Annotated in this window: 50 protein-coding genes (1 of these 50 running past the window's edge); 24 read left to right on the top strand and 26 right to left on the bottom strand. The window is 70.9% G+C overall.

The genetic code is table 11. The features are described 5' to 3' along the window. Nucleotides 1-229: 229 nt before the first annotated feature. Nucleotides 230-2,359, top strand: a complete 2,130-nt coding sequence (locus Cus16_RS09160; protein WP_069712363.1) for a fructose-specific PTS transporter subunit EIIC — start codon at nt 230-232, stop codon at nt 2,357-2,359. A gap of 245 nt (nt 2,360-2,604) precedes the next feature. Then, nucleotides 2,605-3,366 (top strand): DedA family protein, encoded by a 762-nt coding sequence (locus Cus16_RS09170; protein WP_069712365.1) that lies wholly within the window; start codon nt 2,605-2,607, stop codon nt 3,364-3,366. Nucleotides 3,367-3,369: 3 nt separating this feature from the next. Here Cus16_RS09170 and Cus16_RS09175 read toward each other — a convergent pair whose 3' ends face one another. After that, nucleotides 3,370-3,573: a DUF2945 domain-containing protein gene (locus Cus16_RS09175; protein ID WP_069712366.1), complete on the bottom strand. Its 204-nt coding sequence runs from the start codon at nt 3,571-3,573 to the stop codon at nt 3,370-3,372. Nucleotides 3,574-3,772: 199 nt separating this feature from the next. Here Cus16_RS09175 and Cus16_RS09180 point away from each other — a divergent pair, with 199 nt between their 5' ends. Then, nucleotides 3,773-4,825 (top strand): serine/threonine-protein kinase, encoded by a 1,053-nt coding sequence (locus Cus16_RS09180; protein ID WP_069712367.1) that lies wholly within the window; start codon nt 3,773-3,775, stop codon nt 4,823-4,825. 61 nt (nt 4,826-4,886) lie between these two features. Continuing rightward, a complete protein-coding gene (locus Cus16_RS09185; RefSeq protein WP_069712368.1) occupies nt 4,887-5,510 on the top strand; it encodes a phosphoribosylanthranilate isomerase in 624 nt (207 codons plus the stop codon). Between the two features lie 67 nt (nt 5,511-5,577). Here the strand turns inward: Cus16_RS09185 and Cus16_RS09190 are convergent, their stop codons facing one another. Both Cus16_RS09190 and Cus16_RS09195 read right to left on the bottom strand, forming a co-directional pair. Further along, nucleotides 5,578-6,336, bottom strand: coding sequence for an HAD-IIB family hydrolase (locus Cus16_RS09190; protein WP_069712369.1), 759 nt, complete (start codon nt 6,334-6,336; stop codon nt 5,578-5,580). A 93-nt stretch (nt 6,337-6,429) separates the two neighbouring features. Beyond that, nucleotides 6,430-7,023 carry a nitroreductase family protein gene (locus Cus16_RS09195; protein WP_069712370.1) on the bottom strand — a complete coding sequence of 198 codons (594 nt, stop codon included), beginning with the start codon at nt 7,021-7,023 and terminating at the stop codon, nt 6,430-6,432. 98 nt (nt 7,024-7,121) lie between these two features. Between Cus16_RS09195 and Cus16_RS09200 the strand changes: the two genes are divergently transcribed. After that, nucleotides 7,122-8,045, top strand: a complete 924-nt coding sequence (locus Cus16_RS09200) for an AEC family transporter (RefSeq protein WP_069712371.1) — start codon at nt 7,122-7,124, stop codon at nt 8,043-8,045. A 170-nt stretch (nt 8,046-8,215) separates the two neighbouring features. On the opposite strand, the gene Cus16_RS09205 is transcribed toward Cus16_RS09200, so the two are convergent. The 3 genes from Cus16_RS09205 to Cus16_RS09215 form a co-directional block, all read right to left on the bottom strand. Beyond that, nucleotides 8,216-9,052, bottom strand: a complete 837-nt coding sequence (locus Cus16_RS09205; RefSeq protein WP_069712372.1) for an exodeoxyribonuclease III — start codon at nt 9,050-9,052, stop codon at nt 8,216-8,218. Nucleotides 9,053-9,225: 173 nt separating this feature from the next. Further along, nucleotides 9,226-10,578, bottom strand: a complete 1,353-nt coding sequence (locus Cus16_RS09210; RefSeq protein WP_141718898.1) for a peptidoglycan DD-metalloendopeptidase family protein — start codon at nt 10,576-10,578, stop codon at nt 9,226-9,228. A 73-nt stretch (nt 10,579-10,651) separates the two neighbouring features. After that, on the bottom strand, nt 10,652-12,328 hold the full coding sequence (locus Cus16_RS09215) for a hypothetical protein (RefSeq protein ID WP_141718899.1): 1,677 nt from the start codon (nt 12,326-12,328) through the stop codon (nt 10,652-10,654). A gap of 99 nt (nt 12,329-12,427) precedes the next feature. Here Cus16_RS09215 and pyrE point away from each other — a divergent pair, with 99 nt between their 5' ends. Together pyrE and Cus16_RS09225 are read left to right on the top strand one after the other, a co-directional pair. Then, nucleotides 12,428-12,979, top strand: coding sequence for an orotate phosphoribosyltransferase (pyrE, locus tag Cus16_RS09220; RefSeq protein ID WP_069712374.1), 552 nt, complete (start codon nt 12,428-12,430; stop codon nt 12,977-12,979). Beyond that, complete coding sequence (locus Cus16_RS09225; RefSeq protein WP_069712375.1) at nt 12,976-15,141, top strand: septum formation family protein; 2,166 nt, start codon at nt 12,976-12,978, stop codon at nt 15,139-15,141. Before pyrE ends, Cus16_RS09225 begins: the two co-directional genes overlap by 4 nt. Nucleotides 15,142-15,267: 126 nt before the next feature. On the opposite strand, the gene Cus16_RS09230 is transcribed toward Cus16_RS09225, so the two are convergent. Beyond that, complete coding sequence (locus Cus16_RS09230) at nt 15,268-16,221, bottom strand: aldo/keto reductase (RefSeq protein WP_069712376.1); 954 nt, start codon at nt 16,219-16,221, stop codon at nt 15,268-15,270. Between the two features lie 82 nt (nt 16,222-16,303). Between Cus16_RS09230 and Cus16_RS09235 the strand changes: the two genes are divergently transcribed. Beyond that, nucleotides 16,304-16,948 carry a HEAT repeat domain-containing protein gene (locus Cus16_RS09235; protein ID WP_069712377.1) on the top strand — a complete coding sequence of 215 codons (645 nt, stop codon included), beginning with the start codon at nt 16,304-16,306 and terminating at the stop codon, nt 16,946-16,948. A 349-nt stretch (nt 16,949-17,297) separates the two neighbouring features. After that, nucleotides 17,298-18,593, top strand: a complete 1,296-nt coding sequence (locus Cus16_RS09240) for a sodium:proton exchanger (protein WP_223246571.1) — start codon at nt 17,298-17,300, stop codon at nt 18,591-18,593. A 148-nt stretch (nt 18,594-18,741) separates the two neighbouring features. Here the strand turns inward: Cus16_RS09240 and Cus16_RS09245 are convergent, their stop codons facing one another. Continuing rightward, on the bottom strand, nt 18,742-19,431 hold the full coding sequence (locus tag Cus16_RS09245; protein WP_069712378.1) for a metal-dependent transcriptional regulator: 690 nt from the start codon (nt 19,429-19,431) through the stop codon (nt 18,742-18,744). Between the two features lie 146 nt (nt 19,432-19,577). Here Cus16_RS09245 and Cus16_RS09250 point away from each other — a divergent pair, with 146 nt between their 5' ends. Then, the gene (locus Cus16_RS09250; RefSeq protein ID WP_189319563.1) at nt 19,578-20,459 is read left to right on the top strand and encodes a CPBP family intramembrane glutamic endopeptidase; all 882 of its coding nucleotides are present in this window, start codon (nt 19,578-19,580) and stop codon (nt 20,457-20,459) included. 162 nt (nt 20,460-20,621) lie between these two features. After that, entirely contained in the window at nt 20,622-22,445 is a 1,824-nt protein-coding gene (locus tag Cus16_RS09255) for a phosphatase PAP2 family protein (RefSeq protein ID WP_189319564.1), read from the top strand. A gap of 194 nt (nt 22,446-22,639) precedes the next feature. Here Cus16_RS09255 and Cus16_RS09260 read toward each other — a convergent pair whose 3' ends face one another. After that, a complete protein-coding gene (locus Cus16_RS09260; protein ID WP_069712381.1) occupies nt 22,640-23,437 on the bottom strand; it encodes an HAD-IIA family hydrolase in 798 nt (265 codons plus the stop codon). A 134-nt stretch (nt 23,438-23,571) separates the two neighbouring features. On the opposite strand from Cus16_RS09260, the gene Cus16_RS09265 reads away from it, so the two are divergent. Then, nucleotides 23,572-24,228 carry a TetR/AcrR family transcriptional regulator gene (locus Cus16_RS09265; protein ID WP_069712382.1) on the top strand — a complete coding sequence of 219 codons (657 nt, stop codon included), beginning with the start codon at nt 23,572-23,574 and terminating at the stop codon, nt 24,226-24,228. A 116-nt stretch (nt 24,229-24,344) separates the two neighbouring features. Beyond that, on the top strand, nt 24,345-25,025 hold the full coding sequence (locus Cus16_RS09270) for a TrmH family RNA methyltransferase (protein ID WP_411266608.1): 681 nt from the start codon (nt 24,345-24,347) through the stop codon (nt 25,023-25,025). A gap of 113 nt (nt 25,026-25,138) precedes the next feature. Here Cus16_RS09270 and Cus16_RS09275 read toward each other — a convergent pair whose 3' ends face one another. From Cus16_RS09275 to Cus16_RS09290, 4 genes are all read right to left on the bottom strand, one after another. Further along, nucleotides 25,139-26,158, bottom strand: coding sequence for a LacI family DNA-binding transcriptional regulator (locus Cus16_RS09275; protein WP_069712383.1), 1,020 nt, complete (start codon nt 26,156-26,158; stop codon nt 25,139-25,141). A gap of 261 nt (nt 26,159-26,419) precedes the next feature. Beyond that, nucleotides 26,420-28,489, bottom strand: a complete 2,070-nt coding sequence (locus Cus16_RS09280; protein WP_069712384.1) for a YhgE/Pip domain-containing protein — start codon at nt 28,487-28,489, stop codon at nt 26,420-26,422. Further along, complete coding sequence (locus Cus16_RS09285; RefSeq protein ID WP_069712385.1) at nt 28,486-29,193, bottom strand: hypothetical protein; 708 nt, start codon at nt 29,191-29,193, stop codon at nt 28,486-28,488. Before Cus16_RS09285 ends, Cus16_RS09280 begins: the two co-directional genes overlap by 4 nt. Next, complete coding sequence (locus tag Cus16_RS09290) at nt 29,190-29,867, bottom strand: TetR/AcrR family transcriptional regulator (RefSeq protein ID WP_069712386.1); 678 nt, start codon at nt 29,865-29,867, stop codon at nt 29,190-29,192. The genes Cus16_RS09285 and Cus16_RS09290 overlap by 4 nt, the downstream gene beginning before the upstream one ends. 148 nt (nt 29,868-30,015) lie before the next feature. Between Cus16_RS09290 and Cus16_RS09295 the strand changes: the two genes are divergently transcribed. Together Cus16_RS09295 and Cus16_RS16655 are read left to right on the top strand one after the other, a co-directional pair. After that, nucleotides 30,016-33,699, top strand: coding sequence for a S8 family serine peptidase (locus tag Cus16_RS09295; RefSeq protein WP_141718901.1), 3,684 nt, complete (start codon nt 30,016-30,018; stop codon nt 33,697-33,699). A gap of 132 nt (nt 33,700-33,831) precedes the next feature. Beyond that, nucleotides 33,832-34,002: a hypothetical protein gene (locus tag Cus16_RS16655; protein ID WP_189319565.1), complete on the top strand. Its 171-nt coding sequence runs from the start codon at nt 33,832-33,834 to the stop codon at nt 34,000-34,002. A 79-nt stretch (nt 34,003-34,081) separates the two neighbouring features. Here the strand turns inward: Cus16_RS16655 and Cus16_RS09300 are convergent, their stop codons facing one another. The 3 genes from Cus16_RS09300 to Cus16_RS09310 all read right to left on the bottom strand — a co-directional run bounded on the left by Cus16_RS09300 (nt 34,082) and on the right by Cus16_RS09310 (nt 36,675). After that, nucleotides 34,082-34,255, bottom strand: coding sequence for an Rv0909 family putative TA system antitoxin (locus Cus16_RS09300; RefSeq protein WP_069712388.1), 174 nt, complete (start codon nt 34,253-34,255; stop codon nt 34,082-34,084). A gap of 117 nt (nt 34,256-34,372) precedes the next feature. Further along, on the bottom strand, nt 34,373-35,251 hold the full coding sequence (locus Cus16_RS09305; protein ID WP_069712389.1) for a L,D-transpeptidase: 879 nt from the start codon (nt 35,249-35,251) through the stop codon (nt 34,373-34,375). A 77-nt stretch (nt 35,252-35,328) separates the two neighbouring features. Beyond that, nucleotides 35,329-36,675, bottom strand: coding sequence for a hypothetical protein (locus tag Cus16_RS09310; RefSeq protein ID WP_069712390.1), 1,347 nt, complete (start codon nt 36,673-36,675; stop codon nt 35,329-35,331). Between the two features lie 319 nt (nt 36,676-36,994). Here Cus16_RS09310 and Cus16_RS09315 point away from each other — a divergent pair, with 319 nt between their 5' ends. Both Cus16_RS09315 and Cus16_RS09320 read left to right on the top strand, forming a co-directional pair. Continuing rightward, nucleotides 36,995-38,299: an adenylosuccinate synthase gene (locus Cus16_RS09315; protein WP_069712391.1), complete on the top strand. Its 1,305-nt coding sequence runs from the start codon at nt 36,995-36,997 to the stop codon at nt 38,297-38,299. A gap of 2 nt (nt 38,300-38,301) precedes the next feature. Beyond that, entirely contained in the window at nt 38,302-38,859 is a 558-nt protein-coding gene (locus Cus16_RS09320; RefSeq protein WP_069712392.1) for a hypothetical protein, read from the top strand. Nucleotides 38,860-38,894: 35 nt separating this feature from the next. On the opposite strand, the gene Cus16_RS09325 is transcribed toward Cus16_RS09320, so the two are convergent. Next, nucleotides 38,895-39,893 (bottom strand): nuclease-related domain-containing protein, encoded by a 999-nt coding sequence (locus Cus16_RS09325; protein ID WP_083263853.1) that lies wholly within the window; start codon nt 39,891-39,893, stop codon nt 38,895-38,897. 138 nt (nt 39,894-40,031) lie between these two features. On the opposite strand from Cus16_RS09325, the gene Cus16_RS09330 reads away from it, so the two are divergent. Then, entirely contained in the window at nt 40,032-40,982 is a 951-nt protein-coding gene (locus Cus16_RS09330; RefSeq protein WP_069712394.1) for a hypothetical protein, read from the top strand. A gap of 27 nt (nt 40,983-41,009) precedes the next feature. Here Cus16_RS09330 and Cus16_RS09335 read toward each other — a convergent pair whose 3' ends face one another. After that, entirely contained in the window at nt 41,010-41,729 is a 720-nt protein-coding gene (locus tag Cus16_RS09335; protein WP_141718903.1) for a CPBP family intramembrane glutamic endopeptidase, read from the bottom strand. A gap of 153 nt (nt 41,730-41,882) precedes the next feature. On the opposite strand from Cus16_RS09335, the gene Cus16_RS09340 reads away from it, so the two are divergent. From Cus16_RS09340 to Cus16_RS09350, 3 genes are all read left to right on the top strand, one after another. Next, nucleotides 41,883-43,328 carry a polysaccharide biosynthesis tyrosine autokinase gene (locus Cus16_RS09340; protein ID WP_069712396.1) on the top strand — a complete coding sequence of 482 codons (1,446 nt, stop codon included), beginning with the start codon at nt 41,883-41,885 and terminating at the stop codon, nt 43,326-43,328. A 70-nt stretch (nt 43,329-43,398) separates the two neighbouring features. Continuing rightward, nucleotides 43,399-44,289: a hypothetical protein gene (locus tag Cus16_RS09345; protein ID WP_069712397.1), complete on the top strand. Its 891-nt coding sequence runs from the start codon at nt 43,399-43,401 to the stop codon at nt 44,287-44,289. Continuing rightward, nucleotides 44,268-45,752, top strand: a complete 1,485-nt coding sequence (locus tag Cus16_RS09350; RefSeq protein WP_223246572.1) for a sugar transferase — start codon at nt 44,268-44,270, stop codon at nt 45,750-45,752. The genes Cus16_RS09345 and Cus16_RS09350 overlap by 22 nt, the downstream gene beginning before the upstream one ends. Nucleotides 45,753-45,807: 55 nt before the next feature. Here Cus16_RS09350 and Cus16_RS16000 read toward each other — a convergent pair whose 3' ends face one another. The 7 genes from Cus16_RS16000 to Cus16_RS09380 all read right to left on the bottom strand — a co-directional run bounded on the left by Cus16_RS16000 (nt 45,808) and on the right by Cus16_RS09380 (nt 53,011). After that, the gene (locus Cus16_RS16000; RefSeq protein ID WP_189319566.1) at nt 45,808-46,995 is read right to left on the bottom strand and encodes a glycosyltransferase; all 1,188 of its coding nucleotides are present in this window, start codon (nt 46,993-46,995) and stop codon (nt 45,808-45,810) included. Beyond that, nucleotides 46,992-48,242, bottom strand: a complete 1,251-nt coding sequence (locus tag Cus16_RS16305) for an oligosaccharide flippase family protein (RefSeq protein ID WP_189319567.1) — start codon at nt 48,240-48,242, stop codon at nt 46,992-46,994. Before Cus16_RS16305 ends, Cus16_RS16000 begins: the two co-directional genes overlap by 4 nt. Nucleotides 48,243-48,253: 11 nt before the next feature. Further along, complete coding sequence (locus Cus16_RS09360) at nt 48,254-49,513, bottom strand: hypothetical protein (protein WP_189319568.1); 1,260 nt, start codon at nt 49,511-49,513, stop codon at nt 48,254-48,256. A gap of 71 nt (nt 49,514-49,584) precedes the next feature. Next, entirely contained in the window at nt 49,585-50,283 is a 699-nt protein-coding gene (locus tag Cus16_RS09365; RefSeq protein ID WP_069712400.1) for an SGNH/GDSL hydrolase family protein, read from the bottom strand. After that, complete coding sequence (locus Cus16_RS16005; RefSeq protein ID WP_083263855.1) at nt 50,280-51,446, bottom strand: glycosyltransferase family 4 protein; 1,167 nt, start codon at nt 51,444-51,446, stop codon at nt 50,280-50,282. The genes Cus16_RS09365 and Cus16_RS16005 overlap by 4 nt, the downstream gene beginning before the upstream one ends. 59 nt (nt 51,447-51,505) lie before the next feature. After that, nucleotides 51,506-52,366 (bottom strand): glycosyltransferase family 2 protein, encoded by an 861-nt coding sequence (locus Cus16_RS09375; protein WP_069712402.1) that lies wholly within the window; start codon nt 52,364-52,366, stop codon nt 51,506-51,508. A gap of 150 nt (nt 52,367-52,516) precedes the next feature. Continuing rightward, the gene (locus Cus16_RS09380) at nt 52,517-53,011 is read right to left on the bottom strand and encodes an acetyltransferase (protein WP_223246573.1); all 495 of its coding nucleotides are present in this window, start codon (nt 53,009-53,011) and stop codon (nt 52,517-52,519) included. 461 nt (nt 53,012-53,472) lie between these two features. On the opposite strand from Cus16_RS09380, the gene Cus16_RS09385 reads away from it, so the two are divergent. From Cus16_RS09385 to Cus16_RS09395, 3 genes are read left to right on the top strand one after another with little or no spacing between them, the layout of a single operon-like run. After that, complete coding sequence (locus tag Cus16_RS09385) at nt 53,473-54,720, top strand: glycosyltransferase family 4 protein (protein WP_223246574.1); 1,248 nt, start codon at nt 53,473-53,475, stop codon at nt 54,718-54,720. Then, the gene (gene gmd, locus Cus16_RS09390) at nt 54,721-55,749 is read left to right on the top strand and encodes a GDP-mannose 4,6-dehydratase (RefSeq protein ID WP_069712405.1); all 1,029 of its coding nucleotides are present in this window, start codon (nt 54,721-54,723) and stop codon (nt 55,747-55,749) included. Beyond that, on the top strand, nt 55,749-56,717 hold the full coding sequence (locus Cus16_RS09395) for a GDP-L-fucose synthase family protein (protein WP_069712406.1): 969 nt from the start codon (nt 55,749-55,751) through the stop codon (nt 56,715-56,717). Before gmd ends, Cus16_RS09395 begins: the two co-directional genes overlap by 1 nt. A gap of 19 nt (nt 56,718-56,736) precedes the next feature. On the opposite strand, the gene Cus16_RS09400 is transcribed toward Cus16_RS09395, so the two are convergent. Then, nucleotides 56,737-57,671, bottom strand: the 3' portion of a protein-coding gene (locus Cus16_RS09400) for a polysaccharide transporter (RefSeq protein ID WP_141718906.1). 259 nt of this gene lie beyond the right edge of the window; only the last 935 of its 1,194 coding nucleotides appear in the window; the start codon falls outside the window, past its right edge — the gene reads right to left on this strand; it ends in the stop codon at nt 56,737-56,739.

Here is a 57,671-nt window from a genome sequence, read left to right on the forward strand (position 1 = left end):
CCCCCCCCGCCGAGCGGCTCGCCCAGGCCGTCGCCACCGGAGCGGCCGCGGCGGCCCTGCCCGGCAGCGACGTCCCGGCCCTCGACCACACCGACCCCGGCGGCGTGACCGTCCGGACCCTGCACACGACGCAGGTCCCGGCACCGATCGCCTGACCGGCCACCCACCCCTGCGCCACCCCACCACCCGTACTGCCCGCGCCACGGCGCCCTTGCAAAGGAGCAACCCCATGTCCGCAGACACGACGCAGCGCCTCATCAGCGCCGAGCTCGTCGGCCTCGACGAGGACCTCGGCGGGACGTCGTCCGACGTCATCCGCGTGCTCGCCGACCGCGTCGCCGCGACCGGCCGCGCAGCCGACGGCGCCACCCTGGCCGAGGACGCCATCAAGCGCGAGGCGAGCGTGGGCACCGGCGTGCCCGGCGGCATCGCGATCCCGCACGCCCGGTCGGCCTCGGTGTCGAGCCCGACGCTGGCGTTCTCGCGCCTCGCCCGGAAGGTGCCGTTCGGCGCCCCGGACGGCGACGCCGACGTCGTCTTCATGATCGCCGTGCCCGAGGGGGCCGACAAGGACCACCTCACGGTCCTGTCGACGCTCGCCCGGGCGCTCATCCGCGACGACTTCACCGCCGCGCTCCGTGCCGCGTCCACCCCGCAGGAGGTCGTCGACCTCGTCCAGCGCGAGGTGGGTGGCGAGGTCGCCGCAGCCGGCGTCGGGAACGCGAGCAGCGCCTCCCGTCCGACCACGACGCAGCCCGCGCAGGCAGCCGCGGCCGGCGGCGCGACCAGCGGCGCCACCGGCGCGCGCAAGGTCATCGTCGGCGTCACCGCGTGCCCGACCGGCATCGCCCACACCTACATGGCCGCCGACGCCCTCGTCGCCGCGGCCGAGCGCGCCGGTGCCGAGATGCACGTCGAGACGCAGGGCTCCTCGCAGGTCGAGCCCCTCGACCCGGCGATCATCGCCCGTGCCGACGCCGTCGTCTTCGCGGTCGACGTGGACGTCCGCGACCGCGGGCGCTTCGCCGGCAAGCCGCTCGTCTCCGGACCGGTCAAGCGCGGCGTCGACGAGCCCGACGCGATGATCGCCGAGGCGATCCGCGCGGCCGACGACCCGAACGCCGCACGCGTGCAGGGCGGTGCCGCGACGGCTTCCGAGTCGAACAAGGCCGACGAGCACTTCGGCCAGGCGCTCAAGCGCTGGCTCCTCACCGGCGTGAGCTACATGATCCCGTTCGTCGCGGGCGGCGGGCTGCTCATCGCGCTCGGCTTCCTGCTCTCCGGCTACGCGATCGCGCTGCCGCACGGCGACTCCGGGCAGAACAACGCCGTCTACACGCTGACGAACTACACGTTGCTCAACCTGCCGCCGGAGGGCCTCGGCTACTACCTCGGCGCAGCAGCATTCCAGATCGGCGGGGTGTCCCTCGGGTTCCTCGTCGCCGCCCTCGCCGGGTACATCGCCTACGCGATCGCCGACCGACCGGGCATCGCGCCGGGCTTCGTCGCCGGATCGATCGCCGTCTTCATGAACGCCGGCTTCCTCGGCGGGCTCGTCGGCGGTCTCATCGCCGGTGCCGCCGCCTACTGGATCGGCCGCATCCCCACCTGGCGCTGGCTCCGTGGCCTCATGCCGGTCGTGATCATCCCGCTGTTCGCGTCGATCATCGCCTCGGGCCTCATGCTCCTCGTGCTCGGCGGCCCGATCGCCTGGCTGATGACCCAGCTGACCGGGTTCCTCAACTCGCTCTCCGGTGCCTCGGCGATCCTGCTCGGCATCATCCTCGGCCTGATGATGGCGTTCGACCTCGGCGGCCCGGTCAACAAGGTCGCCTACGCGTTCGCCGTCGCCGGCCTCGGTGCGGGCACCGCCACGAACGTGGTGCCGTTCGAGATCATGGCGGCCGTGATGGCCGCGGGCATGGTCCCGCCGCTGGCCCTGGCGCTCGCCTCGACCGTGCTGTACCGCAACGGCTTCACGAAGCCGGAGCGCGAGAACGGCAAGGCCGCCTGGCTGCTCGGCGCGTCCTTCATCTCCGAGGGGGCGATCCCGTTCGCGGCGGCCGACCCGCTGCGCGTCATCCCCGCCTCGATGATCGGTGCCGCGGTCACGGGTGCGATCTCGATGGGTGCCGGCGTCACGTCGCGCGCTCCGCACGGTGGCATCTTCGTGTTCTTCGCGATCGGGGACATCGCGATGTTCATCGTCGCGATCCTGGCCGGCACGGTCGTCTCCGCGCTCGTCCTGGTCGGGCTGAAGAAGTGGGTGCGTCGGACGCCCGCCGCCGAGGCGGCGTCGGCCGAGCAGGCCGCCGTGGCCGGCGAGACGGTCGGTCAGCGCGCGCCGGCCGCCGTGTAGCGGTCGTCACCACCTGACGGACGGGAGGCCCGTGGCGGATCCGCCACGGGCCTCCCGTCCGTCGTGTGCGCGCGCAGCGCCCGTGCCTGGTCGTCGAGGGTGCAGGACACGCCGCGTGCGCGACGTCGAGCGTGCGGGTTCCGTCGCTCGGGAGCGCCGACGGTGACGGAACGTGCACGCTCGCGGTCGGGCACGCTCGAGCGCACGCACCGCGGTCTGTCAGGACACTCAGGGACACTGGCGGCATGACGACCGCCCTGACGCTGCCGCCGACCCTGCCCGCCACGATCACGGCGGCGGGGTCCCGGACGGAGGGGACGGAGGACCTCGGCGGCCTGTCCGGCCTCGTGCTCCAGCTCATCGACGCCCTGGGGGAGTGGGGCGTCGCGCTCATGCTCTTCGTCGAGACCGTGTTCCCGCCGATCCCGTCCGAGGTGATCCTGCCGCTCGCGGGCTTCCTCGCCGGTGCCGGGCGGATGAACCTCGTGCTCGTGCTGCTGCTCGCCACGCTCGGGTCGTACCTCGGGGCGCTCGTGCTCTACTGGCTCGGGGCGGCGATCGGCTTCGAGCGGACCGTACGGTGGCTCGGCCGGCTGCCGCTCGTCGACGAGGACGACTTCCGGAAGGCCGCGGACTGGTTCCACCGGCACGGGAAGAGCGCGGTGTTCTTCGGCCGGTTCGTGCCGATCGTCCGGAGCCTCATCTCGCTGCCGGCTGGCGCGGACCGGATGCACCTGGCGACGTTCTCGCTCTTCACGATCATCGCGAGCGGCATCTGGAACAGCGCGCTCATCCTGCTGGGAGCGGCGTTCGGCACGCAGTACGACAAGGTCGAGCAGTACACGGAGTGGATCGACCGGGTGCTCTACGTCGCGATCGCCGTGGTCGTCGTGACGTTCGTCGTCCGCCGGGTCCGCCGCGCACGAGCCGACCGAGCGCAGCGGCAGAGCGAGGCACCGGCCGAGGCCGCTCGCGGGCGCCGACGTGCGACACCCGCGAACGACTGACGGTCACTTCTTCGTGAGGGCCGACTCCTTGTGGGCGGCCTTGTTGCCGGACTTCTCCGACTCGACGATCCAGTACGGGTCGTCGTCGGTGGGCTTGAAGTGCTGCCCGTCGAACGTGAAGTCCTTCGTCTTCTTCTCGACGACGGTCCCGGTCGTCTTGCCCTGCGAGGTGTTCCAGTGCACCTCGTCGCCCTTCGACAGCGCCATGATGTCCTCCTTGCGTAGTCCTCGAGATCGCGGAGTCCGGACGCTACCCGCACGCATCCGCGGATCCACGGCGATCTGTCCCCCATCACGATGTCGTAACGCCCCTGCGGGATCGAGGTGGGACGCGTACCGTTGCCCGTGAGTCACCACGCAGGCGCCTGCCGCGGTCCCGATGGCTCCGGACGGAACGATGTACCCCATGACCCTGGTCGACGGCGCACGAGCGGACACGGTCCTCGCGGCCCGGTACCGCCTCGTCAAGCTCATCGGAACCGGTGGGATGGGGTCCGTGTACGAGGCCCGGGACGAACACACCTACCGCGCCGTCGCCGTGAAGCTCTTCGCGACGCCGGACTCGATGACGACGGCCGACCGCGTCCGCCAGGAGCGCGAGATCCGGCTGCTGAGCATGCTCTCGCACCCCGGCCTGGTGCCGCTCTACGACGCGGGCACCCACGAGTTCGAGGACGGCCCGCACCGCTTCATCGTGATGGAGCTCATCGCCGACACCACGCTGCTGCGTCGTCTCGCCGGCGGGGCCCTGCACAACTACGAGGTGGCCGACCTCGGCGCCCAGCTGGCCGACGCCCTGGCCTACGTGCACTCCCGCGGCATCGTGCACCGGGACGTCAAGCCGGCGAACATCCTCATCAACGACGAGGGTGCCTCCGGGTTCGCCCGGTCGGTCAAGCTGACGGACTTCGGCGTCGCCCACTTCGTCGACGGCTCGCGCCTGACCAACGACGGCACGATCATCGGCACCGCCGCCTACCTGAGCCCCGAGCAGGTCGCCGGCGAACCGATCGGCTTCGCCACCGACGTGTACTCGCTCGGCCTCGTGCTGCTCGAGTCGCTGACCGGCAAGCAGGAGTACTCCGGCACCCTGATCGAGGCGGCGCTCGCGCGGCTCCGCAACGACCCGCGCGTCCCCGAGGAGGTCGGTCCGGACTGGAAGGACCTGCTCGCCAAGATGACGCACCGCGACCCGGCCAAGCGGCCGACGGCGGTGGCGGTCGCGAGCGCGCTCCGCGGCGGGTCGACGCAGGTCACCGGTCCGGTGCCGCTCGGTCCCGAGCGCATCAAGCACAAGCGGGACACGAAGATGCACCGCGCCGCGCACCGGCACGCCAAGCGCGGCACGTTCAGCGCGGTCCGCCGCTGGCGTCGCCGGAACGTCCTGGTGGGGTCCTTCGCGACCTTCGGCGTGCTCGCCGCCTGCGCCGCCGCGTACGTCGCGGGCACCCTGCACTGACGTCGGTCCCGCCGTGCGCGGACCGGGTCCGAGCGGCCGCCGGTCCTGGCAGGATGGACGCATGAGCGATCAGCGCTGGATCAAGATCTGCGGCCTGTCGACGCCCGAGACCGTGGACGCCGCCGTGGACGCCGGCGCGGACGCGGTCGGCTTCGTCTTCGCCGCCGGCAGCCCCCGCACCGTGACCGCGGACCTCGCGAAGGAGCTCGTCGAGCGCATCCCCGAGGGGATCGACGCCGTCGGGGTGTTCCGGGACCAGCCGATCGACGAGGTGGTCGGCATCGCGTCCGAGGTCGGGCTCACCACGCTCCAGCTGCACGGCCGAGAGTCCGCGAGCGACTTCGCCCGCGCGCGGGACGCCGGGTTCTTCACCATCCGTGCCGTCTCGACCGACGACTACCTCCGCGAGACCCCGGAGCAGCGGGCGACCTTCGACCACGACCTGCTCCTGCTCGACGCCGCCGTGCCGGGGAGCGGACAGCTCGTCGACCCGGCGACGATCGCGGGCAGGATCGACGAGGCCTGGATCCTCGCGGGCGGGCTGACGCCCGCCAACGTCGTCGCCGCGGTGCAGGCGCTCGACCCCGACGGGGTCGACGTGTCGAGCGGGGTGGAGTCCGAGCGCGGGGTCAAGGACGTCGCACGCATCCGGTCGTTCGTCGAGGCGGTCCGCAGCATCCCCTGACGCACCACACGACGGACGGGAGGCGCGTGGCGAGCCCGCCACGCGCCTCCCGTCCGTCAGGTGCGCGTCAGCGCAGGGTGGGGATGAGCTCCGTCAGGAACGCGTCGGTGTCCTCCCAGCCCTCCACCGCGTGGCAGGGCACGCCGAGGGCCTTCACCGGGTAGTCGTTGCCCTCGGGGTCGAGGCGGTCGCCGACGAAGAGCATGTCGTCGAGGTCGATGCCCGTGAGCTCGGCGAGGCGGCGCATGCCGTACGCCTTGTCGATGCCCTTGCGGGTGATGTCGACGCTGGTCGAGCCGCCCGAGCGCACCTCGAGGTCGGGGAGCTCGGCCTGCACGAGCCGGCGGAGGTGGTCCTTCTTGTCGCCGGTCGGGTCCCAGCGCTTCTTGACGTCGACGGGGGCGGACTGCCCGAGCGCGGAGAAGGTCACCTGCGAGCCGCGGTCCTCGAGGATCGGGCCCCAGGTCTCGGACTCCCAGTAGCCGGCGGCCTTCGCCTGCGTCTCGACAGCGGCGAGCGCGCGGGACTTCTCGTCGTCGGTGAGGTCCTCGGCGTACTGCAGCGCCCAGTCCGACCCGGACCAGCGGTAGTACGCGGTACCGCAGGTCGGCAGCAGGTGCAGGTCGTCGAGGGGGAGTCCGTCGCGGTCGCGCAGCGGGTGGACGAGCTGCTGCTCGAACTGCTGGAAGTTGCCGCCCGAGATCACCGCGACCGGCACGGTGGCGAGCAGGGCGGCGAAGGTCTCGAGCATGCGCGGGTCGAGCGGGGACTTCGACGGCGCGAGCGTGTCGTCGAGGTCGAAGGCGACGAGGCGGGGCGTGGTCATGGGTCGATCCTGCCAGACGCCCGTGCAGAGGCGGCCGGGCCCCGTCGGGACCCGGCCGTCGTGCTGCTGCGGGAGACTCCTCGCTGCGGGGGACTACTCCTTGACGAGCACGACCTCGTCGAGGGGGAGGCGGGTGCGCGGGGCGACCTCGCGCTCGGCGGCCTTCTCGTCGAGCTGCGACGGGTCCGCCACGGTGCCGATCGCGGTCACGGTGTAGGGCACGAACCGCTCGGGCAGGCCGAACGCGGCGCGGAGGCCCTGGGCGTCGATGCCGGCCATCTGGTGCACGTGGAGGCCCTCGGCGTGCGCCTGCACGGTGAGCGCCGTCAGTGACTGACCGAGGTCGTACTGCGCGAAGGGGCGCTCGTCGCCGTCCTCGGTCGCGGTCTCGAGGATCCCGACGACCAGCGCGCTGGCGCGGAAGGCCCACGCGGCGTTGAAGCCGAGCAGGTGTTCGTTGATCTTGGCGAAGGTCTCGGTGCCACGGCGGCCGGCGATGAATCGGCGCGGCTGGTGGTTCATGGCGGACGCGGCCCAGCGTGCGGCCTCGAGGACGGCGTCGAACTGCGTGTCCGAGATCGTCGCGGACTCGTCGTAGGAACGCGGGCTCCAGCGCTCCTCGAGCAGCGGCACGAGCGGCTGGCTGGAATCGGTCGAACGGCTGAGCGTGGCAGGCATCGAGGTCATGGTGCGTGCAACGGTATTCGATGCGAACGCATTTCGGGGCTGAGTGCGTTCACATGGAACGGCCTCGGGTCCGCGGTCGGGGTGCGAGGATGGACCCGATGGGTGGCGTGTTGACCGGGTTCGCGATCATCGGCGCGATCATCGCCGCCGGGTACGTCGTCGGGCGCACCGGCCTGCTCGGCCCGCACGCGCAGTTCGTGATGAGCCGCCTGGCGTTCTTCGTCCTCATGCCGTGCCTGCTGTTCCACACCATCGCGACGGCGCACATCGAGACGCTGCTGTCACCGATGCTCTGGGTCTCGCTCGTCAGCGCCGTGACCGTGGCGGTCGTCGCGGTGCTGGTCTTCCGCCTGGTGCTGCGCCGGTCCCTGGCCACGACGACGGTCGGCGCCCTGGCGTCCGGCTACGTGAACGCGAACAACATCGGTCTGCCGGTCGCCGTCTACGTGCTCGGCCAGGCGACGGCCGTCGTGCCGGTGATCCTGCTGCAGCTCGTCGTGCTGGCACCGCTCGCGCTCACCGTGCTCGATGCGGCGACGGCGAACGGTGGTGGGTGGCGGGCGCGTGTGGTCGGACCGTTCCGCAACCCGATCATCATCGCCTCACTCGTGGGGCTCGTCTGCTCGGCGCTCCGCCTCGAGATCCCGACCCCGGTGCTCGAGCCGTTCGCGCTCGTCGGCGCAGCGGCGGTGCCCCTCGTGCTGCTGTCCTTCGGCATGAGCCTGCACGGCGCCGCACCGCTGCGGGACCGTTCGACCCGGCCGGACGTGCTCGTCGCCTCGGGGCTCAAGCTGATCCTGATGCCCGCGGTGGCGTACGTGTTCGCCCGGTTCGTCTTCGGGCTCGACGACGAGGACGTCCTCGTGCTCACGACGCTCGGGGCGCTGCCGGCGGCGCAGAACGTCTTCAACTACGCGCAGCGGTACCGGGCGGCGGTGCCGGTGGCGCGGGACGTGGTCCTGATCACGACCGTGGGGTCGGTGCCCGTGCTGGTGCTCGTCGCGGCGCTGTTGCACCCGTAGCGGCGCGTGGCCCAGGGTCTGGCGGGCGGGCGGGGCTCCGCGAGCGGGCCAGATCTGCGACGCTCGGCACCCCCACGCGACGGATCGAGCCCGCTCGGCGATCGACGCACGGCATGTCGTGCCCGCTCGTGGCGGCCGGGCGATCGGCGGCCGTGTGACGGGCCGCCGGGTCAGAAGATCATCGGGCGGTCGTCGTCGAGCGAGGTCTCGAGGTCGAGGTCGACCGACACCGGCACGTGGTCGCTCGGCGCGTCGCCCTTCCGCTCGTCGCGGTGGATCGTCGCCGCCACGGTGACGTCGGCGAAGGCCTGGGACCCGAGGACGAAGTCGATCCGCATGCCCTCGTTGCGGGGGAAGCGGAGCTGCTTGTAGTCCCAGTACGTGTAGCCCTCGGGGACGATCGGACGGACCACGTCCTGCAACCCGCGGGCCTCGAACTCGCGGAAGGCCGCACGCTCCGGCTCGCTGACGTGCGTCGAGCCCTCGAACGCCCGGACGTCCCACACGTCGCGGTCGAGGGGCGCCACGTTCCAGTCGCCCATGAGTGCGAGCGGCGTCTCCGGCTCCGCGTCGAGCCACTCCGTCGTGCGGTCGGCCAGCTCGGCCAGCCAGTCGAGCTTGTACGTGTAGTGCGGGTCACCGAGCTCGCGGCCGTTCGGCACGTAGAGGCTCCACAGCCGGACGCCGTCGACGGTGACGCCCATCGCGCGGGCCTCGACCGGCAGGTCCGGGCCCTCGTGGCCCTTGAGGAAGCCCGGCTGGCCGGGGAAGTCGCGGGTGACGTCCTCCATCGGCAGCCGGCTGGCGAACGCGACGCCGTTCCACTGGTTCAGCCCGTGGGCCTCGACCTGGTACCCGGCGGCCTCGAAGGCGTCGACCGGGAACTGCTCCGGCTTGCACTTGATCTCCTGCATGCCGAGGACGTCGACGTCCTCGCGCACCAGCCAGTCGACGATCCGGCCCACTCGGGTGCGGACGGAGTTCACGTTCCAGGTCGCCACGCGCATGGGATCGAACCTACCGGTGGCGGCTGGCACGGGGGTCGGCGCGGCGGCCCGTGGCGTCGTGCGACACCGCACGTGTCGATCGACGCGCGGGATGTCGCGATCGCGGAGCGACCCCGAGCCGCCGCCGCCCCGCCCGGACCGCGCGGACCGTGCGGACCGTGCGGACCGTCGGGCTAGAAGCGGACGCCGCGCGCCGCCATGAACGGCGCCGGGTCGGTGGTCGCACCGTTGATGTGCACCTCGTAGTGCAGGTGGCAGCCGGTCGAGTTGCCGGTCGAGCCGACCAGCGCGATCAGCTGCCCCGCCGACACGCGCTGCCCGGGCGTCACGCGGAAGCCGCCGCTGACGATGTGCCCGTACGCCGTCGCGACACCGCCGCCGTGGTTGATCCGCACGTAGTTGCCGTAGCCGCCGTACCAGCCCGCGTACTCGACCGTGCCGGCCGACGCGGCGACGATCGCGGTGGAGCAGCCGCTGGTGAGGTCGAGGCCGTCGTGCATGGTCCCGACGCCGGTGATGGGGTGGATACGGTAGCCGTACGGGCTGATGACGTAGCCGCCGCCGGGACGGACCCAGCCGGTGCCCGAACCGGACCCGACGCCGCCGCCGCCGCCCGTGCCACCGACCGGGGCGCTCGTGCCGCCGCCACCGCCACCGCCGGAGTTGGCCGCGGCCGCCACCTGGCGCTGCCGCTCGAGCTCACGCTGGCGGGCCGCCTCGGCCTCGCGCCGCTGCTTCTCCTCCGCCGCCTTGCGCTCGGCCTCGCCCTTGGCGAACTCGGCCTCGGTCCGGACCCGACCCGAGGTCAGCGTCGCGAGCTGGGCGTCGAGCCGCGCCTTGTTGGCCTGCTGCTCGGCGTAGGCGTCCTGCGCCTGGTCGGCAGCGGCCTGGGATGCCTGCATCTTCTCCTCGGCCTCGGCGGCGAGCTCCTTGAGCGCCTCGCTCGCCCGGTCCGCCTGTGCCGTCAGGGAGCGGGCCACCGCCGCGTCGGCCGTCGCCGCCGTCTCCACGCGCTCGGCCTGCTCGGAGAGCTTGCTGAGGGCGCCGAGGTCGTACAGCAGGTCACGGGCGTCCTCGCCCTCGGCCAGCACGGACGCGGTGACGTCCGCGCCGCCGTGCCGTGCCATCTGCGCGGCGAACTGCCCCGCCTGGGCGGCACTGCGCTCGGCGACCTCGGCGTGCTCGTCGGCGTCGGAGCGGAGGCGCTGCTCCTTCGCGGCGGCGTCCTGTGCCTCGCTCTGGGCGGCGAAGAACTCGTCGCCGAGGCGCTTCGCCTCGGCCTCGGCCGCTGCGACCTCGTCCTCGAGCCCGGAGATGATGCCCCGGATCTCGGTGATCTGCTCCTGCTTCGCCGACTCCTGACCGCGAGCGGCCATGACGTCGTCCCACGAGGGGTACTTCGCGGCGCTCGCGCTCGGAGCGTCGACGAGCACCGTCGCGAGCAGACCGGTCAGGGCGAGCCCGGTGGCGAGCAGACGGAGACGGACGATCGGACGCGGGGCGCTGTGGCTTGTGGGACGAGTCACGGGCACGAGCCTATACATCCGTACAGGCGATCCGACACGCCGCCGCGCCGACTGTGGAGAACTCCCGTCCCACTCAGAAGCCGCGCTCGCGCCGGATCCGGTCGGCGCTGCCCACCACGTCGCGCTGCAGGACGGCGGCGCCTGCGGTCCCGGCGTAGTCGTAGACATCGAAGCCCGTGCAGTGGGTGATCGACGCGGGGGCACCGAGCGAGTCCTCCACCGCGGTGGTCCAGAGGTCGTTCGCGCCGATCACGACGAAGGTCGGCGTCGCGTCCCGGTAGGCACCGAGGTCGACGAGCCACGGGTACGTCTCGAAGGTGTCCCGCACCTGCAGCAGGTCGACGTCGCTCTCGGCGTAGGCCGCCAGGGGGCGGACGGTCCAGAACTGCCCGACCCCGGTGACGTGCCGTCCGTCGGCCCAGCGGTCCAGGCACGCGGCGGGCGCGTACCGGGCGTTCGCGACGGCCGCGACGGTGCCCGGGGCGACCGCGACCCCGGCGACCAGGACGACGGCCGCCGCGACGGCAACGACGAGCCGCACGCCCCGTCGGGGTCGGTGCACCCGGGTCCGGCGCACGGCCGAGCGGACGAGCTCGGCGACCGCGACGAGCGCGAGCAGCGGCGCGGTCACGATCGGCTCGAGGTAGCGCGGCGTCTGCGACCCGGCGACGACCACGCCGACCGACACCGCCACGATCGTCACGAGCGGCAGCAGGGTCGCCACGAGGACCGTCCGCGCGGTCCGGACCCGCCAGGCCCAGACCGTCCCGCCGACCGCGAGCACCAGGCCCGCGAAGAGCAGCAGCAGTTCGGCGTCGCCCCGGGCCGACCCCGCCCGGTCGTCGGTGAGCGCCGCGAAGAACGCCAGCGTCCGTCCCGCCTGGTCCGGGTGCACGTACGTCGACGGGTCCAGCGAGACGAACGGGGCGAGCGGGATCCGGAGCAGGTAGCCGACGACGGCGCCGGCGACGAGCACGCCGGAGGTCCACGCCGCCGGCCGCCACGGCACCCGACCGGCGAGGGAGAGCAGCGCGAGGGTCACGACGACCGGGGCCGCCGACCACGGGACGTACAGCGGGTTCGACGCCGTCGTGCAGGCCGCGACGAGTCCGAGGACGACGAGGACGGTCACCGTCGCGCGACCGGTCCGCACCGTGCGGAGCACGAGCACGGCCGTGCCGAGCATCGCGAGCAGGGCACCGTAGTAGTAGGTCGTGGTGAGCAGCAGCGACCCGAGCTCGAGCGAGGTCGCGGTCGCGGTGTACTCGGTGAGCACCAGCGCCGTCACGAACCCGAGCGCGAGCGCGGACACCGCGATCCGGGCGGACCGACGGGCGGCCGGCATGAGCTCGTTCGCGGCGGCGCGGACCAGGGCGTAGACGGCGAGCAGCACGAGGACGCCGTTGAGCGCCAGGGCCTGCTGGGGCGTCCCCGTCACCAGGGAGCAGAGCAGGTAGACCGGCAGTTCCGGGAAGAAGAACAGTGCCGGGGACATCGCCCACTCGAACGGCTGCCCGAGCCGGATCGAGCGTTCGACGAGCGGCAGCAGGACCGAGTCGCCGTCGTACCAGAGCAGGGCGACCCGGTCGGTGGCCATGACGTGTCCGAGGGCGATGACGGACAGGGCCAGCGCGACGGCGGCGCCCAGTGCCTCCCGTCCGACCGCGGGCCACGCACGGTGCGCGGGCCGGCCGTCGGACGGGACCACGGCGGTGTCGCGGCCGGTCGGTCCGGGCACGACTGGTGGCATGCCCGGAGCGTACCGAGCGTGCCGGAGCGCCGCCTGCGGGTGGGGTTGCGGCGCCCTCCTCGGGTGCGATCCGAGGCCGACCGACTACCCTTGTGCGCTGTGACCGACACGCGCGACCAGCTGATCCAGCACATCTCCGACGATGCGGTGTTCCACGGCGACTTCACGCTGACCAGTGGCAAGCAGGCGTCGTACTACATCGACCTCCGCAAGGTGAGCCTCGACCACCGCGTCGCACCGCTCATCGGCCAGGTCATGACGGACCTGCTCCAGCAGGTCCCCGACGTCGACGCCGTCGGCGGGCTGACCATGGGCGCGGACCCGATCGCGAGCGCCGTGCTGCACCAGGCCGCCGCGCGGGGGCTGTCCTACGACGCCTTCGTCGTGCGCAAGGAGCCGAAGGACCACGGTCGCGGTCGGCAGGTCGAGGGCCCCGACGTCCGCGGCAAGCGCGTCGTCGTGCTCGAGGACACCTCCACCACCGGCGGCTCGCCGCTCAAGGCCGCCGAGGCGCTCGAGCGCGAGGGTGCGGTCATCGCGGCCGTCGCCGTCGTCGTGGACCGCGACACGGGCGCGAAGGAGCGCATCGAGGCGGCCGGCTACCCCTACTTCGCAGCGATCGGACTGGCCGACCTGGGGCTGAGCGCGTGACCGGGGAGCGTCCGGAGGACGCGCGCGGGCCCGAGGACGGCGCCGGACCGGCAGACGGGTCCGACGACGGCCGGGAGGCTCGTGGCACGTCCGCCCCGGACGCTCCGTTCCGCGGACTGCGCAGCGCAGCCGACATCTTCGGTGCGCCGCGCGGTGCCGACGAGTGGCCCTCGCGCCGCGAGCGGCGCGAGGCCGAGCGGGCCGCCCGCGAGACGGGCGCACCGCTGCCGGAGCCGTTCGAGCCGGTGACCGACGAGGCGTCCGCTGCTCCTGCCGATGGGGACGGCACCGGGGCTGGGGCTGGGGCTGCGCCTGCCGCCCCGCGTGCGTCCGACCCCGAGGACGCCGGTGCCACCCAGGCGATCCCGATGGGCGACGAGCTCCGCGAGGCCTCGCTCAACCCGCAGGCCGCGGCCGAGCACGAGCGCGAGACCCTCGGCGAGCGCATCCCGCCCGCCGCCCCCGTGCCGCCGTCGACCACGGCGTCGCACCCGTCGTCGATCTCCCTGCCGACCGCGATGCACAGCCGCGACCAGCGCGCCGCGGAGAACCGCGCGGTCGACGAGGAACGCCGCCGCCTCGACCCGTTCGGGCAGGGACGTACGGACGTCGACTGGCTCGGCCGGGCGACCGGGCCGGGGCCGGCGGCGCCGACCCCCACCCCGACCGGACCGGTGGCGCAGCCGATCGGTGTCGGGAGCGTGCTGCCGACGGCGCCCGTCGCGCCGACGAACGAGCCGCCGAGCTTCACCGAGCTGCTGCGGCTGCAGGGCGAGGACGACCCCGCCGCGACGGGCGGGACGGATCGGCCGTTCGACTGGGCGGTCCGGGACGACGAGGCCGGCGAGGTCCCCACGGCGCTCACCACCGATCGCTTCGACACGACGGCCCTCGGGGCTGCGGCCGGCGGGGCTGCGGCCGCCGGGGTCGGGTCGTGGTCGCTGTCCGCGGAGGCGGATCCGGAGGACGACGTCGTTCCCGGGGAGACCGCCGACGCTGCTGACACTGCTGTCGCTGCGGCCCGGTCGCCCGAGTCCCCGTCGCCCGCGGAGTCCGACCCGGTGACCCCCGCGCCGGTTGCGGCAGCGGCGACCCCGTGGTGGGCCGAGCCCGCCACGGCCGCCGTGCCGCCGACCGCCGCACAGCCCTCCGTCGAGCCCACCGCCGCTGCCACCGCCGCCGCGGACACCGCTGCCGCGGGCGCCACCGCCGAGGGACCGGCCGCCGGGCGACCGGCTGCCGATCGACTGCCGGCCGCGGCGCCGGAGGACCTCGACCAGTCCGAGTGGGACGGGCGCGAGACGAGCGACACGAGCGCGATCAAGGACCTGTTCGGCACCGAGGCCGTCGGGCAGCTCGGCGAGACCGGCTACGACCCGCACGACTCCGGGACGCGCATGATGCCCGCCGTCGGTGCCGACCAGCACCGTGACCCGGCCGTCGCCCGCGCGGCGGGCCCGGGCGGCGCGTCCACCGGCTCGACCCCCGGCCCGGACCGCGACAACTTCATCAACGAGGGCTTCGGCCGTCTGCGGAACGAGGGCAGGCGCGGCAAGCAGCTGCTCGTCGTCGCGGCGGTCGTGCTCATCGTCGTCCTGCTCGTCGCCGTCTTCGGCCTGACGAAGTGGATCCTCGGCAGCTCGATCAGCGAGGAGCGCGCTGCCGCACCCACCGCGACCGCGACCTCGGCCGCGTCCGCCCCCGCCGAGTCGACGACCCCGTCACCGACGCAGGAGGCCGCGGCCCCGTCGGCGCCGCCGCAGACGCTGCAGTTCGCGACGACCCCGGCGACGCCCGGCGAGCACGCGTGGACCGAGCTGGCCGGCGGGGAGTGCCTGTCGCCCTTCACGGACGCCTGGGCGCAGACCTTCACGGTCGTCGACTGCTCGGCCGCGCACGCCGCGCAGCTGACGGCCCGGGTGCAGCTGGAGGCGGGGCAGTGGCCCGGCCAGGAGGCGCTCGCCGCCCAGGCCTCCCAGCTGTGCCAGAGCTCGCAGGCGATCGACACCGCCGCCGCTGCCGGGTTCGGCGACGTGCAGGTGCAGGGCTCGTACGCGCCCGACCAGAGCACGTGGGACCGCGGCGACACCTTCATCTCGTGCTTCGCCACCCGCTCGTCGGGGCAGCCCCTGACCGGTTCCCTCGCCCCCACCGGCACCTGACCGAGGTCCCTCCTCCTTCCGCAACACGCAACGTCGGCGGTTTCTCGCAGCGACATTCCGCTGCGAGCAACCGCCGACGTTGCGTTTCGCGAGCCCCGCGCGAGCCCCGCGCGAGGCCCGGGAGGGTCAGGACGCGGCGGGCACCGCGGCCGAGGCCTCGTCGAGCGTCCGGAGCTCCTCGGCGCTGAGCTCGAGGTCGGCCGACGCCAGGAGGGCCGGGAGCTGCTCGGTGTTCCGGGCGCTGGCGATCGGCGCCACGACGTCCGGCTGCGCCTGCAGCCACGCGAGGGCGACCGAGGCGATCTCGGCCTCGTGCTCCTCGGCGATGCGGGAGAGGGCGTCGACGACCGCGAGGCCCTCGTCCGAGAAGTACCCCGACACCTGCCCCTCGCGGTCCTTGCCGGCGAAGTCCTCCTTCGTGCGGTACTTGCCGGTGAGGAACCCGGCGGCCAGGGCGAAGTACGGCACGACCCCGAGCCCCTCGGAGGCGGCGAGCGGGGCGATGTCCGACTCGTACGGCTCGCGGGTGACGAGGTTGTAGTGCGGCTGGATCGCGACGGGCAGCGCCAGGCCGTCCTCCTTCGCGATGCGGATCCACTCCTCGGCCCGGGCGCGCGAGTAGTTCGAGATCGCCGTGTAGCGGACGAGGCCCTCCTGCACGAGCTGGTCGAACGCGCGCACGGTCTCCTCGAGCGGGGTGTCCTGGTCGTCGAAGTGCGCGTAGTACAGGTCGATCCGGTCGGTGCCGAGGCGCTCCAGGCTCGCGCGGGCCGCCGCGGCGACGTTCGCGGCGGACAGGCCGCTGTACTGCGGGTGCTGCGAGACCTTCGTCGCGACCACGACGTCGTCGCGCTTGCCCGACGCCCGGAGCCACGAGCCGATGACGCGCTCGGACTCGCCGCCCTCGTTGCCGGGGGCCCAGGCGGAGTACACGTCGGCGGTGTCGACGAAGTCGCCGCCGGCACCGGCGTACGCGTCGAGGACCCGGTGCGAGGTCTGCTCGTCGGCGGTCCAGCCGAAGACGTTGCCGCCGAGGGCGAGGGGGAACACGTGCAGGTCGCTGGTTCCGATGCGGGGCATGGCGATTCCTTTCACTGCGGTACGGATCCCGTCCACGCTATGCCTGCGGGTGCCGTGCAGGCTGAGGGGTTTCGATGGACGGATGACCGCCCTCGCCGACGCCCTCACCGACCCCCGCTCGTCTGCCCGACTCCGTGCCGTTATGGCCGCCGGCACCGAGGCGGACCCGTCCGACCTCGACGTGCTCGTCGAACGGTGCGCGGTCGAGCCGGACCTGCAGGTGCGCGAGGCACTGACCTGGTCCCTCGTCCGCCTGCCCGACGAGGTCGTCGTCCCGCGCCTGGTCGGCGAGCTCGGGCGACCGGAGGCGCAGGCGCGGTCGCAGGCCCTCCACACGCTGTCGAAGATCCGCGACGGGTCCGTGTACCCGGAGGTCGCGGAACGGCTCGGTGACGACGACCCGGGTGTGCGCCGGATCGCCTGGCGTGCCGCGGTGCTGCTCGCGCCCGACGAGGAGCGCCCCGCGCTCGCCAGACGGCTGGCCCGCGAGCTCGGGCAGGGCGACCGCGAGACCCGGCTGGCGCTGAGCCGCGCACTCGTCAGCCTCGGCGAGGACGTGGTCGCCCCGGTCCTGGCCGACGCGTCGGACCGTCGCGGCGAGGCCGTCCGCGAGCACGTCGCCGAGACCGAGCGGCTCCTCGTCGACCCGGACGCCGGATCGGCGCTCGCGCTGGAACGCGCACGACGCGAGATGGCGCTGGGACGCGGGAAGCGCGCCTCCGGGTGACCACCCGACGGACGGGAGGCCCGTGGCGACGCCGCCACGGGCCTCCCGTCCGTCGATGGGTCACGCCGACTGCGCGCGGACGGTTCCGGGGCGGGCCGCGGAAGACCCGGATTCGGGCCGCCGAAGAGGCCGGATCGGCTTGCGTGCGCGGATCACGGCACGGCAGGGTGGGGGTCGAAGGGGAGTAGCTCCCAACGCGTGCATCGACACACTGGCCATCACGACGATCGGCCCGGTGCACCACCCGTGCGGTCCCACCCGCCGGGCGAGCGAGACCTTCGGCCGTCCTGCCGTGCCGAAGCGCTCCCACCCCTGCGCGATCGGTGCGGCCCGACCAAGGGACCATCCCGTGATCGACACCGCACCCACCCCCACCACCGTGACGGCGCCGCCGCCCCGCATGGGCCGCAGCGCCTGGGGCCGCATCGCGATCTGCATCGTGCTCGCGCTGCCCGCCGTCGCCCTTGCTGTGGACGAGCACTGGCGCATCGGCGGCTTCGCGCCGGACCCGCTCGTCGACCTGCTCGTGTTCGGCGGCGCGGTCGTCGCCGCCTCGTTCCTGCTCGCCTGGGCGGCCGAGGCCGCACAGCAGGACATCTCCGGCGCGCTCGCCATCGCGATCCTCGCGCTCATCGCGGTGCTGCCCGAGTACGCGGTCGACCTGTACTACGCGTTCCGGTCCGGCTCCGACCCGGCCTACGAGCAGTTCGCCGCCGCCAACATGACCGGCTCGAACCGGTTGCTGCTCGGGTTCGGCTGGCCGCTCGTCGTGATCATCTCGCTGCTCGTCGCCCGTCGGTACGTCCGGGCCGGCTCCCTGCCGGCATCGGCGACGAAGGTGCTGCAGCTCGAGCAGTCCTCGCGGCTGGACATCGGCTTCCTCGCCCTGCTCGCGGTCGTCGCGTTCCTCATCCCGCTGATGGGCTCGATCCCGCTCTGGTTCGGGTTCGTGCTGCTCGCCGCGTTCGTGGTGTACCTGTGGCGTGCGTCGAAGGTGTCGGACGACGACGGTGACGACGAGGAGATGGTCGGCACGGCGGGGAACATCGCCTCGATGCCACAGCGTGCGCGCCGTTGGACGATCGTCGCGCTCTTCGTCGTGGCGGCCGCGGTCATCCTGTCGTCGGCGGAGCCGTTCGCCGACGCGCTCGTCGAGTCCGGCAGCGCGCTCGGCATCGACAGCTACTTCCTCGTGCAGTGGCTCGCCCCGCTCGCGACCGAGGCCCCGGAGTTCATCGTCGCCGCCCTGTTCGCGCTGCGGGGGATGGGCGGGGCCGCGATCGGGACGCTCATCGCGTCGAAGGTCAACCAGTGGTCGCTGCTCGTCGGGTCGCTGCCGATCGCGCACGTGCTCGGCGGCGGGACCACGGGCGGCCTGCCGCTCGACGGGCGGCAGGTCGAGGAGTTCGTGCTCACCGCGTCGCAGACCGTGCTCGGCGTGGCGATCATCATCGCGCTGCGGTTCCACCGGTGGTCGGCGATCGCGCTCGTGGCGCTGTTCGCCGTGCAGTTCGTGGTGACGGACACGAGCGGGCGGTGGGTGCTCAGCATCGTGCACCTCGTGCTGGCCGTCGTCGTGGCCTGGGTCCACCGCCGGGACATCGTGCCGACGCTCCGGGCGCCGTTCCGCCGACAGGCCGTCTGACGGCGGGCTGACGGCGGCGGGCCCATGGCAGCTCTCCCCGAGTGGGCAGGACACGCCGTGTGCGCTCCGTCGAGCGGGCAGGACTCGTCGGGTCGGGTCGTCGAGCGTGACGGAAACGGCCCGTTCGGCGGGGGCGGGCGGGCGCCGGTCAGTCGTCGTCGGGGGCGAGCCAGATGGCGGCGGCCGCGGCGGCGGGCAGGTCGACGAGGGACTCCTCGCCGGCCGGGTCCCGCCGGGCGACGGCGACCACCCCGGCGTAGTCGCGGACCCGCTCCACGCGCAGGTGCGTCCCCAGCCCGACCCCGAGCTCGTCGAAGTAGCGCAGGAGCGCCGGGTCGTCGTCGGACACCCGGTCGACGACCCCGCAGCCGCCGGGCTCGATCGCCGCGAGCAGGGTCCCCGGCGACGCGGGCACGGTGCCGTCGGCGGCCGGGATCGGGTCGCCGTGCGGGTCGTGCGTCGGGTGGCCGAGGTCGGCGTCGACCCGGTCGAGGAACGTCTCCGACACGGTGTGCTCGAGTGCCTCGGCCTCGGTGTGCACCTCGTCCCACGAGTACCCGAGGCGCTGCACCAGGAACGTCTCGATGAGCCGGTGCCGTCGGACCATCGCCACGGCGACCTGCTGCCCGAGTGGGGTGAGCACCACGCCGTAGTACGGGGTGTGCTCGATGAGGCCGTCGCGGTCGAGCTTCCGGAGGTTGCCCGACACCGTGGACGCCGAGACGCCGAGGGCTGCGGCGATGTCCCGCGTCGCGAGCCCCTGCCCGCCGCGCTCGGTCGACTTCCAGACGAGCTTCACGTAGTCCTCCGCCATCACGGACAGGGAGGGCAGGCGCATCACGACACCGCCGTAGTGCAGTGTCCGCTCCGGGCCATCACGGACAGGGAGGGCAGGCGCATCACGACACCGCCGTAGTGCAGTGTCCGCTCCGGGCCATCACGGACAGGGAGGGCAGGCGCATGCGTCAATGGTACAAACGGCATGTGACCACGACAGCCCCCGACCGGCGTCGCCGCTGGCCGGTGCCGCCGTCGCTCCTGCTCGGCCTCGCCCCGCTCGTCGCCTTCGCGGCCGTCAGCGCCTGGCGCTCCCGGCCGAGCGACGACTACGGCACGCTCGGGCAGACCGTCGACAGCGTCGTCCGGGCGCTCGTGCTGCCGGAGGGGATCGCGGTCCTCGTGCTCTGCGCGTACGTGACCGCACTGGGCTGGTGGCCGATCGCGACCGTCGACCGCGGCCGCACGGCGCTGCGGTGGACGCTCACCGCGCCGGTCCTCATCGCCGTCGTCTGCGTCGCACGGCTGCCGCTCGTCGACTGGGGAGCGCAGCCGGTCCGCTACTTCCTGCTGCTCGCCGTCGGGGTGCTGTTCGTCGGGGTGTTCGAGGAACTGCTGACCCGCGGGGTCCTCGTCGTCGGGCTCCGGCGCCGGCTGCCCGAGTTCGGGGTGTGGGTCGCCTCGTGCGTGCTGTTCGGGCTCCTGCACTTCCTCAACGTCCTGGCCGGGGCGGGTGTCGGCGTCACGGTCGTGCAGGTGGTCTTCGCGGCCTCGTTCGGCTCGACGCTGTACCTCGCCCGACGCCTCACCGGGAACCTGCTCGCGCCGGTGCTGCTCCACGGGTTCTGGGACTTCGGGTCCATCGCGGTCTCGGGCACCGTGCAGACGCAGGACCTGGCGCGCCTTGTGCCCGCCGGTGTCATCGGGCTGTTCGCCTTCGCCGTGCTGGCGCTCGGGGTCGTCGCCGGCGGCGTGGTCGCCTGGCGGGACGACCGGCCGCGTCGCCTGCGACGCCGGTGGCGGACGGTCCCGCCCATGGGGGCGGTCGCGGAGTCGGCGGGCGAGCCGCGCCTCCCGTCCGCCGTCTGATCGTACAGGCGACGGCGGCGCTGCGAATGCCCACAGCCTGCGCCCCGGTTCACCCCCGCGTGGGGGACTGTTCGCCGTCCGGCAACCACTCCTCCCTAGGTTCAGCCTGTTTCCAGACCGGAACTACAGGAAGGGGCGTCGCCCGCCGGGCGACCACCACACATGCGCAGATCCGCCCTCCGCGGAGTGACCGTCGCCGCCGTCGCGACCGCACTCGTCGTCGGGTCGCCGCTCGCCGCACAGGCCGCGACGTACCCGAGCGACTCCACCAAGCCCGACCTCGTGTCGCTGCTGAACGGCTACGACCAGTACTGGACGTCGACCGGGAAGAACGACCTGCACGGCACCGTGAACGACCCGGCGACCCTGGCGACGAACGACCGGCTCACGTCCTGGATCAACCAGCACGCGACGAAGGCGCAGCAGTTCACGGCCCTGCAGGACGCCGAGTACGACAACGCGACGAACACCGCCTACGACCAGTCCTTCACGGTCTCCGAGGGCCTCGGCGACGCGCTCAGCAAGCTGTTCGTGCAGGGACGCGACGACGGCGACCTGCCGCTCGTCAACGCGCTCATCAACTCGTCGAACGGCACGAGCGGCGCCTACGTCGGCACCGGCGACGCGAAGGCCCACTACAGCTACCCGCGGCCGTACCTGCCGACCGACACCGCGGCGACGCTGCCCGCCGGTGACGACACGGCCAGCTGCAACCCGGCGACCGTGAACGCGTCGTCGCTCGCCGCGAACCGCACCGGCAAGGCCTGGGCGGACGCGAAGGGCAACCTCACGATCACGCGCGTGCCCGCGGTGACCGACACCACGCACCAGTTCTCGCCGAACGACGTCGTGCTCGACGCCGGCTACGGCCAGAAGGGCATCTGCACCGGCGGCTCGTACCCCTCGGGCCACACGACGACGGCGTACCAGGCGGGCATCACCCTCGCCACGCTCGTGCCGGAGCTCGCGCCGGAGATCCTCGCGCGTGCCTCCGAGGCCGGCAACGACCGGATCGTCCTCGGCGTGCACTACCCGCTCGACATCATGGGCGGCCGCATCGACGGCGAGGCCGCCCTGGCTGCCCGGTGGTCCGACACCCAGTACCGCACCGAGGTCCTCGAGCCGGCCCGCGCCGAGCTGACGAAGTACCTCGAGGCGAAGTGCGGTGGCACCCTCGCCGACTGCATCGCGGCGGAGAAGCCGTACACCGACGACCCGTACGGTGGCCAGGCGATGCCCGGCGGCACGGCCCAGGTCGTCACCGACCGCGCCTCGGCCGCGAAGGTCTACCGCGAGCGCATGACCTACGGCTTCGCGAAGACCGGCACCGTCGGCCTGGCACCGTCGGTCCCGACCGGCGCGTCGAACCTGCTGCTCTCGACCTTCCCGACCCTGACCGACGCGCAGCGCACCGCGGTGCTCGCGCAGACCGAGATCGCGTCGGGGTACCCCCTCGACCAGTCCGGCACAGCGAGCGGCTCGTGGGAGCGTCTCGACCTGGCCGCCGCCACGAGCGCGACCGTCGCGGTCGCCGCGGACGGCACCGCCACCGTGGTGTCCACCGGTGGTGACGCCCGCGTCGTCTCGGGTGTGCTGACCGCTCCCGAGGGCACCTCCGTCGAGGCCGGGAAGCCGATCGCCCTCGCCGGCACCGGTCTGCCCGCCGGAGCGACCCTCCAGGTCGTGCTGCGCTCCGACCCGGTCGTGGTCGGCACGTTGACCGTCGGGGCCGACGGCACCGCGTCCGGCTCGGTCACGGTCCCCGCGGGCACCACCGCGGGCGCGCACACGCTCGACCTGGTCGACGCGTCGGGTGCCTCGGTGCTCGTGTCGCCGCTCGCGATCACCGTGACGGCCGCGCCCGCCACGGGAGGCACCGGGACCGGCACCGGGACCGGCAGCACCGGCACCGGCGGGACCGGCACCGGGGCCGGCAGCACCGGCACCGTGCCGGCCGGCGTGCACCTGCCCGTCGTCAGCGGCTGATCGTCGCGACGTCCTGACGGGACACCCCGCCGGACGGGAGGCGCGTGGCCAGGCCGCCACGCGCCTCCCGTTCGGCGCTCCGCAGGACGCAACCTCGGCGTCAGCGCGCAGCGCGGTACCGCTGCGAGGAACCGCCGACGTTGCGTGTTGCGGAGCCGGGCGCGGACACGGGCGCGCGGCACGCGGTGCGTCCGCTAGAGCTCGACCTCGATCGGCTCGGGCCGGACGAGCTCGTGCACGCCCTGGATGACCTCGCTCGGGCGGAACGGGTAGCGGTCGATCTCGGCCTGGTCGCTGATGCCGGTCAGCACGAGCACGGTGTGGAGCCCCGCCTCGATGCCGGCCTGCACGTCGGTGTCCATGCGGTCGCCGATCATGCCCGTGTTCTCGGAGTGCGCCCCGATGCGGTTCATCGCCGACCGGAACATCATCGGGTTCGGCTTGCCGACGACGTACGGCTGCTTGCCCGTGGCCTTCTCGATCATCGCGGCGATCGCACCGGTCGCGGGCAGCACGCCCTCGGCGCTCGGGCCCGTCGCGTCGGGGTTCGTCACGATGAAGCGGGCACCGTCGCGGATCAGTCGGACGGCCTTCGTGATCGCCTCGAAGGAGTAGTTCCGCGTCTCGCCGACGACGACGTAGTCGGGTGCGGTCTCGGTCATGATGAACCCGGCCTCGTGCAGCGCCGTCGTCATGCCCGCCTCGCCGATCACGAACGCCGAGCCGCCGGGCATCTGCGAGCGGCAGAAGTCCGCCGTCGCGAGCGCCGACGTCCAGATGCGCTCCTCGGGCACGTGCAGCCCCGAGCCGCGGAGCCGGGCGCTGAGGTCACGCGGCGTGAAGATCGAGTTGTTCGTCAGGACGAGGAACTCGGTGCCCTCGTCGAGCCACTGCTGGATGAGCTCGGGAGCGCCCGGCAGCGCCTGGTTCTCGTGGACGAGCACGCCGTCCATGTCGGTCAGCCAGCACTCGACGTCGTCGCGGGTCGCCATGGCCACAGCGTACCGGGGGGTCTCGGAACGCCGCTGGCCGGGTGACCAGGGCGGCCTGGCCGACCGGACACCGAACGGCACTCGGGTTTCGGCTACGGTTTTCGTCACACGTACCGGATCAAGGAGGCCTCGCCGTGCTGTACGACCCTGGCACCCCGTCCGCCGCACCCCGCCGTCGCGGACGGCCGAGGGTGCTCGACCGCCAGCAGGTCATCGACGCCGCGACGACCATAGCGAACGAGGACGGCCTCGACCGCCTGTCCTTCCGTGCCCTGGGCGCCCGGCTCGGCGTCGCCCCGATGACCGTGCACCGGACCATCGGTGGCCTCGACGACCTGCACGCCGAACTCGTACGGCGCACCGTCGACGAGTTCACCGCCACCTTCGTCTGGCCGGACGACTGGCGCTCGGTCGTCCGGGTCTTCGCCTGCACCTTCCGTGACCTCATGCGCACCCACCCCCTGGTGCTCGAGTCGCACAGCCGACGGGGACCGCTGACGTCCACCGAGTCGGACGCCGTCGTGGCGAAGGTCGTCGGCGCGCTGCACCGGGCGGGTCTGCCCGAGCGCGAGGCCATGTACGCGTTCTTCGTCGTCTACGACTTCGTCGTCGGGCACGCCGGCGTGCAGGTCGGCCGCGGGGACTCCGACGCGGCGCGGCCGGAGCGGCACCGGGTCGTCGCCGACGTCCTCGGCGAGCACTCCTACGACGAGCGGTTCGCGATCGGCCTCGACATCATCGTCGACGGACTCGCGGCCCGGGTGGCCGGGGCGGGCGGCGCGGGCGGCTGAGCGGTCACGTGCTCCGGACGGGAGGCGCGAGGCACGCGCCCTACGCTGGTCACGTGACCGAGCGCCTCCCGTCCGACCCCGTGGCCGAGCCGTCGGGACCGGACGCGGCCCGACCGGTGGCCGAGCCCGGCACCGCGCCGGCGCAGCCGGACCGTCCCGCTCCGGTCCTGCCGCCGACGCACGAGACCACCACGAACGGCGTCGGACCGCACCCCGAGCCGTGGCCGGACGACCCGCGGCTGGATCCCGAGCTCCTCGCGGCCGGGGACACCCGCAACGTCGTCGACCGGTTCCGGTACTGGTCGATGGACGCGATCGTCGCCGAGCTCGACACCCGCCGGCACTCCTTCGACGTCGCGATCGAGAACTGGCAACACGACCTGAACATCGGGTCGATCGTGCGGAGCGCCAACGCCTTCCTCGCGGGGACGGTGCACGTGATCGGTCGGCGGCGGTGGAACAAGCGCGGGGCGATGGTCACCGACCGCTACCAGCACGTCCGGTACCACCCCGACGTCGCCGCGTTCCTCGCGGCCATGCGGGAGGACGGCCGGCCGGTCGTCGCGGTCGACAACACCCCGGGCGCCGAGCGGATCGAGACCGCGGCGATCCCGGAGCGGTGCGTGTTCCTGTTCGGGCAGGAGGGACCCGGACTCACCGACGAGGCCGTCGCCGGCGCGGACGCGCACCTCGAGATCACGCAGTTCGGGTCGACGCGGAGCATCAACGCGTCGGCCGCCGCGGCGATCGTCATGCACGCGTGGGTCGTGCAGCACGCGGAGCTGCCGGCCGACTGAGCCCGCCGGGGTGGTCGTGCGGGCGCGAGCCTCGGCTCCGCGGACGGATTCGCGGCATTCCAGCCGCGAAACTGTCCGGCAGCGCGAGCCTCGCGGGCGCCGCGGGGTGCGGGTCAGCGTGGGACGGTCGTCCGTCGGGTCACGAGCCGCGGTTCGACCAGGGTTTCGTGGGCCGGAGCCGACGGATCTGCGATGCGAGCGAGCAGCCGCTCGCCGGCGCCGCGGCCGATGTCGACACTGCGGTCGTCGATGCTCGTCAGCCCCACGTACGACGACGCGGCGAGCGGGGTGTCGTCGTAGCCCATCACCGAGACGTCCTCGGGGATGCGCAGCCCCCGTGCGGCGAGGCCGGACATCGCGCCGAGCGCCATGACGTCGTTCGCGGCGAACACCGCCGTCACGTCGGGGTGGGCGTCGAGCAGGTGCCCGACGGCCTCGGCACCGGCCTCCTCGGTGGGCTCCACGGGCATGACGTGGGTGACGAGCGAGGCGGGCGACGGGGCGGAGGCGACCCGTGCCTCCAGGCCGGCGAGTCGTTCCGCGGACGCCGCCGAGCGCCCGCCCACGAAGCCGATGCGGGTGTGCCCGAGCGCGAGCAGGTGCTCGGCCGCCATCCGGCCACCGGCACGGTCGTCGTTGGCGACAGTGTCGGCACGGGGGAGCACGGCGCGCCCGCCCGCGACGACGACGGGCATGCTCGCCGGGATCGCGAGGTCGGTGTCGGGTTCGCCGGCGATGACGATGCCCTCGACGCGCATGGACAGGAAGCCCTCGACGGGGGAGGCGTCGAGGCCGGTGTTGAGGAACCGGTCGGCGACGACGAGGCGGTGGCCCTGGTCCTGCAGCGCCTCGCGGAGGCCGGTCAGCAGGTCGACGAACCACTGGTTGCGGAAGTCGTCGAGCACGACGCCGATCGTGCGGCTGCGGGTGCCGGCCAGGGAGACGGCCGCGGTCGAGGGGCGGTAGTCGAGCTCCTGGATGGCGCGGAGGACGGCCTCGCGGCGCTGCTCGCTGACCTTGGGCGAGCGTTGGAGCACGAGGGAGACGAGGGACTTCGACACCCCGGCGCGGGCGGCGACGTCGTAGATGGTCGCGGGCTTGCCGTCGGCGGTGGCGGGCGTGCCGTTCCCCATGATCTCCCTCGACCTGTCGTGGCGTACGTCGATCGTAGTCGGCGCGCCTGGCGGTCGCGTCGGCGGTGGCGCGGCGGTGGTTCGGCGGTGGTGCTGGCGGCGCGGCGGCCGTGCGGCTCCGAACCACGGATCCGACGTCGAACCAGCTCGTGGTGCTGGTTCCATGTCGGATCCGTGGTTCGATGCGCCCGCCGCGCCGCCCGCCGCGCCGCCCGACCCGCCGCCGCGCCGCCCCGCCGCCGGCCGCCCGCGCGCCCCGCCCTACCCGATCAGGCTCGGCCGCAGGTCGCGCAGCGTCCGCGAGCGGGTCTGCCGCGACGTGACGACGTACGACACGAGCAGCGCGCCGAGCAGCCAGCACGCGAGCACCCCGGCGTCCGACCACACCGCCGCGAACGACCCGCCGTACATCGTCTGCCGCAGGGCGTCGACCGAGTACGTCATCGGGAGCGCGAAGTGCAGCGCCGCCAACGGCCCCGGCAGCGTCTGCCACGGGAAGGTGCCGCCGGCGGTGACGAGCTGCACGAGCATGAGCACCAGGCCGAGGAACTGCCCGACCGACCCGAGCAGCACGTTGAGGGCCATGATGATCGCCGCGAAGGTCGCCGACGCCAGCACCATCACCGCCACCGTCGAGCCGGCGTGCACGACGTCGAGGTCGAGCGCGAACCGCACGATCAGGAACAGCGCCGCCATCTGCACGACCCCGAGCAGTGCGGGCGTCAGCCAGCCGCCGAGCACCACGCGGAGCGGCTTCCGCACTGCGGTGATCGCGCGCTTCGAGATCGGCTTGAGGATGAGGAACAGCGCGTACATGCCGATCCAGGCCGCCAGCGAGATGAAGAACGGCGCGAGGCCCGCCCCGTAGTTCGAGGCCGCGGCGATGTTGTCGTCGCCGACCTTCACCGGGTCGGAGATGACGGACGCCTGGTCGTTCCGCTGCGACGCGGTGGACGCCGGGATCTTCGTGCGGCCCTGGTCGAGCTTCGTCGCGAGCTGCTTCGACCCGTCCTCCACCTTGTCGAGCCCGGTCGACAGCCGGGCCGCCCCCGACGCCGCCGACGCCGACCCGTCCGCGAGGGACGCGGCGCCGGAGGACAGCGTGGGCGCTGCCGCGGCGAGCTTCGACGTGCCGGCCGCAACCTGCGACGAGCCCGAGGCCAGCTTCGACGCCCCGGTGGACGCCGACGCGATGCCGTTCGACAGCGTCGGCGCTGCTGAGGCGAGCTGCGCTGCACCGTCGGAGACCTGCTGCGACCCGGTGGCGAGTTCGTCGACCTTCGTCTGCGCGTCGCCCAGCGTGGCCTTCGTCTGTGCACCGAGCGCGTTGGCCTTGCCGACCTCGGCCGTGATGGCGTCCTGCTGTTCCTGCGTCAGGGTGACGCCCTCGGGCAGGTTTGCCTGGATCTGTGCGAGCAGGGCGGCAGCGTCGATCGGCTGCACGGCCGATGCCTGCTGGTTCGCCGAGTCGACGATGCCCGCGATCGTGGCGTTGCCCGCGGCCACTCGCGATGCACCGTCAGCCAGCTGCGCCGTCTGCTCCGGCAACGCCGCCGTCTGCTGCTCCGCCGACTGCAGCCCGGATGCCAGGGTCGACGCCCCGGACGCCACCTGCTGCGCGCCGCTGTCGAGCTGCGCGGTCTGCGACGGCAGCGACGCCGTACCCGATGCGAGCTTCGACGCCCCGGCGGACAGCTTCGCGGTGCCGTCGGCGAGCGATGCTGCACCGTCCGCGGCCGAGGTCGCCCCCGACGCCAGCTGTCCGGCCCCGTCGACGGCGTCGCCGAGGCTGTCCCGCACGTCGGCGAGCCCGAGGAGCAGCGTCGAGGCGGCCTGCTTGCCGACCCGCTCGGCCACGGCCGTCCGCATGGTCTTGCCCGCCTGCTCGGCGATCGTCGACGCCAGGTACGAGTTGGTGTCCGCGGTCGTCATGACGAGTTCGGCGCGCTTCGGGTCGTCCGACTGCGCCGACACGAGCGACTCGGAGAAGTCGTGCGGGATGGTCACGACGAAGTCGTAGGTGCCGTTCCGGACGCCGGAGCGCGCGTCGGCCGCGGTCGTCTCCTTCCACGCGAAGTCGCCGCCGTCGATCGCCTCCTTCGCGACGTCCTTGCCGTAGTCGACCCGGTCGCCGTCGAGCGTCGCGCCGGCGTCCTGGTCGACGATCGCCGCGGGCACCTGGTCGAGCTTGGCGTACGGGTCGCGGTTCGCCCAGAGGTACGCGCCGCCGTAGAGCAGCGGCACGATCATGAGGGCGATGAACGCCAGCCGGGCGAGCGGCGTGGCGGTGAGGCGCGCCAGTTCGGCGCGGACGAGCGAGGGGACGGTCATGCGGGTGCCTCCGTCGGGACGGTTGCTGGTGCTTCGGGGTCGGACGGGAGGCGCGGGTCGCCGCCGTCCGTCCGGGTCACGTCCTCGGGACCTTCGGTCTGGATGGTGTCGAGCAGCTGCTCGACGGTCTCGGCGGCGGCCTTCGACGTCACCAGGACGACGGTGACCCCGCGTCGAGCGACCTCGCGCACCACCGCGAACCAGTCGCCCACGGCGCCCCCGTGCCGCTCGGGCGAGGTGAGCACGACACCCGTGACCCCGTCCCGCAGCAGCGCGAGCTCCACGAGCAGTCGGACCCGCACGTCGGTCGGGACCCGCTGCACGGCGGTGTCGGCCCACTGCCGGAGACCGAGCTCGTCGAGCACGGTGTCGACGTGGGCACGGGAGGGCCGCCGCGAGGCGAACGCGAGCTCCTCGCGCACGATGCGTCGCAGGGTCGTCACCGGGAACGGCTCGGCGACGCCGGGGGTGTCCACGAGCGCGACGGCCGCGCGGACCGCAGCGGCGTCCTCGTGCCCGTCGAGCAGCACCCGTCCGGTGTCGGGCCGCATGCGGCCGCCGGCGACGAGCGACGCGAGCACCGGTGCCTGCTCGGTCTCCACGGCGACGACGCCCGGGTGGCCCGGTGCGGCGACGGCGGAGACGACGGGCAGCGCGGCGCCGGGCTCCTCGCCGATGCCGACGTGGTCGAGTTCGAGGGTCACGCGCGGTCCTCCGGTCCGGTGCGGTGCGCCGCGGGAGCGCTGTCGGTGGTGGTGACGGTGGGCTCGGCGAGCAGTGCCGTCCGCCAGTCCACGCCGGCCATGCCGAGTGCGGACACGACGACCATGCGGTGGCCGGCGTCGTCGGGCGTGCCGGAGCGGGTCGCCTCGTCGAGCACGGCCAGGCACGCACCCTCGACGAGCCGCCCGAGCGTCGCCGCGTCGACGTCGTCGCGCATCGACCCGTCGGCGATCCCGAGCGCGCACGCCTCGCGCACCTGGGCGCGCAGGGGTTCGAACACGGCGGCGACGGTGGCGACGAACGGCTCGTGCACCGCGATCCGCGCCATGGAGCGGACGTGCGTGACCTCCGACCACAGCGTCACCGCGATGACGGCGAGCCGCGAGGCCGGCGGCAGGTCGACGAGGTCCGCGGTGCTCGGCATCGCGCCGAGGATCCGCTGCGCTCCGGCGGTCACGACCTCGCGCACGAGGTCGTCGCGGGAGGGGAAATGTCCGTAGACCGCACGCCGCGAGAGCCCCGCGGCGGCGGCGATCGCCTCGAGCGAGGCGTCCTGGTCACGCTGCAGGAGGGTCTTCGCGGCCTCGACGAGCGCGGCGCGGTTGGCGGTGGCGTCCCGTCGTGGCGCTCGGACGGGGGGTGCAAAGTTGCTCACGCCACCATCGTAATAACTTGCACACCACTGTGCAAGATCGGGCGTCAAGGCTGTCTGTCCGCAGAAGTGCCGACTACGTGCCCTGAGAAGGACCACATAGCTTCATCAGAACTTCACCGGAAGTCTGACCGAGCCAGGAGTGTGCTGCGTGACCCGTGCAACACCGCCCAACAACCCACCACGTCGGTACCGCGCCCAGCGCGTGCTGACCTCGATCGTCGCCGTCGCAGCCCTCGCCTGCGGCGGACTCGCCGTCGGCGGCACCGCCTCCGCAGCACCCGCGAGCACCTCGGCCTCGGCCGACTCGAAGCTCTCCGCATCGTTGCGGCAGGCCTCGCCGGACAAGAAGGTCAGCGCCTTCGTCCGGACGACCGGTGCCGGCGCGCTCGAGGTGGACGCGCAGGCGAAGGGCGGGAACCTCAACCGCTCGAAGGCGCCCTCGTCGGCCGCGAAGAGCCGGATCGCGACGATCCGCTCGACCAACGCGAAGGTCCTGAACGCCGTCAAGGGCGTCGACGGCAGGGCTGCCGAGCTCTACGCGACCGAGTACACCGTCCCCGGCGTCGCGGTCGTCGCCGACGCCGCGGCGTTCGCCGAGATCGCGAAGCGCTCGGACGTCGAGAGCATCGTGCCGCTCCGACCGAAGAAGGTCGTCGAGCCGCAGCGGAACGCCTCGGCCGACGCGGCCCCCTCCGGCGTCGACCCCAGCCTGGCGAAGGCGGGCGCCGACGGCGTCGCGCCGAAGAACGCCGCGAGCGACCTCTACACCAAGGCCTACGACGCCTGGACCCAGACCGGGCACACCGGCAAGGGCATCAACGTCGCCGTCATCGACACCGGCCTCGACTACACGCAGGCCGACTTCGGCGGCCCGGGCACCACGTCCGCGTACCAGGAGGCCCTCGCCAGCACCGGGACCCCGACCGCGGGCTCGTACGACCCGTCGAAGTTCCTCGGCGGCTACGACTTCGCCGGTCCCACGTACAACGCGGACCCGAGCGACCCGGACACGTACCAGCCCGTCCCCGAGCCGGACGCCAACCCGATCGACGGCAAGGGCGGCGACCACGGCACGCACGTGGCCGGCACCGCCGCCGGGTTCGGCCTGAACGCCGACAAGAGCACCTTCCGCGGCGACTACACCAAGCTCACCCCGCAGCAGGTCCAGGACATGTGGGTCGGCCCGGGCAGCGCCCCGCAGGCCGGGCTCTACGCCCTCAAGGTGTTCGGTGACGGCGGCGGCTCGACCGACCTGACCGGCGCCGCGCTCGACTGGGTCGGGCAGTCCCTGACCGAGGGCAGGAGCATCAACGTCATCAACCTGTCGCTCGGCTCCGACTACGGTGCGGCCGACGACCCCGACAACGCGAAGATCGACGCGCTCACGGCGCGCGGGGTGCTCCCGGTGATCGCCGCGGGCAACGCCGACGACTTCACCGACGTCGGTGGCTCGCCGGGCAACGCGGAGGGCGCCCTCACCGTCGCCGCCGCCTCGACCGGTCAGAGCCTGTTCGACGCCGTCGAGGCGACCGCCCCGGCGGACGTCGCGAAGAACTGGCGCGCGCAGTACTCGCAGAGCTACACGGGCACCCTGCCGGTCGAGGGCGACGTGTTCGTGCCGACCGTCGACGTCGACGGCTGCACGCCGTTCACCGGCGCCGAGGCCGCCGCCGTCAAGGGCAAGGTCGTCTGGCTGAAGTGGACGGACGCCGCGCTCGAGTGCGGCTCCGGTGTCCGCTTCGGCAACGTCGCCGCCGCCGGCGGCACCGGTGTGCTCCTCGCGGGCACGGTCAACACGTTCAGCTCCGGCATCGCGGGGAACGCGGCCATCCCGGGAGCCGAGCTGACCCGTGACAGCGTGGCGGGCCTCCAGGCCGCTGCGACCGCCGGGACCCTGCACGTGCGGTTCGCGAACGAGCTGAAGGGCGTCGAGCTCGCGACGGACGCCGAGACCACGAACACCCTGGCGTCGTTCACCAGCCGCGGCGACCACGGCTCGTACGGCGACATCGTCAAGCCGGACATCGCGGCACCGGGCGTCAACGTCATCTCCGCCTACAACGGCACCGGCAACGGTCGCCTGTCGCTCAGCGGCACGTCGATGGCCACCCCGCACACCGCGGGCATCGCCGCCCTGGCGTTCGAGACCCACCCGGGTTGGAGCGCGCCGGAGATCAAGGCCCTGCTCATGAACACGGCCACGCACGACGTGCGCCAGAAGGCCGGCAGCGACCAGCTGGCGACGCAGCTCCGACAGGGCACCGGCCGTGTCGACGCCCTGCAGGCCGTGCAGGACGGCACCACCGTCCGCAGCCAGGAGAACGATCAGCTCGTCACCGCCTCGTTCGGTGTCGTCGAGGTCAGCGCCCCGACCACCGAGAAGCGCACGCTCCTGGTGCGCAACACCACGGCGCAGACGCAGACCTACGAGGTGGCGTACGAGTCGCGGATCGCCCAGCCGGGTGTCGTGTTCAGCCTCAGCTCGGACACCGTCACCGTTCCGGCCGGCGGGACCGCCACGGTCACCGTCACCATGACGATCAGTGACCCGACGCTCCTCCGGAAGGTCATCGACCCGACGCAGGCCGCGGTCGAGGGCGGCACGCAGCGTGAGTTCGTGCCGGCCGCCACCGGTCTGGTCACCTTCACCCCGGCCACCGAGAGCGTCTCGCCGCTCCGACTCGGCGTGTACGCCGCACCGGAGCCGGTCAGCACGCTGCACGCCGACGACGTCGTCTTCAACGGCAAGGCCCGCACGGCCACGATCACGCCCGAGGGAACCGGCGTCTCGCAGGGGACCGGCTCGACCGGGTACCAGGCGCTCGTCGCACCGTTCCAGCTCGGCGGCACCGACCCGAAGGAGTCGTTCCCGGACGGCACCGCGAAGCAGACCCTGGCGGGCGCGGACATCCGTGCCTTCGGGGCGAACTCCACGGCGCTCGGCCTGAAGGACAAGTCGAAGGGCCTCGTGTCCTTCGGTGTCCAGACGGACGGCCCGGACGCGAACCCCGGCGTCTCCAACAACGTCGAGGTGGTCATCGACACGAACCGTGACGGCGACCCCGACTTCCTGACGTACGACGTCAAGTCGACGACCGCCGACGTGACCCTCGTCCGCACGATCGACCTGCACCAGGAGGACCCGAAGAAGCAGGTCGTCGACACGCAGCTCCTCGGTGGCGCCGCCGCCGGTGTCGACACGAACACCTTCGACTCCACCGTCAAGGTGCTCCCGGTCTCGCTCGGTGCCCTCGGGTACACGGCGAAGTCGACCTCGGGCGTCTTCGACTACGCGGTCGTGACCGAGTCGGCCTACTCGCCGACGCTGCCGACCGCCGCCTCCTCGGTGGTGGACGACACGAAGACGGCGACGTTCAACGCCTTCCAGCCCGCGGTGTCCTTCACGCAGAACGGAGCGTCGACCCTGACCTACCCGGACACGGCGATCAAGGTCATCCGATCCTCGGCGACCTCGACGGCCGCGAAGGTCCTCCTCCTGCACCTGCACAACGCCCCGGGCGACCAGGCGGACGTGCTCAGCACGACCTCGGTGACCCCGAAGCTCGCGCTGGTGTCGGGTCGCGTCGCGGTGACCGGCACGGTCAAGGTCGGGACGACCATGCGGTCGCACACGGGCACCTGGAACGCGGACGGCATCACGTTCTCGTACCAGTGGCTCCGTGACGGCAAGGCCACCGGTGCGAAGGCGTCGACCTACAAGACGTCGAAGGCGGACATCGGAGACCGGCTGTCCGTCGTCGTGACCGGCAAGAAGTCGGGGTACGAGAGCACCTCGATCACCTCGCCGGAGTCCGCGAAGATCACCAAGTAGCACCACCACGGGAGCGGGCGGTCCTTCGCGGGCCGCCCGCTCTCGTCGTGTCCGGTGCGCGGACCGGCGAGCGGTGTGCGTCAAGGGGACATGTAGTTAGGCAAACTAGGCAGTGGGTGCGAGCATTGCGACATGCGAACGCAGAGCACCCTGATGCAGCTCCGGGCCAACCCGATGGAGTGGCGGCGCCGAGGGCTCACCCCGCCGGACGCCCTCCAGGCCATGGTCGAGGAACGCCTCGCCCAGCCGGGCCACTCGCCGATCGTCGGCGATCCCTCGTACCAGGACTTCTTCCGCGGCTGACCACGGAACGCCACCACACGACGGACGGGAGGCGCGGTGCCAGCTGGCACCGCGCCTCCCGTCCGTTCCGTGGTGCGGACTACTGGCCGATCTTGTCGTCCGCGGCCTGTTCGGCCTTGTCGATCTGGTCGCCGTGGCCGCCGCCCGTGGCCTTGTCGGCCGCGTCCGCGGCCTTGCCGAGGCCGGCGTCGGTGGCCTGCTCGCCCTTGTCGCTGTCCGCGAAGTCCTTGGCCTTGTCGCCGAGGTCACTCATGTGGTGCTCCTTGCTCTCGTCGGATGTGGCACGTCCGACCCTGCGCCGTCCGCGCCGCGTGCGTTCCCAGGCCGGGCGTTCCCGGGCCAGGCGTTGCCGGGCCGCGGGGCGGACGCGTCAGGCGACGATCTGCACGACGGTGCCGAGCGGCAGGGCGTTCACCGCGTCGACCGCGTCGCCGTCGAGCCGGACGCACCCGTGCGACACCGCCCCGCGCGCGACCGACTGGTAGTGGACGCCGATCAGGCCGCCGTCCTTCCCGCCGTAGGGTTCGTCCGCGGCGGCCGAGTGCAGCGTCGTCAACTGGATCGGGTGCACCGTCTGGTCCTGCGCCGGGTCGAGGTAGCGGGCCTGGATGTAGCCGATCACGCCGGTCGGGGTCGGGGTGCCACCGGCGCCGACGCCCGCGGGGAACTCGTGCACGGTCTTGCCGTCCGCGCCGACGATCGAGACCGTCTGCTTGCCCACCGCGATCACGACGTGGTCCGACAGCGCGCCGCTCTTCCGCAGCAGGTCACGGCGGATCCACGCGGCGCTCTGTGCGGCGGCACCGCCCTTCGTGGCCGAGGGCAGCGCCTGTCGCGCGGGTGTCAGGACCATCGCCCAGTCGCCGGAGACCTGCACCGGGACGACGACCGTGGGCTGGTCCAGGAAGTTCTTCGCCGCGAGCCGTGCGACCGGCTTCGAGCGGTCGTCGCCGTAGAGGGGCGCGTCGGCGCTGATCGTGTACGACTCGTCGGCCACCTTCGGGACGGTCGACCCGTAGTAGGGGAGCAGGCCGCCGATGACGGCGTTGTACCGGGCCTCGGGCAGGATCGCGACCTGGGCGGCGCTCGGGGCTGCGTACGGGACGGCCGTGGCCGTGGCGGACGACGATGCCGAGGGCTTCGTGCTCGTCGTGGTGTCCTGTGCCGTGCAGGCGGTGAGCCCGAGGCTCAGGAGCAGCGCGGCAGCGAGCGTGGTGCTCGTCGCCCGGATGGTGCGGGTGCGGGTCATGCGGGGGTTCCTCCGGTGGAACAGGGGCGGGGGCACGACCGATGGTCGTGCCCCCGCCTGCTGATCTGGTGTGACGACTAGCCGGCCACGACCGGGAGGCTACCGGTCGGACGGGCGCCCGCGCCGGTGGCCGCACCCGGGGTGGTGGTGCCCGTGCCCGCACCCGGGGTGGTGGTGCCGGTGCCGGTGCTCACGGCCGGGAGCGTGATCGTGAAGTCGATCGTGTCGACGACGGTGAGGTCGCTGTCCACCTCGCCCACGGTCAGGTCCTGCGTCCGCGCGGCCGAGTCGGAGAACGTGCCCGTGGTGGTCCACGTGCCGTCCGCCTCGACGATGGTCGCCGGTGCGACGACGTCACCCTCGGCGTTCACGACGGCGATCGCGTCACCGGGGGTGCCCTTGCCCGAGAAGGTCACGGTGCGGGAGTCGACCGTCGAGCCGTCCTTCGGCGTGACCAGGGTCAGCGGGGTGGCGACCGGGGTGGTCTCCGCTGCGGGGAAGTTGATCGTGAAGTCGACCTGGCCCTGGCCCTGGCCCTGCGCGCCACCGATCTGGTTGACCGAGAGGTTCTGCACGACCGCGGCGGACTGGCTGAAGGTGCCCGTGGTGGTCCAGGTGCCGTCGGCGGCGACGAGGACCTGCGGGGCGACCCGGTTGCCGTCGGCGTCCAGCGTGTTCACCAGGTCGCCGGGGGTGCCGGTGCCGGTGAACGTGACCGTGCGCGAGTCGACGGTCGAGCCGCTCTTCGGGCTGGTCAGCGAGAACTGGTCCGCCGGGGCGACCGCCGGGAGCGTGATGTTCACCGTCGTGTCGCCGGCACCGCTGGCGCCGCGGACGTCGGTGACGCGGACGGCCTGCGAGCGCGCCGCGGTGTTCGGGAACGTGATCGTGGCGGACCAGGTCTGGTCCGCGCCCACGACCACGGGGCCGGTCAGCCGGTTGTCCTGGGTGTCGAGGAGGTTGATCGTGTCGCCCTGACGGCCGGTGCCGGTGAAGGTGACGGTGCGCGACGAGACGTCGGAGTTGTTGGCGGGGCTGGTGACGGCGAAGTCGGCCTGCGGTGCCTGTGCAGCGGCGGTGAACTGCTTGGAGCCGTCCTGGGCGAAGCCGCCCGTGCGGAGCTGCTCGATCGTGTAGGTGTTCGACTCGTAGCCGGTACCGGGGATCGTGTAGGTGATGGTCCACTTGCCGCTGTCGGCGATGATCTGCCGGGTGCCGCGGAAGTCCTCGTCGAGCTGGATGTACTCACCGGGCGTACCGGTGCCCGACACCGTCAGCACACGGCCGGAGACCGTCTGACCGGTGATCGACAGGTCTGCCGGGTCGGCGTTGGCCGGGGCTGCGGTCAGGGTGATGCCCCCGACCAGGATGGCTGCGCACGCCGGCAGGGCGAGCGCCTTCTTGCTCCAGAGAGCCTTGTTCATCGTCGAACTCAATCTCGTGCTGCATGAGGGCACGTCTCGGATGCGGTCGACGTGCGCGCACGACGACGGACGCGGTCCGTGGATCTCACGGACGCAGGACCGGGCAGGGAACCCGGATGTGCGGTCAGGGAACCGCACCGGTGCAGCGTACGTCTTCGTGAAGATCGTTCGACACTGGAACCGAGCAGTTGTCCCCCGGCACCGGCGATTCCACAGGAACGTCCCCCGCCGCCCCGTCGGGGTGACCGTCCGATAGACTCGGGTGGACCATCGGCCCAGCCCGCCGGTGCGGTCCTCCGCCAACGTGAGGAGAACCTCCATGCCCGCAGCAGTCATCATCGGTGCCCAGTGGGGTGACGAGGGCAAGGGGAAGGCGACCGACCTCCTCGGCTCGCGCATCGACTACGTCGTGAAGTTCAACGGCGGCAACAACGCCGGTCACACCGTCGTCGTCGGCGGCGAGAAGTACGCATTGCACCTGCTGCCGTCCGGCATCCTGACGCCCGGCGTGACCCCGATCATCGGCAACGGCGTCGTCGTCGACCTCGAGGTCCTGTTCCACGAGCTCGACGCCCTCCGTGCCCGCGGTGTCGACGTCTCGAAGCTGCTGGTGTCCGCGAACGCGCACGTCATCACGCACTACCACCGCACCATCGACAAGGTGACCGAGCGGTTCCTCGGCAAGCGCCAGATCGGCACCACCGGTCGCGGCATCGGACCGAGCTACGCCGACAAGATCAACCGCGTCGGCATCCGCATCCAGGACATCTTCGACGAGAACATCCTGCGGCAGAAGGTCGAGGCCGCGCTCGACCAGAAGAACCACCTGCTCGTGAAGGTGTTCAACCGTCGCGCGATCGACGTCGACGAGGTCGTCGAGTCGCTGCTGTCCTACGCCGACCGCCTGCGTCCGATGGTCGCCGACACGGCGCTCGAGATCCACCGGGCGCTCGAGCGGGGCGAGACCGTCCTGTTCGAGGCCGGACAGGCCACGATGCTCGACGTCGACCACGGCACCTACCCGTTCGTGACGTCCTCGTCCGCAACGGCCGGCGGCGCGGCCACCGGCTCCGGCATCGGCCCGGGCAAGCTCGAGCGCATCATCGGCATCGTCAAGGCGTACACGACCCGCGTCGGCGCCGGTCCGTTCCCGACTGAGCTGTTCGACGAGTCGGGGGAGTTCCTCCGCGCCAACGGCTTCGAGTTCGGCACCACGACCGGTCGCCCGCGTCGCTGCGGCTGGTACGACGCCCCGATCGCCCGCTACACCGCACGCATCAACGGCGTGACCGACTTCGTGCTCACGAAGCTCGACGTCCTGACGGGCCTCGAGACCATCCCGGTCTGCGTCGCGTACGAGGTCGACGGCGTCCGCGTGGACGAGGTCCCGGTCAACCAGTCGGACTTCCACCACGCGAAGCCGATCTACGAGGAGTTCCCCGGCTGGACCGAGGACATCACCGGCGCCCGCTCGTTCGACGACCTGCCGAAGAACGCGCAGGACTACGTCCTGGCGATCGAGGCGATGTCCGGTGCCCGCATCTCGGCCATCGGCGTCGGCCCCGGCCGTGACGCGATCGTCGTCCGGCACGACCTGCTCGGCACCGGCGAGGCCGCTGCGTGAGCATGCGGATCCTCTTCGTCTGCAGCGGCAACATCTGCCGGTCACCGCTCGGCGCGCAGGTCCTGGAGGCCCGGCTCGGCTCCGACGCGTCGGCCTTCGTCGTCGAGTCGGCCGGCACCATCGCCGACGACGGTGCGGCGATGGACGACACCGCGGCCGCGCAGTCCTCGCGCCTCGGGGGCGACCCCTCCGCGCACCGGTCGCGGTACCTGACCGAGCAGATCGCCGCGTCCGCCGACCTCGTGCTGACGGCGGAGCGCTCGCACCGGGCTGCGGTCGTGTCGCTCGCGCCGCGGGCCGCCAAGCGGGCGTTCACGATCAAGCAGTTCGCGCGGGTGCTCGACGGGCTCGAGCCGGGCGACCTCGCCGGGATCGAGACGGCGCAGGACCTCGTGGAGCGGGTCGCCCGCCTGCGGGGCACGGTGCCGCCGCCCGCTGACCCGGCGGACGACGACGTGGACGATCCCTACCGTCGGTCGGACTCCACGCACGTGCGGGTCGCCGACGAGATCGACGCGGCGCTCACCCCGATCGCGGACGCGCTGCGCGCCCTGCGCTGAGCGCGTCCGAGCGCGCCCGGGCGCGCCCGAGCCGGTCAGGCCTCGGGCAACCGGTACGTGCCGATCGTGATCGTGTGCGCGCCCTGGCCCGCCAGCTTCCGCACGACCGCGTCGGTGCGCGCCCGGTTCGGCACGGCGTGCTTCCGCGCCAGGTCCGTCACGAGGACGCGGAGCTCGTTCTCGTCCGTGACCACCGCGGTCGTGGCCGAGCGGCCGGTCGGGGTCGTGCTCGAACTGCGGTCCTCGGGGTTCACGTACGCGGCGGCGTCGCCCGAGTAGAACACGCACGAGTCGATCCACTGCGGGCCGTTGCCGTCCGCGTCGGTCAGGAAGCGCTGCAGCCGGCGAGCCTGCTGCCGCACCTGCCGGGTCGGGGCGGTGCCGCCGGCCTGCACCCGCACCTGCCACCAGTGCTCGACCTCGTCCGCGGTGTCGAGCACGCGCCGGCTCCGGACCTGGATCGCGAAGGACCCGGTCAGCGACGACTCGTCGAGCAGGTTCCGGAAGGCGTGGTGCACCGAGCTCGGCTTCCGGCCGTCGAACACGATGCCGTTCCACCGCTTGTTCTCGATGACGAGGACGTGCCCGGACTCGAGCACGAGCACGTGGTCGACCTGTGCCGCGAAGCTGCGGTCGTGCGCTCGCTCGCCCTGGGCCACCGGGACGAAGACGACGTTGGTGCAGAGCGCACCGTTGACGTCGGCCGCCTTGCAGGCCGCCAGGATGGTGCGCTGCGAGGCCTCCTCCCAGCGCATGCCCGTCCGGGCGAGGTCGCGTGCGTGCTCGGCCTCGGTGCGGGCCTGCTGCTGTGCGGCGTCCGCGTCGGCGAGTCGACGTGCGTGCTCGGCCTCGGTGGCTGCGGTGCGCTCGCGCTGCTCCCGTTCGAGCGTGCCGATCCGGTGGTCCGACCGGGCCTCGGCGTCGGCGAGGGCGGTACGGCTCGAGGACTGGTTCCGCCGCATGACGATCACCAGGACGACCACGACGACCGCGAGCCCCCCGGCGACCAACCACGGTACGAGATCGCTGGTCATGCCATCACCTCACCACAGGGACGGCGGAGTCGGCCGCGGGGCCGCGGCGCGTCCCGAGGACCGGACCGGGATGTGCCCTCCGGCACACCGGGCGGTGGTGGGCCGGAGCGGACGGGTCCCGGTCGGTACGGTGTCCGGATGCACGGGGGAGAGCGCAGCAGCGCGCAGCAGGTCGTCATCGGAACCGGAGCGGGTGTCGGCTCCGCCGTCGTCGGCCTGCTGCCGTGGATCGTCACCGGGATGCGACTGCCGCTGCAGAACACCTGGGCGACGCCGACCACCGACCCGTCGGACATGCCGATCGCCCTGCTGCCCTTCAGCCAGTACGCGGTGACGACGATCGCCGCCGTGCTGCTCGTCGGCGGCGCCGTCACCGGCATCGTCGTCCGGGTGCTGCGCGGGCGCGGGGTCCTCGGCCGGAGCGGGTCGCTCGCCGCGCTCGGCGGGCTCGTCGGGCTGCAGGTCGTCGCCGTCGTCGAGACCGCGGTCGTCACGGGAGCCGGGATGCGCATGGACGGGACGGCCGGCACGGGTGGAGAGATCAGCGCGTCGCAGCTGTACGTCGTGGCGCTCACAGTCGGGTCGCTCGTCTGCGTCGCGGTCGCGGCGGTGACGGCCGCGCTGGTCGCCCGGGCCGCGCCGGCCGGCGCACTCGTCGCGCTCGCGCTCGCCGCCGTCGCGCTCGGCGTCTGGGCCGATGCACTCGTGGTGCCGCCCGTGGAGGCCGGCGGTGAGGGCGCGGCCCCGGTGCTCGCGGTGCTGCGGTGGCTCCCTGCCGTGGCGGTCGGAGCGGCGATCGCGTGGACCGGGCTCCGGACGATCGGGCAGGGGATCGGCGCGGTGATCGCTCTCGGGATCCTGTGGACGGGGGCGGCCCTCGTCACCGCCGTGTCCTACGCGCTCGGCTCGCGCGTCCTCCTTCCCTACCCGGTCGAGATGGTCTCGGCGGGCGCGACCGTCTTCGTCATGGCGATGGGACCGGCCGGCGCGACCCTGCTGCCGGTGGTGGTCGCGGTCGTCATCGGCGTGGTCGGCGCGGTCGCCGTGCGCTGGTGGACGCAGCGCCACCGTCGACCGGCCGCCGTCTGACCGCCCGGCACGTGCGGCCCGTCGGACTCAGCGCGGCCAGGTCGCGACGACCGCCACCAGGTTGAACAGCACGTGCGCGACGATCGCCCCACCGACCCGGTTCGTCATCGCGACCAGGGTGCCGGTCAGCACGCCGAGCACGAACGTCGTCAGGAACACCTGGAACCCACCGAGCGTCGTCGTCGCCGACCCGAGGAACAGGTGCGCCAGTGCGAACAGGAACGCGGTCAGGAGCACCGCGAGCCACCGTGTCCGCGGCGTCAGCTCGGTTGCGAGCAGGCGCTGGAACAACCCGCGGAAGAACGTTTCCTCGAGCACGGGGCTGACCACTACGATGCCGACCGCCGACACGAGCAGCAGTCCGACGTCCGGGGTGCCGAGTGACGGCGGGGGGACGAGCCCGGTCGTACCCGTGAACGCCAGCGCGAGGACCGCGTCGAACACCCGGGTCAGGATGACGATCCCGAGCGCGAACACCAGGTCGCCGAGCTCGACGCGGAACCGGCCGAACAGGTCGCGCCCCGTCCGCCGGACGACCCACACGATGCCGAACACGAGCGGTACCCACACCGCGACGTCGCCCACGAGCACCTGCAGCACGGGGCCCGGGACCGCACCGCGGAGCGTCAGCGTGCTCACGATCCGGGCGAGCACGACCGCCAGCGCCAGGGCGGCGAGCAGGGCGACGAGGTCGCGCTGGCGAGCGGTGGACGGCTCGGCGGGGGCCGCTTCCGGCTGGGTCGTCATGGGGCGAGCGTAGAGGACGGCCGTCACGGATCGGGAACAACTCCCGAGCGAGACTCATCCGTGTGGCACTATTTGAATGCCGTCTGCTGGGACAACCTCCGCAGACCTGTGTCGGGACCACAGGAACGGCGAGGATCGGGGAAGGCGGGCCGCGTGGAACTGCGCGACTACATCACTGTGCTCCGGAAGGGGTGGGTGCTCATCGTGGTGCTCGCCCTGGTGGGCGTCGCGGCTGCCGCAGGGTTCTCCCTGCTGAAGAAGCCCGTGTACTCCGCCTCGGCACAGGTGTTCGTGTCCACCGAGACGTCCGGGAGCGCGAGCGACCTGGCGCAGGGCAACACGTTCACGCAGCAGCGGGTCCTGACGTACTCGAACCTCGTGCAGACGCCGATCGTGCTCCTGCCCGTGATCTCGTCGCTGAAGCTCGACATGAACGCCGACCAGCTCGCGACGATGGTGTCCGCGACGGCGCCGACGAGCACGACCCTGATCACGATCACCGTGAACGGCACGAACGCCGTGCAGGCCACCGAGATCGCGAACGCGACCTCGCAGAGCCTGACGAACGTCGTGCAGAACATCGAGGCGACGGACGCGAACGGCACGAGCACGGTCAAGCTCACCCGCGTCAAGCAGGCCGACGTGCCGCAGACGCCGGTCAGCCCGAACGTCCCCGTCAACATCGCCCTCGGGCTCCTGGTCGGCCTGGCGCTCGGCGTCGGCATCGCGGTGCTCCGCGAGACGCTCGACAACCGCGTGCGCACCGAGACGGACGTCGAGAAGATCAGCGACAAGCCCGTGGTCGGCGGCATCGCCTACGACAGCAAGGCGTCAGAACGACCGCTCATCGTGCAGGTCGACCCCCGCAGCCCGCGTGCCGAGTCCTTCCGCACGCTCCGGACGAACCTGCAGTTCCTCGACATCGGCACCGGCTCCCGCACCTTCGTCATGACGTCGTCGATGCAGTCCGAGGGCAAGAGCACCACGGTCGCGAACCTCGCCATCGCGCTCGACAGTGCCGGCTTCAAGGTGATCCTCATCGACGCCGACCTCCGTCGTCCGCGCGTGAGCGAGTACATGGACGTCGACGGCTCCGCCGGTCTGACCGACGTGCTCATCGGCCGCGCCGGCCTGGAGGACGTGGCGCACCCGTGGGGCCGCGGCAACCTCGTGGTCCTGCCCGCCGGGCAGATCCCGCCGAACCCGTCGGAGCTCCTCGGCTCCAAGGCCATGCAGGACCTCATCACGAAGCTCGAGGACCAGTTCGACTACGTGCTCTTCGACGCACCGCCCCTGCTGCCCGTCACCGACGCGGCGATCCTGTCGAAGAAGGCGTCCGGCGCCATCCTCGCGGTCGCGTCGGGCAAGACGCACAAGGGCCAGCTCGCCGCAGCGGTCAGTTCGCTCGAGAACGTCGGTGCCCCCATCGCGGGCTTCGTCATCACGATGATGCCGCTCAAGGGTCCGGGTGCCTACGGCTACGGCCGCTACGGGTACGGCTACGGGTACGGCCTCGACGAGGAGCAGCCGTCGCAGAAGACCCCCAAGTCGTCCAAGGCGCGCGGCGGGGTCGGCGTCGTCCGCCGGGCCGACCGCTGAGGCCGGCCCGCAGATGAGTCCGAGCCGGGGGGCCCGAGGCCTCGGTCGAGCACTTCCGCGCACGACGCTGGTGGGCGTCGCCGTGGTCGTCGTCGCGCTCGTCGTCATCGACGTCCTCCTCGTCGCCCTGGCGCTCGCGCACACGGCACCGCAGGACGAGGGCGAGCCCCGTCCGGCTCCCACCTTCGGGACGACGCAGTCCGGCACGCCGACACCGCGCCCGTCCGCGTCGGCGACCGCCGGTGCGGGCTCCGCCAGCCACCTGCTGTCCGCAGTCGACGGACGGGAGGCATGGCGCGCCTCCAGTACGTCGTGTGACGTCTCGCAGGTGGTGCTGGAGCGCACCACCGACGGTGGCGGGGACTGGCAGTCCGTCGACCTGGGTGGTGACGTCCGCACCATCGACGCGCTGCGCGCGACCTCCGACGGCGTGTCCGTGCTCGTCGGGGTCGGTGACGAGTGCGCGACCGAGGTCCGCACCAGCACCGACGACGGCGCCACGTGGACGCCGGGGGAGCCCGGCGCTGCCGGAGCCGGCATCACCGAGCAGGGTCTCGTGCTCGGCGACGCCCTCGTGCCGTCGCCGTGCGAGGACCCGTCGGACGCGTTCCGTGGCACCACCACGACGCTCGTGGCCTGCACGGACAAGCTGGACTGGCGTTCCGGCGCCGGCGCGTGGGTGGACGTGCCGGTCGACGGTGTCCGTGCGATCGCGGTCGACGGCGGCGAGTACACGCTCGCCCGCGTCGGGACCGCGGCGTGCGACGGGGTGCAGATCGAGACCATGCCGGCGTCCGGCGTGACGGCCTCGACGGGGACCACGCCGATCGGCTGCAACGACGTGTCGACCGACGTGCCGATCGCGCTCGACTGCTCGGGCCAGGACGTGTGGATGTGGGCCGGGGACCGGGTCGACGTGTCGTCGGACGGTGGGGCGACGTGGAGCGGGTCCCGGTCGTGACGGCCGAGGCGGTCCGACCCGGTGTGGCGACCGGCAGCACGCAGGAGTGGAGCCGCACCTACTCGCGACGCGTCCTGGTGACGGACCTGCTCGCACTGATCTGGGTCGTCTTCGGCGTGCAGATCGCGTGGCTCGGCATCGACTCGAACCTGGCGACGAACACCGCGGACCTGCGGCTCAGCTACACCGGGATCTCCCTCGTGGTGATCATCGTGTGGATGGCCGCCCTCGCGCTCTACGACACCCGGGGCAGTCGCGTCATCGGCGTGGGCAGCACCGAGTACCGGCTCGTCGCCGACTCGAGCGTCCGCGTCTTCGGCCTCCTCGCGATCGTCGCGTTCCTGCTGCACGTCGACCTGGCGCGCGGGTACGTCCTGATCGCCTTCCCGATCGGCATCCTGGTCCTGCTGCTCTCGCGCTGGATCTGGCGGCAGTGGCTCGTCGCCGAGCGGAAGCACGGCGGGTACTCCGCCAAGGTGCTCCTGGTCGGCTCGACCCCGAGCGTCCTGCACATCGCGCGCGAGCTGGCCCGCTCGCCCGAGGCCGGCTACCGCGTGGTCGGTGCCGCTGTGGCGGACGGCAGTCGCGGACTCCTGCCGGGGTCGACCGTCGAGAGCCACGGCGGTCTCGACGACGTCGCCGCAGCGCTCGTCGCCACCGGTGCGGACACCGTCGTGATCACCAGCTCCGACGACCTGCCCCCGGAGCGCGTTCGTCAGCTCAGCTGGTCGCTCGAGCCCGGACGGCAGCACCTGGTGGTCGCGCCGAGCCTGACCGACATCGGCGGCCCGCGCATCCACACCCGACCGGTGCAGGGCCTGCCGCTCATCCACGTGGAGACGCCGACGTACTCGGGACGGAAGCTCTACACGAAGCGGGCGTTCGACCTGGTCGGGTCCGCGGCGCTCATCATCGTCCTGTCCCCGGTCCTGCTCGTGCTCGCCCTGCTGGTCAAGCTGACGTCGCCGGGGCCGGTGTTCTTCCTGCAGGAGCGCGTGGGGCTGAACGGGTCGACGTTCCACATGATCAAGTTCCGCTCGATGGTCGTGGATGCCGAGGAGCGGTTGCAGGAGCTCAGTGCGCTCGATCGTGCTGAGGGCAACGCGGTGCTGTTCAAGATGAAGGACGATCCGCGGGTCACCCGGGTCGGCGCCTTCATGCGGCGGTACAGCCTCGACGAGGTGCCGCAGTTGTTCAACGTGCTGATCGGAAGCATGTCGCTTGTCGGACCTCGTCCGCCTTTGCGTAGTGAAGTTGAGCGGTACGACGTCCACGTCCACCGCCGCTTCCTCGTCAAGCCGGGGATGACCGGGCTGTGGCAGGTGAGCGGAAGGTCGAACCTGTCCTGGGAGGAGTCAGTGCGACTCGACCTGTTCTACGTCGAGAACTGGTCCCTCGTGGGTGACCTGATGATTCTCTGGCGCACAGTGAAGGCCGTCGTCAGCCCGGCGGGAGCATACTGACGCCTGAGATGCTGGTCGTTGTTCGTCTGAGGGCGCAACTGCGGCATCCTTGTTCTCAGCTGAGCGACTCGTAGAGCGTCGAGAATGCTCGTCGCGAGAGGGAGCCATCAAGCAGCCCTCGCGGTAGGGGTGGAGTGATGTCGCCTACCTCTCGCGGAGAAGCCAACAGGGCCTCGACAGCGGTTGTCCAATCTGACAGATCGCGTCCTCCGACTCTCGTGAACTGTCCGGGGAGCAGGAACTCGGAAGCCCCGGTCGTTTCTCGACAGATGACGTGGAGGCCGTGCGCCGCTGCGTCGATGAGAGCAAGCCCGAATGATTCGATCGAGGGTGCCAACAAGGCGGACGACTGCGTGTAAAGACTGCTCAACCGTTCACGTGAAACTACCCCCAGGTACTCGACTTGTGGGAACTTCTTCATCCACTCGATCACGGCCCGAGGGGCAGGGCCCGCCACTCGGAGTTTGAACCGAGCGCCGAGTTCTCGTACCGTCGCTACAGCAAGGTCCAGGCCCTTGTAGGCATCTCCCCGTCCCACGTAGAGAAGTGGGGCGGAGCGAAGTGGGCGGTGCGATGGCCGGGTCGGGCGAAGGTCGGCAGAGTACGTCGCGTGTACCGCGAGCGGTGCGACCACCAACCGGCTTCGATCGAACCCGCGGGCTTCGAATGAAGCCGCGGCCACTTCGGAGTACACCACTATCCGGTCCGATCGCTCGTACTCCTCGCTCAAGTACGAACGCAGCGGATCAAGCCGTACAGCCTGTGGGAATCCGAGGAAGGTCGGAATCGGGTCCTCGAAAACTTCGTGGTGAAGATTCCGCCGTTCCATGACGCTGTGTTCGAAGCGCTTTGACTTTTTCTCAAGTGCGACGTGACCCAGTCCTTCGACGAACTGGAAGACGCTGGTCTCTTGAAGTTCTCGTGCGACTGCCCTCGCGGACTGATGGTTCACGTGTCGGATGAGCGCGCCGGGTGCCGGACGGCCGACGAGGCCGAGTAAGGGGATGCTGAGTTGTGCTCCGCCGAGCCCCACCAGACGATCGGCACTCGGCGCTTCACGCACACGTCGCGCCATTCGATTGTGCAGAACGGCTGTCCCTGGCAGTCGCTCCAGAGCCTGCAACGTCGACTGATCAGGTTCGAATCGTCGCTGAAGGGTGATGTGGTCAAAGTGGTTGCGCATTGCGGCCAGCGCCTCGTCGTAATGGTAGACGTTGGTCGCGTAGTGCACACTGGTGGTCATGCTCTTCCAATAGATCGTATGCCGATGTAAATTCGCACGATTTGCGTGATGACGAACACCAGACCCTGCAGGATGAAGGCCACTGCCACCTGCCGAGAGTCCCGTAGATCGAAAGCGTAGGCAGTCGACAGGGCCCATACCAGGATCAGCGGCGCGTAAAACCAGCTCCCTGAAAGCCACCCCCGGGCTTGCGACAGGAAGTTCAGGCAGTAGCCAAGGTTGTAGGTCGCGTAGCCCGCGGCTACCAGCGTCAGTTCGACATTCAGTCCGCGGAAGCGGGCACCGAGTAGGCCGAGGATAGGATCAGAGAAGAGCCAAACCAGCCCGATCAGCACCAGCGAGAGTGCAGCGTAGCCGCCGGTGGTGGCGGTTATCCGCACCATGATCGCTCTGACGTTACTCGAGGCGTGAGCAACGATTGGCGCTGCGACGTCGGAAACAAGTGAGTTGAGAACGAGGAAGACAACGCCGAATCTCGAGAGAGCCGTGAACGTCGAGAGAGCTTCTGTCGATCCGGTCGTCGAGATGAGACCGAGGAACACCTGCTCCCCAGCGATCAGGAGCGCGACCATCGGGAGCGTCTTGAGCACACTACTTCGGTAGATGGGCAGATGCGCCCGGTCCATTGGGGTCCTGCCCCCGACGTACCGGCGTGACGCCATTCGAATGAAGATGTTTCCCAGGAGGGCAGAAACCGCCATCACCGCGAGGTAGTACTCAGGTCCGGGGCTTTCGAGCAGCGCGCCGAGGAGCGTCAGGGCAAGCCGGAACGCCGCCTGTCCGATAGCCAGAGACCGAAGAACGCCAAGACGAAGGTGGAGTCGATGTACTACCTGCTGAAGGGCTATGTCCAGCGAGCTGAACGCTGCCACAAGCGTCAATCCTACGCACACAAGGCTGGTGCGTGCTGATGCCGAGTTTGCCGTGAGGAGGAAGAACGTCCACATTCCTCCCAATGCCACAACCGGAACGCTCACCACCCAGCGGCTCACAGCCGCCGCCTTGAACAGGCCCGTGAATCGCTCGCGGTCCTCGAGAAGCGCCGCGCCACGCGCCATGAGAGTTGCCGAGGTCCCTGAATCGGAGAGCATCAGTAGTGCTGCGAGCACCGCGGTGCAGATTGCGTATTGAGCATATCCCGCTGTGGACAATTCGCGAACGATCAATACACCAGCCGCGAAGGACAGCAGCTGCGTGCCGACCTGGAACGCGGCGTGGACGCCCGCACGTCTGAGCAGCCCGATCAAGCGATCGCGCATCAGCCTGAGAACGCGTGCTGCTGAGCGGACTGCGGCCGGAGCACGCTACCTCTGACTCTGGGTGCGCGGTAGCGCTCGCAGAGTAACAACAAGCCGATCGTCACGGCGGCACCCGCCTGCGCGCTCGGCGTCTGTGTCAGCGATCCTGAGAAGAGCGTTGGCAGGAAACTGGCCGAGATGAGCGCGAACAGCCATTGTCCGTCACCTATACGACGCACGGTCAATACGACCAGCCAAACGAACGCGACGACGCGAACTAACGCAAGGACGAAGCCCAAGAGGCCCAGCTCCGCAACCCACCTGTCGTTGTCGATCTCAAGCCAGCCAAATGCGGAGCCTGCTGCGATCCCAACCTGGCTCCTGGAACCTGGACCGGTGCCGAGCAGCGTCAGCGGCGAGTCCACGAATCCGACAGCTTGGTTCAGTAGGCGCGCGAGGGGGTTCTCCGACCGCGATGCGTCGTTGAAGCGCTGCGCGAAAGACGAAAGAATTGAGCTGAAAAGCACGGAGGCGGCGACGCCTGACACGAGAATCAGAGTCAGCAAAGGAGCAAGGGGCAGGCGCTTAGGCCTGCCCCAGCCCGCGACTGCGCAGGCGGCGTATGCCGCGACCACCACCGCCACCCCGAGAACCACGCCTCTCGCGCCTGACAACGCCACAATCAGAAACGTCGCCGCTGTGAGTACCGTTGCGAGCACTGTGCTCTTCCCCGTTCGTGCGGAGAACTTTTCGAGCGTGAAGGCCAATGCGAGGGGAACGAAGGTGAGAAGCCCGGCTGGCGCAGAGAACGTGCCTGACGGCCGCACAACGCCGAAGTTAACAAAGGATGCTTCGTCCGAGCCGACCTGTGCGTTCACCCACGAGCGAGCCGGACTGAAAGCCTGAAGCATCGATAGCGCGAGTTCGAAGGGCACCGCAATCAGTACAGCGCGCTGTACCACGCGCAGAGTGCTGGGACGCCCCCAAACCGCCACTGCAGCTACGAACAGCGCGGGTGCAAGGTAACTACGTGCGCCGAGAGCGGCGACCGTCGGACTCACGATGCCCAAGAATATCTGTACCACCGCGAGGGCAAGGATCGACAGGGACGCTGGCCAGAACCAACGAGCTGTACCCGAGCGGCTACTTCGCCCGAGCATGAGTATCAGGACGGACGCAGCGAAGATGAGGTCCCGCGCAACGTAGAGAACAGACGCCGTTTCGGGTACCCACTTGCGCAGCGCTCCCTCGAGGAGCCACAAGAAAATGTAGATACTCACGGCGCCGTTGATCCGACGCTCCGTTCGTACTACCACTTGCTCCTCTGCAAAACGGGTGGTCCTGATCGTGCTCATCGAAGTTCCGCCATGATCAGTTCAGCTAGCTTCGCGTGTCCTGCGCTGTTCGGATGGAAGTGGTCGGCGAAATAGTCATCCCATTCCAGTAGATGCCGTCGCGTCTCGATAGCACGTTGACCGGCTACGGACCGAACGATCTGCCAATACTTCATTTGCAGTCCGGAGGCAGACGGGAAAAATCGTTCGTCGATAGCGGTCGGTTCCAGGATGATGATCCGGACTCGACGTTCTTCCAGCACGGCGAACACTTGGTGAAGGACCGAGGTGTAGGCCTGCAGGTTCTCGAGCACCTCAAATCCTCGGTGGCGGATGAGAAAGTTTTTGACGCGCCATCTAAGCGCTGATTCGAGCCGTTCGAGTACTCTGCGCCTGAGGCGGGAGGAATAGTAAGGACGTGGATCCATCCATCCACGCTTTTTCCAGCGCGGCGGAAGGAAGCGCAGAGATGCAGCAGTCGGACGCGGGATGGGCTCGGTGATGCCGTGAGCGATAACCATCACGTCCACCTCCGGGCCCGTGTACTCGAGGTATCTGCGCCAAGAGTCTTCCATCGTCGAGCCCGTGTGCGAGAAGTCGCTCAAGTCGAAGTTTCCCTGCGCGCAGACCAGGTCGATGTAACGTTCCGATGTGACGCCGAGGCCGCTCGCTATCGAGTCGCCCATCAGGCCAATTCGCGTCGCCGGCTTCGTCATCGCCTGCTCTCTGGTGCGTTCATCAGTTCGAGCCATCTTTCAGCAACGATCGGCCAGCCGAAGCGTCGACTAGCTGCGAAGGCCCCTCGCACAAGCTCGGCGCGGTCACAGCTGCGGAGCCATTGCGCTGCCTCAGCGATCGCAGCGGGTTCTCGGCTGTCGAGTTTGACGACGAAATTGCCCTCGATCCCGTCCAAAGCGTCTACCGCGCGCGAAGCGATGATCGGTAGGCCAGCGGCGATCGCCTCGGCGGAAGCAATGCCGAAGTTCTCGTCATCGGACGGTGCGAGGAAGATGTCCGCCGTCCTGAAGAGATTCGTCACTTGTTCACTGTCCTGTTGACCCAGGAACATCACGCGATCCTGGAGCCCGAGGTCTTGGGACAGTTGCTTGAGGGACGCGATCAAGCCGTCTTCACCGTTCCCCGCGATTGTGAGGACCGCGGAGTCACCTTGCTCGACGAGTGCTGCCACAGCTCGTATCGCGAGGTCGAGGCGTTTCTTCGGCGCGATTCGAGAGACGGAGAGCAAGCACAATTCTCGGCGCCAGGTCTGGCTTGCTATCGGAGCGGTGCGCAGCGGAGTGCCTACACCTGCCATTGCCACGTCGAGGGTTGGGAATCGTTCCCTCAGTTCTGCTTTCTCCCGATTCGAACCCGTGACGAACCTGTCCACTGAAGCCCTGAGGAGCCAACCCACCGTCGCTTCGAACACCTGCTTCTTACGGACGCTGAAGCCCTGTTGGTAGGCCGTGAGAGCCCCGTGGGGGGTGAGTAGGATCCGCTTCCGCATGATCTTCGCCGCGACCGCAACCGGTGTCGTCCACCAAAGGTAGTAGCCGTGGATGACGACTACGTCCGTCGCGGCAAGTGCTCGAAACAGACGCCTCAGGCCGTGCCGCTCGGAGCGTCCCCATACGCCACTCGATCGCGGGCCGTCCCGCCATCCTTGGGCCAGCGAATCCTGACGCGCCCCGTGCATCCAGACGAGTCCCTGCCGGATCCCGACTGGGAAAGCGTCGAAGAGGTCCCAAGCGTTCCGAGCTGGACCGCCGTCGCTCGTCGCGAGGGTGTTCACGATCTGCAGAAGGTGGAGGGAGGGTTCGTCCTGAGGAGGGGCTTGTTGATCCGATGTTCGCGCCTGTTCGTCGCCTACGGCGCTCATCGCACCCTCCTCATCAGCAGGTCTCGCACTCGAAGCTCGATGGAGAGTCTTTCATGAGATCAATCCCGATCATCGCGTTCCGCGGTCTCGAGTTCTCTGACTTTCAGGCCGATCTGCCAGTAGTACGAGGCGAGCGCGAAGGCGTAGTCGAACCCGGCTCGGCCGTCCAGGAACCCACCACGTGCCAGGAACGAGTATGCAAAGAATGCCCCGGGTTTGAACGGGACCCGGTCGAACAATTGTCCTTGCTTCGAACGGCGGCCAGCGATGGCTTGACGGAGGCCCGGCCTTGAACGGAGATGAGCCTCCCAATCGGAGTACCTATTGTGTCGATCGAACCAGCTACTGACCGGATCGCGGTCGTCGTGCAGAATCGGGCTTTTTACCTTGCCCACTGGTCCGTCCACTTCAGGCTGGTAGTGCCCCTCTACCTCTCGGATGCCCGGGAGGTCCTCATCGCCCACGTCTGGGAAGCGCGCGTGACCTACGCGGAGCAACGATCGCTTGGTAACGCGATGTCCATGGCGGAGGACCTTGCCGGAGAATCGGTAGAGCAGGGGTACGTCGTACGCACTGTGCGCATCAGGGTCGGCCACGATGCTGCGCAATTCGTCCAGGAGTGCTGGGGTCGGAGTTTCGTCTGCATCGAGCAGCAGTACCCATTCGTGACCCGCTGTAGCGTTCTCAAGGCTCCATTGCTTCTTTTTCGGGTAGGTGCCGTTCCAAGTGAATTGAAGCACGCGCGCACCGTGTTCCTTGGCTATCTCGACAGTGGAGTCATCGCTATGGGAATCAACGACGACGATCTCGGCGAAGTTCTTCAAGCGGCTCAACGTAGAGTTTATCTGAGCTTCTTCGTTCTTCGTGAGAACGATCGCGACGATCGGCAAAGGGCTTCTTCTGTTGCCTGACGTTGTCAAGGTTCGTCCTCGAGATTCGATTCGTGTCTTGCTGGAAGTTCCACCGGTCGGGCCGGTCGTCATTGGTCTCGGCCCTGCGTTGGATGCCGCGGGACGCCTGCGAAGAGTTCCTTCGCATTCGGGAAAAGACGATCGGACATTGAGTTGATTTCAGTCCTTTGCGTCCACGAACCGCTGGCCCTTGACCGACGCGGGGTTGCCACCCACTACGGTGTTCGGCGCCACATCACCGTTGATCAGACTCATCGGTTGCACGAGAGCGGATCGGCCGATCCTGCTACCGCCCAGGACCATGCACCGCGATGTCACCCAAGCGCCGTCTTCCACAACGATCGATCTGGTGATGAGCGCCATGTCCCGGCGGTGCGCGTGACTGCCAGTCGTGAGGAACGTCTCTTGAGAGATGACGACGTCACTGCCTATGTCAATGCGAGCCTGGTTGTGGAGCCACACTCCTTCGCCGATCCAGCTTCCATCGCCGATGCGGAGCTTCCACGGAAACCTGACCCTCGTGCGGGGCCTGAAGACGACCCCTTCGCCAATTTCGGCTCCGAAGGCGCGAAGCGCCGTCACGCGGATCCGTGAGCTGATCTGCCACGGGTTAGTGACCACAAGGAGCTCGATGATGGACCACAGAAGGACCACCGCGGTGCTTCGGTTCCAAGCAGATCGTTCGCCCGGGGCGCTTCGAAGCGGAACGACCGGGATAACGCCGCCGTCTGCAGGTGTTCGTCGCACTCGAGTCTCCCTGTACTCCGCGGTGAGGGATGCTCCGACTCGGCCCCCTGCGACAGCATAGGCGTCAGCTAGCCGATCCACCGCTGGGCTTGCAGGGCTCGCTAGGCGGTTGTCGGACAACACAGCGCATGCTCCCGGTCGCGTCCTCTGATCCGCGGAAGGTTTGAGGGTGGCGCTGAAGTCTGAGCCCCTTGCAAAGCGCAGCGAGCAGGATCCACGATCGTGCGGTGCCGGTCTCGGAACCGTCGATGGCAGGAGTTGGGCGCGCGTTCCTCGACCCGCGCCGTCCGCCGCTCACCCCGGTCCGGGATCGAGCGCTCCGCTACTCTCGAACGGTGCAGATGCCTCCGTCCGTCACCATCATCGGGATGAACTACCGACCCGAGTCCACGGGGAACGCTCCGTACACGGGCTCGTTGGCCGAGGGGCTGCACAGCCGGGGCTGGGGCACGAAGGTGATCACGACCTACCCGCACTACCCGAGCTGGCGGCTGCCGTCCGAAGGTGTCCGGTGGTCGAGCTCGTCCGTCGATGCCGGTGTCCGCGTCGACCGGAAGCGCCACTACGTCCCGAAGGTCCCTCGCGGACTGCACCGACTCCTGGGGGAGATCAGCTTCGGCCTGCGCGCTGCGACCGCTCGGTGGGGCAGGCCGGACGTCGTGCTGCTCGTCTCTCCTGCACTGTTCTCGTCGGCGATCTGCGTCCTGCGGTCGAAGCTCGCGCCGCGGCGTCGACCGGTCGTCCTCTGGGTGCAGGACGTCTACACACTGGGACTCGAGGAGACCGGGCAGGGCGGCAAGGTGCTCGCGCGCGTCATGGCGACCGTCGAGCGATGGGTGATGCGGAACTCGGATGGCGTGGTCGTCATCCACGAGCGCTTCGCCGAGGTGCTCTCGCAGCGACTGGGCGTACCGGAGGACAAGATCTCGGTCGTGCGGAACTGGACGCACCTGCCCGAGCCGCCGGCTGTCGATCGCGAAGCGGTGCGGAAGAGCTTCGGCTGGGGCGCGGACGAGATCATCGTGCTGCACGCCGGCAACATGGGCGTGAAGCAAGGGCTGGAGAACGTGGTCGAGGCGGGTCGGCTCGCTCAGGACCGGGGGAGCGCGGTCCGCTTCGTCCTGCTCGGCGGCGGCAGCGAGCGCGCCCGCCTCGTGGAGCTGGCGGGTGACGTCGCCGCGGTCGAGTTCCTGGACTCGCTCGACGAGGAGCGGTACCAGGCGGCCATGGCGGCCGCGGACGTCCTGCTCGTCAACGAGAAGGCCGGTGTCGCGACCATGGCGGTCCCGAGCAAGCTCACGTCCTACTTCAGCGCGGGGCGACCCGTCCTGGCTGCGACCGACCCGGGCGGCATCACCGAATCCGAGGTCCTGCGGTCCGGTGGTGGAGCTGTCGTCCCCGCCGCCGACCCCGCTGCGCTCGTCGAGCGAGCCGAGCAGATCGGCGCGGATGTGGCGCTCGCCGCACGGCTCGGCGAGCAGGGGCGGAAGTTCCGACTCGAGCACTTGACCGAAGAAGCGGGGATTGATCGGTATACTGAAGTACTGGCTGGACAGGCAGCCCGGGGGACTCGATCGAAGGTTCGCCGTTCTCGTTCGAGATCTCAGGAGGACTGATTGAGCAAGCGCGCGTTCATCACCGGCATCACCGGACAGGACGGGTCGTACCTGGCCGAACTCCTGCTGCGCAAGGGGTACGAGGTGCACGGTCTGATCCGTCGGGCCTCGACCTTCAACACCGCGCGCATCGATCACCTCTACGTCGACCCGCACAACCCGGACGCCAAGCTGTTCCTGCACTACGGCGACCTCGGTGACGGTGCGCGACTCGTGAGCCTGCTCGGTGACCTCAAGCCGGACGAGGTCTACAACCTGGCTGCCCAGTCCCACGTGCGCGTCTCCTTCGACGAGCCGGAGCACACGGGTGACGTCACGGGCGTCGGCTCCATGCGCATGCTCGAGGCGGTCCGCATGTCGGGCATCCACACGCGGTTCTACCAGGCGTCGTCGTCCGAGATGTTCGGCGCGACGCCGCCGCCGCAGCACGAGGAGACGCCGTTCTGGCCGCGCTCCCCGTACGGCGCCGCCAAGGTCTACAGCTACTGGGTGACCCGCAACTACCGTGAGGCGTACGGCATGTACGCGGTGAACGGCATCCTCTTCAACCACGAGTCGCCTCGCCGCGGTGAGACGTTCGTGACGCGCAAGATCACCCGGGCGGTGGCGCGGATCAAGGCCGGCATCGAGGATCACGTCTACCTCGGCAACCTCGACTCGGTCCGCGACTGGGGGTACGCGGCAGAGTACGTCGAGGGCATGTGGCGCATGCTCCAGGCCGACGAGCCCGATGACTTCGTCCTCGCGACCGGAGGCGACTTCACGGTGAAGGACTTCCTGTCGACCGCGTTCTCGCACGCTGGTCTGAACTGGGAGGACCACGTCCGCTTCGACGAGCGCTACCTGCGTCCGAGCGAGGTGGACGCCCTCGTGGGCGATGCGTCGAAGGCCAAGGAGAAGCTCGGGTGGGAAGCGACCGTCGACACGGCCGAGCTCGCTCGGATCATGGTCGACGCCGACATCGAGGCGCTCGAGCACGAGGGCCGGCCGTGGATCGACACGGTGAAGCTCGCGAGCTGGGAGTCCTGATGGCAGTCGAGTACACCCCAGGTCCGTTGCAGCGCGATGATCGTGTGTACATCGCCGGGCACCGCGGACTGGTCGGTTCGGCCGTGCAGCGCAAGTTCGAGGCAGAGGGGTTCACCGACCTGATCGGACGGACCTCGGCGGAACTCGACCTCAAGGACCGCGGTGCGGTCTTCGACTTCTTCGCGCAGGAGCGCCCGAAGCACGTCGTGCTCGCGGCCGCCAAGGTCGGCGGCATCCTCGCGAACAACACGTACCCGCACGACTTCCTCAGCGAGAACCTGCAGATCCAGGTGAACGTGATGGACGCCGCGGTCGAGCACGGAGTCGAGCGACTCGTGTTCCTGGGGTCGTCGTGCATCTATCCCAAGATGGCGGACCAGCCGATCCACGAGGACGCGCTGCTGACCGGGTACCTGGAGCCGACGAACGACGCGTACGCCATCGCGAAGATCGCCGGGATCCTCCAGGTGCAGGCGGTGCGACGGCAGCACGGCCTCCCGTGGATCTCCGCGATGCCCACGAACCTCTACGGGCCGGGCGACAACTTCTCGCCGACGGGTTCGCACGTGCTGCCGGCGCTGATCCGCCGGTACGACGAGGCGGTGAAGAACGGCGTCGACACGGTCGAGAACTGGGGGACGGGCACGCCGCGGCGTGAGTTCCTGCACGTCGACGACATGGCGGCAGCCGTCTTCCACCTCATCGAGCACTACGACGGCCCCGATCAGGTGAACGTCGGTACGGGCTCGGACGTCACGATCCGCGAGATCGCGGAGACGATCGCCAAGGTCGTCGGGTACGAGGGTGAGACCGTCTGGGACACCTCGAAGCCGGACGGCACGCCGCAGAAGCTGCTGGACGTGTCGAAGCTCGCCGCAGCAGGGTGGACCGCGCAGATCGGTCTCGAGGACGGGCTCCGCAGCACGGTCGAGTGGTTCCACGAGCACGCGGACTCGATCCGGCAGTGAGCTGGCGCCCGCCGACGTCTCAGGTTCCGCGGAGCGCGTTCCCTGCAGACGTCGGCGGCAGCCCCATGCTGTTCGTCTGGGTGGGCAGTAGGACCGTGGCCCGCTGGTTCGTCGCGTGGATCGCGAGGGCGGCGGTGGTCACGAGGAACACCTCGCTGACGATGGTCACGACGGCGAGGCCCACCGTCGCCGCGATCAGCGCCGCTGCGAGGGCGCCGACCGATGCGAGCGCGCCGGTGACCGCAGCGATCACCAGACGAGTGCGCACCATCCCCGTTCCGAGCAGGATCGCGACGAGGTAGTGGTTGCCGCTCCGGAGCGTGTAGGCGAGCGCGACCAACAGGAAGACCGGAGCCGGCCCGAAGTCGACCGCGAGCACCGACGACAGCAGGTCGCGGCTGATCAGGAGCACGACGCTCACCAGCGCGCCGAACAGCAGGAAGGCCCCCGTCCAGGCGAGGAAGCGCGGCCGCTGCGCGCGGGCACGCGGGATCATCTGCTGCGACACGGTCGAGGGCACGACCTCGAGTGCCTGCACCAGGCGGAACACGAGGCCGAGCGGGGCGAGCTGCTCAGCCGGCACGATGAGCGCACCGAGCACCAGCGGCGCCTGCGAGTAGTAGGCGCTGAGAGCCCCGGTGGCACCGAACTCGAGGATCCTGAGCTCGAGGCGTCGCTTCGTGGTCGGTCCCGATGGGAGCGTCCGGTGGACTGCGACGAGCGACGTCGCCGTGACGACCAGTGACGGGACGGGCAGGAGGAGCAGCCAGCGCAGGTCTGCCTGGACGAAGGCGAAGGCGACCAGTGGCACCTTCGCGGCGAGCAGGGCCAGGTCGGGGAGCGCGTAGCGGTCGTCACGCGCCGCGACCAGGAACGGCGCCCGTGCGACGCGGGCGAGGCCGTCCAGCAGCTGTGTGACACCGAGGGCCATCAGTACGGCGAACGACCCCGAGG

The organism is Curtobacterium sp. ER1/6 (assembly GCF_001742745.1).
GTDB classification, from domain to species: domain Bacteria; phylum Actinomycetota; class Actinomycetes; order Actinomycetales; family Microbacteriaceae; genus Curtobacterium; species Curtobacterium citri.

Excerpts from the sequence above, each read along its gene's own strand:
- Cus16_RS09190 (WP_069712369.1), bottom strand. The coding sequence starts at position 6,336 with ATGACCACGCCCCGCCTCGTCGCCTTCGACCTCGACGACACGCTCGCG.
- Cus16_RS16005 (WP_083263855.1), bottom strand. The coding sequence starts at position 51,446 with ATGAGCGCCGTAGGCGACGAACAGGCGCGAACATCGGATCAACAAGCC.
- Cus16_RS09320 (WP_069712392.1), top strand. The coding sequence starts at position 38,302 with ATGCGGATCCTCTTCGTCTGCAGCGGCAACATCTGCCGGTCACCGCTC.
- Cus16_RS09175 (WP_069712366.1), bottom strand. The coding sequence starts at position 3,573 with ATGGCGCTGTCGAAGGGCGACGAGGTGCACTGGAACACCTCGCAGGGC.
- Cus16_RS09325 (WP_083263853.1), bottom strand. The coding sequence starts at position 39,893 with ATGACCAGCGATCTCGTACCGTGGTTGGTCGCCGGGGGGCTCGCGGTC.
- Cus16_RS09280 (WP_069712384.1), bottom strand. The coding sequence starts at position 28,489 with ATGACCGTCCCCTCGCTCGTCCGCGCCGAACTGGCGCGCCTCACCGCC.
- Cus16_RS09170 (WP_069712365.1), top strand. The coding sequence starts at position 2,605 with ATGACGACCGCCCTGACGCTGCCGCCGACCCTGCCCGCCACGATCACG.
- Cus16_RS09385 (WP_223246574.1), top strand. The coding sequence starts at position 53,473 with ATGAACTACCGACCCGAGTCCACGGGGAACGCTCCGTACACGGGCTCG.
- Cus16_RS09365 (WP_069712400.1), bottom strand. The coding sequence starts at position 50,283 with ATGACGAAGCCGGCGACGCGAATTGGCCTGATGGGCGACTCGATAGCG.
- Cus16_RS09160 (WP_069712363.1), top strand. The coding sequence starts at position 230 with ATGTCCGCAGACACGACGCAGCGCCTCATCAGCGCCGAGCTCGTCGGC.
- Cus16_RS09330 (WP_069712394.1), top strand. The coding sequence starts at position 40,032 with ATGCACGGGGGAGAGCGCAGCAGCGCGCAGCAGGTCGTCATCGGAACC.
- Cus16_RS09195 (WP_069712370.1), bottom strand. The coding sequence starts at position 7,023 with ATGACCTCGATGCCTGCCACGCTCAGCCGTTCGACCGATTCCAGCCAG.
- Cus16_RS16000 (WP_189319566.1), bottom strand. The coding sequence starts at position 46,995 with ATGACCACCAGTGTGCACTACGCGACCAACGTCTACCATTACGACGAG.
- Cus16_RS09305 (WP_069712389.1), bottom strand. The coding sequence starts at position 35,251 with ATGACCCGCACCCGCACCATCCGGGCGACGAGCACCACGCTCGCTGCC.
- Cus16_RS09245 (WP_069712378.1), bottom strand. The coding sequence starts at position 19,431 with ATGCGCCTGCCCTCCCTGTCCGTGATGGCGGAGGACTACGTGAAGCTC.
- Cus16_RS09335 (WP_141718903.1), bottom strand. The coding sequence starts at position 41,729 with ATGACGACCCAGCCGGAAGCGGCCCCCGCCGAGCCGTCCACCGCTCGC.
- Cus16_RS09260 (WP_069712381.1), bottom strand. The coding sequence starts at position 23,437 with ATGGCGACCCGCGACGACGTCGAGTGCTGGCTGACCGACATGGACGGC.
- Cus16_RS09300 (WP_069712388.1), bottom strand. The coding sequence starts at position 34,255 with ATGAGTGACCTCGGCGACAAGGCCAAGGACTTCGCGGACAGCGACAAG.
- Cus16_RS09215 (WP_141718899.1), bottom strand. The coding sequence starts at position 12,328 with ATGCCACCAGTCGTGCCCGGACCGACCGGCCGCGACACCGCCGTGGTC.
- Cus16_RS09310 (WP_069712390.1), bottom strand. The coding sequence starts at position 36,675 with ATGAACAAGGCTCTCTGGAGCAAGAAGGCGCTCGCCCTGCCGGCGTGC.
- Cus16_RS09180 (WP_069712367.1), top strand. The coding sequence starts at position 3,773 with ATGACCCTGGTCGACGGCGCACGAGCGGACACGGTCCTCGCGGCCCGG.
- Cus16_RS09395 (WP_069712406.1), top strand. The coding sequence starts at position 55,749 with ATGGCAGTCGAGTACACCCCAGGTCCGTTGCAGCGCGATGATCGTGTG.
- Cus16_RS09200 (WP_069712371.1), top strand. The coding sequence starts at position 7,122 with ATGGGTGGCGTGTTGACCGGGTTCGCGATCATCGGCGCGATCATCGCC.
- Cus16_RS09275 (WP_069712383.1), bottom strand. The coding sequence starts at position 26,158 with ATGGGGAACGGCACGCCCGCCACCGCCGACGGCAAGCCCGCGACCATC.
- Cus16_RS09185 (WP_069712368.1), top strand. The coding sequence starts at position 4,887 with ATGAGCGATCAGCGCTGGATCAAGATCTGCGGCCTGTCGACGCCCGAG.
- Cus16_RS09235 (WP_069712377.1), top strand. The coding sequence starts at position 16,304 with ATGACCGCCCTCGCCGACGCCCTCACCGACCCCCGCTCGTCTGCCCGA.
- Cus16_RS09205 (WP_069712372.1), bottom strand. The coding sequence starts at position 9,052 with ATGCGCGTGGCGACCTGGAACGTGAACTCCGTCCGCACCCGAGTGGGC.
- Cus16_RS09255 (WP_189319564.1), top strand. The coding sequence starts at position 20,622 with ATGCGCAGATCCGCCCTCCGCGGAGTGACCGTCGCCGCCGTCGCGACC.
- Cus16_RS09230 (WP_069712376.1), bottom strand. The coding sequence starts at position 16,221 with ATGCCCCGCATCGGAACCAGCGACCTGCACGTGTTCCCCCTCGCCCTC.
- Cus16_RS16655 (WP_189319565.1), top strand. The coding sequence starts at position 33,832 with ATGCGAACGCAGAGCACCCTGATGCAGCTCCGGGCCAACCCGATGGAG.
- Cus16_RS09315 (WP_069712391.1), top strand. The coding sequence starts at position 36,995 with ATGCCCGCAGCAGTCATCATCGGTGCCCAGTGGGGTGACGAGGGCAAG.